Annotated in this window: 36 protein-coding genes (1 of these 36 running past the window's edge); 19 read left to right on the top strand and 17 right to left on the bottom strand. The window is 71.6% G+C overall.

What is annotated here, in order from left to right:
• Positions 1-540, top strand: the 3' portion of a protein-coding gene (locus tag ACWCPW_RS33280) for a PIG-L deacetylase family protein (protein ID WP_449765281.1). Its footprint begins 207 nt before the window's first position; only the last 540 of its 747 coding nucleotides appear in the window; its start codon lies beyond the left edge, outside the window; the stop codon is at positions 538-540.
• Positions 541-573: 33 nt separating this feature from the next.
• Positions 574-903, top strand: a complete 330-nt coding sequence (locus ACWCPW_RS33275) for a hypothetical protein (RefSeq protein WP_449765280.1) — start codon at positions 574-576, stop codon at positions 901-903.
• Between the two features lie 108 nt (positions 904-1,011).
• Here the strand turns inward: ACWCPW_RS33275 and ACWCPW_RS33270 are convergent, their stop codons facing one another.
• The 6 genes from ACWCPW_RS33270 to ACWCPW_RS33245 form a co-directional block, all read right to left on the bottom strand.
• Positions 1,012-2,193 (bottom strand): DegT/DnrJ/EryC1/StrS family aminotransferase, encoded by a 1,182-nt coding sequence (locus ACWCPW_RS33270; RefSeq protein WP_449765279.1) that lies wholly within the window; start codon positions 2,191-2,193, stop codon positions 1,012-1,014.
• Positions 2,184-3,674, bottom strand: coding sequence for a hypothetical protein (locus tag ACWCPW_RS33265; protein ID WP_449765278.1), 1,491 nt, complete (start codon positions 3,672-3,674; stop codon positions 2,184-2,186). Before ACWCPW_RS33265 ends, ACWCPW_RS33270 begins: the two co-directional genes overlap by 10 nt.
• Before the next feature lie 95 nt (positions 3,675-3,769).
• The gene (locus tag ACWCPW_RS33260; protein ID WP_449765277.1) at positions 3,770-4,855 is read right to left on the bottom strand and encodes a GNAT family N-acetyltransferase; all 1,086 of its coding nucleotides are present in this window, start codon (positions 4,853-4,855) and stop codon (positions 3,770-3,772) included.
• On the bottom strand, positions 4,852-5,955 hold the full coding sequence (locus ACWCPW_RS33255; protein ID WP_449765276.1) for a glycosyltransferase: 1,104 nt from the start codon (positions 5,953-5,955) through the stop codon (positions 4,852-4,854). The genes ACWCPW_RS33260 and ACWCPW_RS33255 overlap by 4 nt, the downstream gene beginning before the upstream one ends.
• The gene (locus ACWCPW_RS33250; protein ID WP_449765275.1) at positions 5,955-7,874 is read right to left on the bottom strand and encodes an AAA family ATPase; all 1,920 of its coding nucleotides are present in this window, start codon (positions 7,872-7,874) and stop codon (positions 5,955-5,957) included. Before ACWCPW_RS33250 ends, ACWCPW_RS33255 begins: the two co-directional genes overlap by 1 nt.
• A 147-nt stretch (positions 7,875-8,021) precedes the next feature.
• Complete coding sequence (locus ACWCPW_RS33245) at positions 8,022-9,218, bottom strand: glycosyltransferase (protein ID WP_449765274.1); 1,197 nt, start codon at positions 9,216-9,218, stop codon at positions 8,022-8,024.
• 130 nt (positions 9,219-9,348) lie between these two features.
• Here ACWCPW_RS33245 and ACWCPW_RS33240 point away from each other — a divergent pair, with 130 nt between their 5' ends.
• The 6 genes from ACWCPW_RS33240 to ACWCPW_RS33215 all read left to right on the top strand — a co-directional run bounded on the left by ACWCPW_RS33240 (position 9,349) and on the right by ACWCPW_RS33215 (position 15,805).
• A complete protein-coding gene (locus ACWCPW_RS33240; RefSeq protein ID WP_449765273.1) occupies positions 9,349-10,506 on the top strand; it encodes a glycosyltransferase family 4 protein in 1,158 nt (385 codons plus the stop codon).
• Positions 10,507-10,628: 122 nt separating this feature from the next.
• Entirely contained in the window at positions 10,629-11,750 is a 1,122-nt protein-coding gene (locus tag ACWCPW_RS33235; protein WP_449765272.1) for an ABC transporter permease, read from the top strand.
• Positions 11,740-12,963 carry an ABC transporter ATP-binding protein gene (locus ACWCPW_RS33230; RefSeq protein WP_395859364.1) on the top strand — a complete coding sequence of 408 codons (1,224 nt, stop codon included), beginning with the start codon at positions 11,740-11,742 and terminating at the stop codon, positions 12,961-12,963. Before ACWCPW_RS33235 ends, ACWCPW_RS33230 begins: the two co-directional genes overlap by 11 nt.
• A 6-nt stretch (positions 12,964-12,969) precedes the next feature.
• Positions 12,970-14,241, top strand: coding sequence for a glycosyltransferase family 4 protein (locus ACWCPW_RS33225; protein WP_449765271.1), 1,272 nt, complete (start codon positions 12,970-12,972; stop codon positions 14,239-14,241).
• Entirely contained in the window at positions 14,238-15,314 is a 1,077-nt protein-coding gene (locus tag ACWCPW_RS33220; protein ID WP_449765270.1) for a glycosyltransferase family 4 protein, read from the top strand. The genes ACWCPW_RS33225 and ACWCPW_RS33220 overlap by 4 nt, the downstream gene beginning before the upstream one ends.
• Positions 15,315-15,358: 44 nt before the next feature.
• Positions 15,359-15,805, top strand: coding sequence for a globin domain-containing protein (locus ACWCPW_RS33215; RefSeq protein WP_449765269.1), 447 nt, complete (start codon positions 15,359-15,361; stop codon positions 15,803-15,805).
• Between the two features lie 219 nt (positions 15,806-16,024).
• On the opposite strand, the gene ACWCPW_RS33210 is transcribed toward ACWCPW_RS33215, so the two are convergent.
• The 3 genes from ACWCPW_RS33210 to ACWCPW_RS33200 all read right to left on the bottom strand — a co-directional run bounded on the left by ACWCPW_RS33210 (position 16,025) and on the right by ACWCPW_RS33200 (position 19,251).
• Positions 16,025-17,176: a glycosyltransferase family 4 protein gene (locus tag ACWCPW_RS33210; protein WP_449765268.1), complete on the bottom strand. Its 1,152-nt coding sequence runs from the start codon at positions 17,174-17,176 to the stop codon at positions 16,025-16,027.
• The gene (locus ACWCPW_RS33205; RefSeq protein WP_449765267.1) at positions 17,173-18,249 is read right to left on the bottom strand and encodes a GNAT family N-acetyltransferase; all 1,077 of its coding nucleotides are present in this window, start codon (positions 18,247-18,249) and stop codon (positions 17,173-17,175) included. Before ACWCPW_RS33205 ends, ACWCPW_RS33210 begins: the two co-directional genes overlap by 4 nt.
• Before the next feature lie 75 nt (positions 18,250-18,324).
• Entirely contained in the window at positions 18,325-19,251 is a 927-nt protein-coding gene (locus ACWCPW_RS33200; protein WP_449765266.1) for a polysaccharide deacetylase family protein, read from the bottom strand.
• 302 nt (positions 19,252-19,553) lie between these two features.
• Here ACWCPW_RS33200 and ACWCPW_RS33195 point away from each other — a divergent pair, with 302 nt between their 5' ends.
• The 5 genes from ACWCPW_RS33195 to ACWCPW_RS33175 all read left to right on the top strand — a co-directional run bounded on the left by ACWCPW_RS33195 (position 19,554) and on the right by ACWCPW_RS33175 (position 25,539).
• Positions 19,554-21,137, top strand: a complete 1,584-nt coding sequence (locus ACWCPW_RS33195; RefSeq protein WP_449765265.1) for a GNAT family N-acetyltransferase — start codon at positions 19,554-19,556, stop codon at positions 21,135-21,137.
• Positions 21,137-22,714, top strand: coding sequence for a GNAT family N-acetyltransferase (locus ACWCPW_RS33190; RefSeq protein WP_449765264.1), 1,578 nt, complete (start codon positions 21,137-21,139; stop codon positions 22,712-22,714). Before ACWCPW_RS33195 ends, ACWCPW_RS33190 begins: the two co-directional genes overlap by 1 nt.
• Entirely contained in the window at positions 22,711-23,526 is an 816-nt protein-coding gene (locus tag ACWCPW_RS33185) for a polysaccharide deacetylase family protein (protein WP_449765263.1), read from the top strand. The genes ACWCPW_RS33190 and ACWCPW_RS33185 overlap by 4 nt, the downstream gene beginning before the upstream one ends.
• Entirely contained in the window at positions 23,519-24,676 is a 1,158-nt protein-coding gene (locus ACWCPW_RS33180; protein WP_449765262.1) for a glycosyltransferase, read from the top strand. The genes ACWCPW_RS33185 and ACWCPW_RS33180 overlap by 8 nt, the downstream gene beginning before the upstream one ends.
• 89 nt (positions 24,677-24,765) lie before the next feature.
• Positions 24,766-25,539 carry a sugar transferase gene (locus ACWCPW_RS33175; RefSeq protein ID WP_449765261.1) on the top strand — a complete coding sequence of 258 codons (774 nt, stop codon included), beginning with the start codon at positions 24,766-24,768 and terminating at the stop codon, positions 25,537-25,539.
• Between the two features lie 79 nt (positions 25,540-25,618).
• On the opposite strand, the gene ACWCPW_RS33170 is transcribed toward ACWCPW_RS33175, so the two are convergent.
• From ACWCPW_RS33170 to ACWCPW_RS33160, 3 genes are read right to left on the bottom strand one after another with little or no spacing between them, the layout of a single operon-like run.
• Positions 25,619-26,761 carry a hypothetical protein gene (locus ACWCPW_RS33170; RefSeq protein WP_449765260.1) on the bottom strand — a complete coding sequence of 381 codons (1,143 nt, stop codon included), beginning with the start codon at positions 26,759-26,761 and terminating at the stop codon, positions 25,619-25,621.
• 28 nt (positions 26,762-26,789) lie between these two features.
• Entirely contained in the window at positions 26,790-29,372 is a 2,583-nt protein-coding gene (locus ACWCPW_RS33165) for a right-handed parallel beta-helix repeat-containing protein (protein WP_449765259.1), read from the bottom strand.
• Positions 29,369-37,042 carry a hypothetical protein gene (locus ACWCPW_RS33160; RefSeq protein WP_449765258.1) on the bottom strand — a complete coding sequence of 2,558 codons (7,674 nt, stop codon included), beginning with the start codon at positions 37,040-37,042 and terminating at the stop codon, positions 29,369-29,371. Before ACWCPW_RS33160 ends, ACWCPW_RS33165 begins: the two co-directional genes overlap by 4 nt.
• 87 nt (positions 37,043-37,129) lie before the next feature.
• Here ACWCPW_RS33160 and ACWCPW_RS33155 point away from each other — a divergent pair, with 87 nt between their 5' ends.
• Genes ACWCPW_RS33155 through ACWCPW_RS33145 form a run of 3 tightly spaced genes read left to right on the top strand, consistent with a single transcriptional unit; the run spans position 37,130 to position 38,782 of the window.
• Positions 37,130-38,041, top strand: coding sequence for a hypothetical protein (locus tag ACWCPW_RS33155; RefSeq protein WP_449765257.1), 912 nt, complete (start codon positions 37,130-37,132; stop codon positions 38,039-38,041).
• A gap of 51 nt (positions 38,042-38,092) precedes the next feature.
• Positions 38,093-38,404, top strand: a complete 312-nt coding sequence (locus ACWCPW_RS33150) for a hypothetical protein (protein WP_395859348.1) — start codon at positions 38,093-38,095, stop codon at positions 38,402-38,404.
• A 51-nt stretch (positions 38,405-38,455) separates the two neighbouring features.
• The gene (locus ACWCPW_RS33145) at positions 38,456-38,782 is read left to right on the top strand and encodes a hypothetical protein (protein WP_395859347.1); all 327 of its coding nucleotides are present in this window, start codon (positions 38,456-38,458) and stop codon (positions 38,780-38,782) included.
• A 74-nt stretch (positions 38,783-38,856) separates the two neighbouring features.
• On the opposite strand, the gene ACWCPW_RS33140 is transcribed toward ACWCPW_RS33145, so the two are convergent.
• The 3 genes from ACWCPW_RS33140 to ACWCPW_RS33130 all read right to left on the bottom strand — a co-directional run bounded on the left by ACWCPW_RS33140 (position 38,857) and on the right by ACWCPW_RS33130 (position 47,059).
• Positions 38,857-43,413 carry an FtsK/SpoIIIE domain-containing protein gene (locus ACWCPW_RS33140; protein WP_449765256.1) on the bottom strand — a complete coding sequence of 1,519 codons (4,557 nt, stop codon included), beginning with the start codon at positions 43,411-43,413 and terminating at the stop codon, positions 38,857-38,859.
• A gap of 31 nt (positions 43,414-43,444) precedes the next feature.
• Positions 43,445-45,451, bottom strand: coding sequence for a hypothetical protein (locus ACWCPW_RS33135; protein WP_449765255.1), 2,007 nt, complete (start codon positions 45,449-45,451; stop codon positions 43,445-43,447).
• 552 nt (positions 45,452-46,003) lie between these two features.
• The gene (locus tag ACWCPW_RS33130; protein ID WP_449765254.1) at positions 46,004-47,059 is read right to left on the bottom strand and encodes an O-antigen ligase family protein; all 1,056 of its coding nucleotides are present in this window, start codon (positions 47,057-47,059) and stop codon (positions 46,004-46,006) included.
• 98 nt (positions 47,060-47,157) lie between these two features.
• Between ACWCPW_RS33130 and ACWCPW_RS33125 the strand changes: the two genes are divergently transcribed.
• Positions 47,158-47,781, top strand: a complete 624-nt coding sequence (locus tag ACWCPW_RS33125) for a NeuD/PglB/VioB family sugar acetyltransferase (protein WP_449765253.1) — start codon at positions 47,158-47,160, stop codon at positions 47,779-47,781.
• Here ACWCPW_RS33125 and ACWCPW_RS33120 read toward each other — a convergent pair.
• On the bottom strand, positions 47,774-48,709 hold the full coding sequence (locus tag ACWCPW_RS33120; protein ID WP_449765252.1) for an NAD-dependent epimerase/dehydratase family protein: 936 nt from the start codon (positions 48,707-48,709) through the stop codon (positions 47,774-47,776). The genes ACWCPW_RS33125 and ACWCPW_RS33120 overlap by 8 nt on opposite strands.
• Positions 48,710-48,980: 271 nt before the next feature.
• Between ACWCPW_RS33120 and ACWCPW_RS33115 the strand changes: the two genes are divergently transcribed.
• Positions 48,981-52,172: a DUF4082 domain-containing protein gene (locus ACWCPW_RS33115; RefSeq protein ID WP_449765251.1), complete on the top strand. Its 3,192-nt coding sequence runs from the start codon at positions 48,981-48,983 to the stop codon at positions 52,170-52,172.
• A 295-nt stretch (positions 52,173-52,467) separates the two neighbouring features.
• Positions 52,468-57,141 carry a DUF4082 domain-containing protein gene (locus tag ACWCPW_RS33110; protein ID WP_449765250.1) on the top strand — a complete coding sequence of 1,558 codons (4,674 nt, stop codon included), beginning with the start codon at positions 52,468-52,470 and terminating at the stop codon, positions 57,139-57,141.
• A 231-nt stretch (positions 57,142-57,372) separates the two neighbouring features.
• Here the strand turns inward: ACWCPW_RS33110 and ACWCPW_RS33105 are convergent.
• Positions 57,373-57,671, bottom strand: a 299-nt coding sequence (locus ACWCPW_RS33105) for a hypothetical protein (protein ID WP_449765249.1), incomplete at its 5' end; no start/stop codon positions are given.

Here is a 57,671-nt window from a genome sequence, read left to right as displayed (position 1 = left end):
CCGCTGCGCGAGGCCGAACAGATCGAGTCCGCGCGCATCGTCGGCGTCGACACGGTCGAGTTCCTCGGGTACCCGGACGGCGTGGTCGAGTACGGGCTGCCGCTGCGCCGCGACCTGTCCCGGGTGGTTCGCCGGCACCGGCCGGAGATCGTGATCACCGGCAACTTCCGGGACACGTGGGGCGGCGTCGCACTCAACCAGGCGGACCACATCGCGGTCGGCCGGGCGGTGGTGGACGCGGTGCGCGACGCGGGCAACCGGTGGGTGTTCCGCGAGCTGCTCGCCGAGGGCCACGAGCCGTGGGGCGGAGTGCGCGAGGTGTGGGCGGGCGGCTCGCCGCAGTCGCGGCACGCGGTGGACACCACCGAGGACTTCGCGCTCGGTGTCGCGTCGCTCCAGGCGCACGCGGCCTACCTGGCGGGGCTGGGCCAAGGGCAGATGGCGGACGCGGGGGAGTTCCTGGAGGGCATGGGCCGGGCGGCCGGCTCGCGGCTGGGCACCCGCTTCGCGGCGGCGTTCGAGGTCTTCCCGATGGGCTGAGCGGGGCCGATCGGGCCTCAATACGCTGCGCGAATGATCAGTGGGCAGCACCTTCACGGCCGGGCCCTCGCCGTATGTGCGGCGGGGGTGCCGGCCGTCACCGGAATCGTCGCGTGCGGCAGCGACGGTGACGACGCCCCGTCCCCGTCCTCGAAGCGGTTGAACATCGAGCTGGGCGCGTTCGCCGACAAGATGGCCACGATCGCGCCGCTCCAGGTGGTCCCGGTCGGCAACGGGCACGTGGCCGCGGTCGGGCCGAACGTGAACGGCCCGGGCGTGGCCATGCTGTATGTCTCCTCACAGACGCTGACGCCCGCTCAGATATCGGACCTGGCCGGCGGGTTCGCCCGCCAACTCGACTGAGCGAGGGCGCCGGCCGTTCACCCGCCCTCTCCCGACGGTGGCCCCGACGGGCGGCCCCAGCGCCGGCCGGGTCGAACGCGCACCGGCCGACGCCTGGGGCCAAACCGCTCAGACGGAGGCGATCCGTACCTCGGCGGCGTGCTCGTGCAGCCGGATCACCGTGTCCGCGACCCGGCGCACCGTCGGCTCGTCCATGTGCGACCACAGCGGCAGGGTCAACACCCGGGCGGACACGTCGTCGGTGATCGGCAACGGCCGCGCGGGCAGGTGGGCGTACGCCTTCTGCCGGTTCACCGGCGGGTGGAAGTAGCGGCGCGAGTCGATCCCGTCCGCCTTCAGCGCCCGGGCCAGGGTCGGCGTGTCCAGGCCGAACACCTCCGGGTCGACGATCAGGGTCAGGTCCTTCCAGGTGGACACGTCGCCGTCGGCGAGCGCGGGCAGCCGCAGCCCCGGCACGTCGGCGATCGCGTCCGCGAACACGCCCACCAGGTGCGAGCGGGCGGCGACCCGCTCCGGCAGACCGCGCAGCGACACCAGCGCCAGCGCGGCGTGCAACTCGGACATCCGCGCGTTCAGCCCCGGGAACAGGCAGTCGTAGTCGCCCGGGTTGCCGTATCCGCGACCCAGTCGGCAGGCCTGCGCCAAGCCCTCGTCCCGGGTCGCGATCAACCCGCCCTCACCCGCGGTCACCACCTTCGTCGGGCTCAGCGAGAACACCTCCGCCGCGCCGAAGCCGCCGATCGGCGTGCCCGCCCGCCGGCTGCCCAGCGCGTGCGCCGCGTCGTAGACGATCGGCACCCCCGCGTCCGCCGCGACCTTCGCCAACTCCTCGACCCGACACGGAGTCCCGTACACGTGCGTGGCCATCAACGCGGACGCGCCCGACTCGGCCAGCAGCGCCGCCGCGTCGGTCGGGTCCAGGGTCAGACTGTCCGGGTCCACCTCGGCGAACACCGGGGTGGTCCCCGCCCAGTGCGCCGCGTGCGCGGTCGCCGAGAAGGTGAAGCCGGGCATCGCCACCGAACCGCTCGCCCCCAGCGCCTGCAACGCGAGCATCAGACCGCTCGTGCAGTTCGACACCGCCACCACGTACGGCACCTCCAGCCGCGCGGCCGCGTCCTCTTCCAACTCGCGCACCGTGGCACCGTCGGTCAACTGACCGCTGGTCAGGATCGTGTCCAGCCGCCGCGCCAACTCCTCCCGCTCGGGCACCCGCACGCGCGTCAGCGGCAGGCCCTCCGCGAACCTCGCGTCCCCACCGAGCACCGCCGGCTTGCCGGTCACCGCCATATCGCATCCCCCCTGGACTCACCGGGATTCCCCGGACTGATCGAACTCGTCTCCCCACCACCGGAATCGGCCGCGAGGGGCGTCGCGTTCCGCCCCATCGTCCGCCGCCGCCTCCGCTCCGAACTACCGCCCTTCTCGGTCTCGGTGCGATCCGGCTTCGACACCGCGAGCAACACCAGGACGAACGGGAACACCTGGACCCGTTCGCGGGTGAGGATGCCGAAGTTGCGGATGTTCGCGAACGCGAGCGCGAACACCAGCGTGTAGACGATCACGAAGGCCACGTAGGGTCTTCGGATCAGCAGCCCCGGGATGCGTTTCAACCGGGGGAGCGCGACCACGAACAGGCCCATCAGCACGACGCCTTCCAGCGACGCGACCAGGGCCTGGATGTTGTGCGCCTCGAACGGGAAGGGCCGAAAGAGCACCGTCACCAGCGACTGCGGCAACGCGGCCGGCGAGATGGACAGCGCCGCCGAATCGTCCACCGCCTGGGCCGAACCGCCCTGTGCGGTCTGGGTCTGGGTCTTGGCGATCACCTGATTGGCCTGCGCCGCCCCGATGCCCGGTGTGCCGAAGAAGGTGCCGACCTGCTGGAGCGCGAGCACACAGCCCACCCCGAGCACCAGGATCCCGAAACCGGCCCGCAACGGGCCCAGCGCGGAAGCCTGTTGCGGTCGATTGCGCAGCAGGTAGCCGACACACAACCCGCACAGCAGCAGCACCGTCACGTGCGGGCGCACCATCGTGGTGCCCACCGCCCCCAGGATCAGGAACACGAACGCCCCGCGGCGGCGTACCAGGAGCAATGCCACGCCGTAGGCCGCCAGGCCCAGCGTGAACATCATCCAGGTGTCCTTGCCGATCCCGGAGGGCCAGAACAGCAGCGAAGGCAGGAAGAACAGCAGCTTGCCGTAGCGGCGCCGATCGCCGTCCGGATAGGCCACGTTGAACGCGCGCCAGAACAGGTACAGGCCCCAGAACCCCATCCACGAGTAGACCAGGTAGCCGGCCAGCAGCGACTGCCCGACGATCGCGTACACGATGCCGGTGACGATCATGATGAAGCCGGTGCCGATCACCTTGCGGCCGATGTCCACGGTGAAGTCGCCGTTGCGAAAGTGCGGCGCGATGGCCCGCCCGACCAGGTCGTAGGTGGCCGCGTCCGCGCGCCCCTCGTAGAGCACGAAGGACATCCAGTACCGGGCGAAGCACGCGAGCAGCTTGGCGACCAGCGCGCCGATCACCAACCGCCGTACCCACGGCGGCTCGTCGCGGGAGAACCGGGACAGCAGCGGCACGCTGATGGTGAGCAGCAGCGGGAAGACGATCAGCGCGCCCCACGTGTCGTACGGGCGATACTCCATCGCCCACGCGAACACCGAGACGTAGAAGCCGACCGCGGTGAGCGCGAGCAGGGAACCCCATGGCAGCCGCGACGGAGGCACCCACCGGGCGTACGGCGCAAGACGGGACGACAACGGAGCTCCTTGCAGGGACGGCGAACCGGTGCGGCGTCGGGCGGCGGTGACGCGGGGACCGGCTCGGACCGGTCCGGCGGCGGCCCGCCGGCTGGCTAGAAGACCTCCAAGTCCCCCAGGGAGAGCTGCCAGGAGCGCAGGTCGTGGACGTCGATCGGGTGCGGGTGCACGGTGCGCGCGACCAGCAGCATGCCGGTGCGCGGCGGGGTTGCGTACCCGGCGTAGCGGGCGGCCCTGGCCGCCTCCGAGCCGCGCGCCAGATGCGTGGCGACGTGGTCGCACCCGGACATGGCCACCCCGGAGAACAGCTTGCGCGCGGTGTCGCGGTCGCCGGGGCGTACCACCATCTGGGACAGCGTGAACTCGACCAGCGGGCCGCGCAGGCGCGGGCGGCCGAACACCACGCCGGTCAGCTCGCCGTTCTTGTACGAGGCCACCACCCGGTAGTCCAATCCGGGCGCGTCGCCGTAGCGCCAGCGCAGGAAGTCGCCGGTGAGCGCGGTGCGCAGCTTGTCGTGGCCGATCGCCGCGTCGCCCGCGTCCGCCTCGGCGACCAACTCGTCGAAGCCTACCGCCGCCTTGGGGTCGGAGAAGAACTGACGAGCCGTCGGGAAGCGGCACCGGGCCGCGGGATCCACCGAGTTCCAGGTCTGTGAGGTGCCGGAGAGATCCCCGGTGGCGCGCAACTCCTTGAGCCCGCGCGCGAAGGCGATCGGCCGGATCGGATGCAGCGAGACCGGCACCTTCCCGACCTCGTGCCAGCCCATCCGCAGATAGCCCGGCAGGCTGTTGCCGTTCGGAGTGTTGAACACCAGCGAGGTGTCCACCTCGATCCGCTCCAGCAACTCGGTGGTCAACCGGCGGAACAGGCCCCGGCCCTGGACGTCCGGGTGGGTCGCGGTGTCCACCGCGCGCACCGCCCGGACCACCTCGCCGCCGAGCATGAACTCCCAGCGCAGGAAAAGCCGTACCGCAACCACCCGGCCGTCCGCCTCGGCGACCAGACCGGGACTGGCACCGAACGGGTTGTCCCTGTGCTTCCACCGGAAGAACTCCGAGGTGCGCTCCCCGGTCGGCCCGCCGGACAGCGCGTCGGCCAACAGGGCCAACACCCGGGGCTCGTCGTGCTTGCCCAACTCCCGGACGGTGAAAGGCGAACTCCCGACCTCTTGCCCACTCACCGCGATCCCTCCAGCACTCTCGCGTACACGTCCTCGATCCGTCGCTGCGCGCCCGCGACGTCGAACTCGTCCGAGCGCTCGGCCGCGGCCTCGCCGCACGCGCGCCGACGCGCGGGTTCGGCGGCGAAGGCCACCAACGCGTCGGCGAACGCCGCCGGGTTACCGGCCGGAACCACCGCGCCCTCGACCCCGTCGGTGACGATCTCCGGCATCCCGCCCACCGCGGTCACCACCGACGGCAACCCGACCGTCATCGCCTCCATCAACGAGACCGGCAGCCCCTCCTGACGCGAACTCAGCGCGAACACGTCGAAGGCCGGCAACAGCGTCGGCACGTCGCCGCGCGAACCGGCGAAGACCACCGAGCCCTTGAGGTCGGGCCGGCTCGCCCGCTCGCGCAGGGTCGCCTCCAGCGGGCCGGACCCGATCAGCACCAGGACCGCCCCGGGAAGCCGCTCCCGGACCAGCGCGTGCGCCGCGAGCAGGCCCAACTGGTCCTTCTTGGGCGTGAAGTTGGCCACCGAGCCGACCGTGAACGCGTCCTGGTCCAGGTCCAGCGCGTGCCGGGCCCGCTCGCGCGCGCCCGGGCCGGCGAACGCCTCGCCCAGATCCGGGCCGTGATGGATCACCGTCGGCACGGTGCCGCGCCGCAGTCGGGCCGGCTCGATGCTCTCGGCCACGGCCGCGGAGACCGCGATCACGCCGCTGTTGCGCCGGTACGTCCAGGCGTTGGCGATCCGGGTGGGCCGCCGGTAGCGCGGCCACATGTTGTGTTCGGTGTGCACGATCGGCACCTTGCCGGCGAACACCCGCGCGGCGACCGCCGGAACCGGCATGTGCGTGTGGATCAGGCCGTAGTCGCGCGCCCGCAACAGCGCGCGCAGCCGCACCGGCCAGATCCGCCCGCCGCCCAGGCAGTGCACCGTGATGCCCAACTCGCGCAGGGTCGGCACCAGCGCGTCCTTCCACGGCAACACGTAGGCGACCTCGACCTCGTAGCGTTCGTCGTCCAGTCGGCGCGCGCAGTTGACCAGCAACTGCTCGGCGCCACCGCGCCCCAGACCCTTGGCGAGCCACAGGACGCGAACGCGGTCACCCATCAGCGATCCTCCGAGCCGAGTTCGACGGTGGACCACGTGTCGAAGTGCGGTCCCAGGTGCGCACCGTCGCCGGCGCCGTTGTGCAGCGCCCGCTCCGCCGCGGACTGGATCCGGAAGCCGGAGTCCGAGTCCTCGGCCGAGTCGACCGGATCGGCGCGATGCGCACCGCGGCCGCTCGTGGTCGACTCGCGGTCACCCTCGGTCAGTTCGCCGCGCTTGGCCCAACTGGGCGCGGGACGCTCGGCGTCCTCGTCCGCGTCGGGCGTCGGCTCGGCCGAGCGGCCGCGCAGCACCAGGCCCGCGCCGGCGCCCATCCGGCCCACCGTGCCGGTGCGCGGGCCGCGCTTGAGCCCGCCGCCCATCGACCGGGTCGGGTCCACCCCCAGCAGCGTGACACCGGCGATCGGCACCCCGGTACGGGTCAACAGCTCGCCCACCCGGGAGGCCTGATCGGCCGTCAGGTTGCCGCTGCGGGCCACCACCAGCATCGCGTCCACGTGCTGCACCAGGTCGTTGGTGTCGTTCGCGTAGAGCAGCGGCGCGCTGTCCACCAGTACCACGTCCGCGTGGTGCCGGGCCCGCTGGACCACCTCGCCCGCGCGCAGCAGGAGTGCGGCGGGATAGGCGGCCGGGGCCCCCGCGGTGATCACCCGCACGTTCGGGATGTTCGTGCCGCGCACCACGTCCCCGAGGTCGATCTCCTGCTCGGCGAGCAGCACCTCGGACATGCCCTTGCCCGGCTTGGCGCCGAGATACAGGTGGGTGGCCGGATTGCGGAAGTCGCAGTCCAGGACCAGCACCGAGCGGCCGGCCTCGGCCAGCGCCGCGGCCAGGTTGGCCACCGTGCTGGTGCGCCCGTCGCCCGGACGCGGCGACACCACCAGGATCACCGGCGCCGGGTCGCTGATCCGGCGCACCGGCATCGCGGTGGCCCGGCCCTGCCGGGGATCGGTGCCGCCGAGCCGATAGGCGAGGCCGGGCGGGCCGGACAGCAGCAGCGCCGAGCGCAGCGTGCGATACGCCTCCGCGACCGGACTGTCCGGTCGACCCGCGACCAGCACCGCGTGTCCCGCCCGCTGGCGCCGGGTCGCCCGCGGCACCTCGGCGATCACCGGCAGGCCGAACGCGTCCTCCAACTGGATCCGCCCGCGCAGCCGTACGTCCATCCGGTCCACCATCAGCGCCGCGATCAGCCCGAGCGCGAGCCCGAGCGCCGCCGCGAGCGCGATCCGCAACGGCCGCGAGGTGGGCGCCAGGATGCTTGTGGTGGAGTCGGGTGTGCTCTTGAGGCCGTCCATCACCTCGACCTTGGGGTCGTTCAGCGGGTTCACCAGCTCCTGCTGTTGACCCACCAGCGTGGTGTACTGCACCCGCTTGGCGTCGAACTCCGCCTGGAGCGTGGCCTTCTTGCCCACCGGCGCGTTGGTGGTGCTCTTCTCCAGACCGTCGATGTCGGTCTTGAGCTTGTCCAACTGGGCGGTCATGCTGTCCGCCTGACCCTGCCGGGTCTTGCGCTGCGAGTCGGCGAACGCGGACACGGTCTCCTGCGCCCACGCGGTGGCCAGGTCCTCGGCCGCCTTGCGGGTGGGCGCCTTGGCGGAGATCTGGACCAGGCCCAGGTCCGGGTTGAGCTGCGAGGTGACCTTGGACGCCAGCACGGCCGGATCGGGGTTGTTCAGCCGCTTCGCCACCCGGCGGGCCACCTCGCCGCCGTCCGTCATCAGTTGTACGGGCGCGAGGTTGAACTCCTTCGCCGAGTTCGGCGCCGGCACCACGTTGACCGAACTGGTCCACTGGTTCCCGGTGCCCTTGGGGTCCGATGGGGTCAGGATCAACCCGGCGAGCAGTCCGATCGCGAGACACGCGAGCACCAGCGGCCAACGGCGCTGGAGAACGGAGAAGTAGCTAGAGGTTTCCACCGGTCCCCCTCCGGTTCGAGTTGCCGCCCCGAGAACAGACCGCGGGGCAGGCCAAACGTAGAGCAAACGGGGTGTCGATCGACCCCAGGACTGTGCCGGAAGTGTGGAGATTCCGTCGAGATCCAACCGGATGTGTTCGCGTGGCCGTCACCGCACCGGACCTGACGACACGTCACGGCCGGCTCGCGGGTCGAGTGCCCGGGCATAGAACGCGACCATCCGGTCGCAGACGCTGTCGATCGTGTACTCCTCGCCGAAACGTCGATACGCCGCCTCCGTGCGTATCGCGGTCTTCTCCCGCTCCGTCAGGGCCGAGACCAGCGCCGCCGCCAGCGCCTCGGGCGAGTCCGGCGGCACCAGCGCCGCACAGTCGCCCGCCCCGGTGATCTCGCGCACCGGAGGCAGATCGCTGGTGACGATCGGCGTCCCCACACCCATCGCCTCGATCAGCACGCTGCCCAACCCCTCCCAGCGCGAGGGCAGCACGAACACATCGGCCGCGGCCATCAGATCGGGCACGTCGTCGCGGTGTCCCAAGAACCGTACGGGCTCCGCCGCGCCGGCGGAATCCCCGATTCCGCCGGTCTCGGCGGCCAGTCGGCGCAACGACTCGGTGCGCCCACCCGCCGGACCGGCCAGCAGCAGGACCGCGTCCGGTACCTCGGCGCGCACCCGGGCGAACGCGGTGATCAGTACGTCCAGGCCCTTTTGGTACTCCTGCCGGGCGGCCGTCACCAGGACCGGGACGTCCGGCCCCAGGCACAGCGCGGCCCGGGTGCGCTCGCGGCGCGCCCGGGCGGCGGCCAGCGGCCGAGGATCACGCCCGCGCGGCACCACGTCGATCCGCGACCGGCGCACCCCCAGCCGGCGGGACATCACGCCGGCCACGTGCTCGGTCAACGCGTGGAACCTCCGCACGCCACGCCCGCTGGCCGCGTCCAGGCCCTGGGCGGCGCGCAGCTTCCACGGCCGAATCCCGGGCTGATCCCGCATCTCGGCACCGTAGGAGGTGTTCACCAGGCTGGAGACCACCGGAACACCCGTCGCCAGGGCGGCGATTCGCCCCGCGATGTCCGCCTCGTACAAGGTCGTGTGCACCAGGTCCGGGCGGCGATCGCGGATCACCCGCGCCAGCCCGCGCGCGGAACCCGCCCGCGAATTGCGGTGCACGCCGAACAGCGTCACCCCGGCCTCGGCCAACTCCGGTTGGAATCCGTCCAGATCCAGGAAATACGCGATGTCCAGCGTGATCCCCCGACGAATCAGCTCCGGGGCCATCGCCACCGCCGCCCGCTCGGCCCCGCCGACCCGATCCACGCTGTCGATCACCTGGAGCACGTGCACTGCTTCACCTCTGCCATCCCCCGCCAACTCCCCGGAAAGCCGCCGACCACAGGGCGCCCCCACCCCGCACGGCTGAGCATGTCATCGATACGCCCCCGGCGGGGCGGGATTCGTGACAACCTGTCACCCCATGGGGACAACGACGGACCGGCGTGGGGTCCTGCACGTCGTGACCGACCCCCGACGCCGGGGCTCACAGGCGTTCGCCCACGACTTGGACGCGGCGCTGCGCGACCGCGGCCGTACGTCGTCGGTCGTCGCGCTCGCGGGCACGGGCGAGATGGACATCCCGGTGCTCGGCCCGGGCCGGCTGCACCCGCGCACGTTGCGCGAACTGCGCCGCCGCGCCGCGGGCGTGGGCCTGGTGATCGCACACGGCTCGACCACGCTGGACGCCTGCGGGATCGCGCTGGCCGGGACCGGGACACCGTTCGTCTACGTCAACATCGGCGACCCCCGGCACTGGGCCCGGGACGCGCTGCGCCGCGCCCGGGTCGGGCTGATGCTGCGCCGGGCGGTGGCGATCGCCTCGGTGTCGCCGATGGGCCGGGACGTGCTGCTGCGGACCTACCGGTTGCGTCCGGATCGGGTCCGGGCGATCCCCAACGGACGGCGACCCGAACGCTTTCTACCGCCGGAGGGCGACGACCGGGCCAAGGCCCGCGCCGAGTTGGGGCTGCCGGCGCACGCGCGGGTGCTCGCGGTGGTCGGCGCGCTGGCCGCGGAGAAGCGGGTCGCGCTGGCGATCGAGGCGTTCGCGCTGCTCGAGGACGACGAGCGGGACAGCGCGCCGTGTGCCGTCGCCGCGCCGGCCGCGATCGGGGCCGCCGGGCGCGAACGGCCCTTGTACCACCTGCTCGTGGCCGGGGAGGGCCCCGAGCGGCCGAGCCTGGAGGCGCTCGCCGGACGGCGCTCGCCCGAGCGGGTCACCTTCACCGGCAACCTCGCCGATCTCGGCCCGGTGTACCGGGCCGCCGACGCGCTGGTGTTGTCCAGCACCAGCGAGGGCGTTCCGGGCGTCCTGGTCGAGGCGGGCCTGAGCGCGATCCCGGCCGCGGCCACCGATGTCGGCTTCGTGCGCGACGTGGTCGTGGACGGGGTCACCGGCGCGCTCGCCGACGTCGGCCCGGGTCCCGGGGACCCGCGGGCGCTGGTGGCCGCGATTCGCCGGGTGTTGGCCGACCGGGACGGCATGGGCCGGGCGGCCAGGGAGCGTTGCCTGGAACGTCACGCGATGGACACCGTGGTGGACGCGTGGATCGCGCTGCTGGACGAGCGGAGCCGGTGACCACCCGCAACCGCACGGTGGGGAAGAGGTAGGACGGGAGCGCCGGTTCCCGAACGGCCGAATGCGACTCGTGGGGAGATCGCATGTGCCAAGGTTGTTGTCGAACCAGGGAGGGGGAGTCCGTGGGGGAGTATGTGGGGGGTGCCGTCGGCATGCCCGGCGACGGCTTGGGCCGGGTCGACGGTGTCGGCCGGGTGGGCCGGCACGCGCGGCCGGGCGGCAGTGTCGACGAACCCGCCGACCACCGAACACACGTCAACGGAGTGCCCGACGCGGGCCACGGGGGAGCGACCACGCCGACCATCGACAGTCGCACCGGAACCGGACGACACGCGGCCCCGCAAGCGGGCGTGGGCAGCGGTACGGGCCGGATCGCCGCAGCGCAGGCACCCGACCCCGAGATCAAGGGGCCACCACCGGAACTCAAGTTCAAACGCCGCACCAGCCTGATCCGCGGCGTCCGCGAACTGTGGCACTCGCGCGAACTCGTGCGCACCCTGGCCGAGCGTGACCTCAAGGCCCGCTACAAACAAGCCGTTCTCGGCTTCGCGTGGGCGATCATCACGCCCGTCCTGCTGATGGTGGTGTTCACCGTCGTCTTCCAGCGCGTGGGCAACCTCAGCGACACCGCGCACAAGTACAACGTGCCCTACCCGCTGTTCAGTTACCTGGGACTGCTGCCGTGGACGTTCTTCATGTCCTCGGTGACGCAGGGGTCGTCGTCGCTGGTGTCCAACGGGCCGTTGCTGAACAAGGTCTACTGCCCGCGCGAGGTCTTCCCGTTCGCCACCGTGATCGTGGCCACCGTGGACATGCTGATCGCCTCCTCGGTGCTGGCCGTGCTCTTCGCGGCGTACACCACACCGCCCGCGGCGACCAGTTGGGCGCTGCCGATCCTGCTGCTGATCCAATTCGAGGTCACCCTCGGCGTGGTGCTCGTGTTGTCCGCGGCGGTGGTCTACTTCCGCGACATCAGACACGTGCTGCCCCTGCTCATGCAGATGGGCATGTTCGCCACCCCGGTCGCCTACGGCATGGACCAGATCACCAAGGACTGGCTGCTTCCGTACGTGATCCTCAACCCGCTCGCGGCCGTGATCGACGGCTACCGGCGCGCGATCCTGTACGGACAACAACCCGACTGGGAACTCACCGGAGCCGCCGCCGCGTCGGCCACCGTGCTCCTGTTCGTCGGATACAAGATCTTCAAGAAGCTCGAGGCGGGGATCGCCGATGTCGCCTAGCCGCACCACGACCATGGCCGCGCCGGGCAAGCCGGGAACCCTCCCGCTGGGCACCATCCAGGCCCAGCACCTGTGGAAACGCTTTCGCGCGGACAGCCAACGCATGCTGCTCCGGGACAACCTGGGCCGGATCGCGCGCAAGCTCTCCGGCCGCGACCAGGCCGACTGGCGCTGGGCGTTGCGCGACATCCACATCCACATCGACCCCGGCGAGGCGGTCGGTCTGATCGGCTCCAACGGGTCGGGCAAGTCCACGCTGCTCAAGATGCTCACCGGCGTGATGTACCCCTACGCCGGCCGACTGCAGGTGCGCGGCCGGGTCGGCGCGCTGATCGAGGTCAGGGCGGGCATCCACCCGGACCTGACCGGGCGTGAGAACGCATTCCTGTACGGCTCGTTGCTGGGTCTGAAACGCGCCGAGGTGGCCAAGCGGTTCGACGACATCGTGGACTTCGCCGAGTTGGGCACCGCGATCGACCGGCAGGTCAAGTGGTACAGCTCCGGCATGCAGATGCGGCTCGGCTTCGCGGTCGCCGCGTTCCTGGAGCCGGACGTACTCCTGGTCGACGAGGTGCTCGCGGTCGGCGACGCGCTGTTCCAGCAGAAATGCCTGGACCGGATGCGGGTGGTGCTGGAACAGGGCACCACGCTCGTCCTGGTCTCGCACGACCTCGCGTCGGTCGAGTCGATCTGCACGCGCGGAATCTGGCTGGAACAGGGCGAGATCCGCACCGACGGCCCGATCCGGCAGGCGCTGCGCGGATATCGCGACAGCGTCGAGGAGGAGACCGAGGCCCGCACCCGCACCGACGAGGCGATCCGGACCACGTACGTGGACGTACGCGGCGTGGAGACCGCCGGTCCCACCACGAACCGCTCGATGGTGGTCGAGGCGGACTTCGCGGGCGACTACCGCGGGCCCGCCACGGTGCACATCGGGGTCACCGAGGGAACCGCCAGCCCGGTCTTCACCACCCGCCGGGACGTGCAGTTCGGCTGGTCGGGCAACCGGGTCAAGTGCACTCTGGACCGACTGCCGCTGCCGCGTGGGCGCTACGCGCTGTGGATCGGGGTGTACGACCGGGACGGCCACCCGCTCACCGCGTGGCATCCCGCGAAGCAGTTCGACGTGGCCGGACCCGAGCTGGACACCCCGCCGCGCGCGGTCGTGCTGGCCGCGCCGGTGTACGTCGACCACACCTGGGAGGGGTGAACGACCGTGCGCATCCTGGTGTGTCCGCACGACATGCAACTCGGCGGCAGCTCGATCAACGCCGTGGACCTGGCCCGCGCGGTACGCGACCTCGGCCACGAGGTGTGGGTGATGGGCCGTCAGGGCCCGCTGCGGCAACGGGTGGCCGCCGCCGGGCTGCCGCTGCTCGCACTACCCGAGCGGGCACACGTGCGGCCCTCGCCCGCGGTCTCCCGCACGATCGCCGCGGCGGTGCGCCGACACCGGATCGACGTCGTGCACACCTACGAGTACTGGCCGCTCGTCGAGGCGTTCCTGGGCGCGTTCGTGCCGCGCGGTACGCCGGTGCTGGGCACCGTCATGTCGATGGGCAGCCTGCCGCCGTACTTCCCGCGCACGGGCGTTCCGCTCACCGTGGGCTACGGCGAGCTGTACGAGGAGACCGGCGAGTTGCGCGGCCTGGAGGGTGCGCGGGTGCACCTGCTGGAGCCGCCCGTGGACACCGCGATCGACCACCCGATCACCTCGGCGGTCAACGGCAGCGCGCCCGACGTCGACGTGGACGCGTTCGCCGCCGAACACGGGCTGCTCAAACCCGCGCCCACGGTGGTGATCGTGTCGCGACTGGCCAAGCACCTCAAGCAGGAGCACCTGGAACGCACGATGGACGCCGTGGCCCGGCTGGCCGCGGAGGTGGCCGGACTGCGCCTGGTGATGGTCGGCGGCGGCTCCATCGAGCGCGAACTCCAGGCCAGGGCCGCCGCACTGAACGCCGACCTGGGCCGGCGCGCGATCGTGCTCACCGGCGAGATGGCCGACCCGCGACCGGCCTACGCGCTGGCCGACATCGTGGTGGGCATGGGCAGTTCGGTGCTGCGCGGGATGGCCTTCGGCAAGCCCACCGTCGTGGTCGGCGAACAAGGCTTCAGCGAGCCGGTGACACCGGAGACGATCGGCGACTTCGACGCGCTCGGCTTCTACGGTCTGGGCGCGGGCCGGGAACCGGTCGAGCGGGATCCGCTGGTCGGCCAAATCACCACGCTGCTCAGGGATCAGGCCGAACGCGAGCGGATCGGCACCTGGTCGCTGGACCTGGTGCACGAGCGATTCGCGCTGGATCGCCAGGCCGAGCGCCTGGTCGAGTGGTACGAACAGGCCCGCACCGAACGGCCGGTCGCGCGCGGCCGGGTGGGCGAGGCGGTCCGGGTCGGCGGCCGACTGGTCGGCTTCAAGGCGACCCAGCGCGGCCAGGCCCTGCGCCGACGGACCCGCGACCGGCGCGGGACCGCGACCGGATGAGCGAGCCGACCGGCCTGACCATGCTGCACGTCGGGGCGTTCTCCGGCTCGGTGCCGGCGCTGCGCCGGGCGCTGGCGGAGCGCACGGCGGTGCGGGCGCACGACCTGATGCCGCTGGCCCGCGCACCGGGCCTGGCCGGCGCGCGGCTGCGGGCCGTACGCGAGGCGCGTCGGGCCGGGGCGGGGACGCCGTGGACCAAGACCGACGCCTGGACGGCGGCACTGGACCGACGGGTACGGGCCCGAGGGTTGCTCGGTGCGCGCGACCCGGTGCTGATCGTGCAGACGCTGCCCGCGCTGGTGCCGCCGGCGGGGGTGCGCTACGGCGTGTACACCGACCGGGTGGGCCTGGAGGGCGCGGCGGTCGGCGGTGTCCACCGATCCCGGTACACGGAGGGGTGGTTGGCCCGGGAGCGACGGCTGCTCCTGGGCGCGCACCGGGTGTTCGTGATGGGTCCCAGCACTGCGGACGTGCTGGTCACCGAGTACGGCCTGGCGCCGGACCGGGTGCACGTGGTGGGCGCGGGCACCAACGTCGACCCGGCCGCGGCGGAACCCGGGCCGCGCGCCGCGGATCCGCCCCGACTGTTGTTCGTGGGCACGCAGTGGGAGCTCAAGGGCGGCCCGATCCTGCTCGAAGCCTTCGCCCGGCTGTACGCGCGCGACCCGCGCCGGCGGCTGACCCTGGTCGGCAGCGGCCCGGACGGCCCACCGCCGCCCGGAGTGCGGGTGCTGGGCCGGGTGCCGCACGCGGCGATGGGCGCGGCGTACGACGCGGCGGACGCGGTGGTGATCCCCACGCACATGGAGGCGTTCGGGATCGCCCTGGTCGAGGGACTGACCCGGGGCCTGCCGTGCGTGGCCTCCACCGTCGGCAACCAGCCGTGGATCGTCGGCGACGCGGGAATCACCGTGCCGCCGGGGGACGTGGACGCGCTGGCGGACGCCCTGCTGCGGCTGGACACCGACTACGCCGGCTTTCGCGAACGAGCCCTCGCGCGGGGCGCGGAACTGCGCGCGACGATGACGTGGCCCGCGGTCGCCGAGCGAATCCTGGCCGAACTGCGCGGGTAGCGGGTGGTTGACAGCCGGTCCGGCCCCGTCTGAGATGAGGGGCCATGGAGACGCTTTTCGAGCACGCGGGCGGACACGAGGGTCTGCACCGGTTCATCGACATCTTCTACGGCAGCGTCCTGGCCGACCCGCTGCTCCAACCCCTGTTCGGCGCGGGACGCCCGGAACACGTGGACCACCTGACCGCCTTCACCGCCGAAACCTTCGGCGGCCCGGACGACTTCAGCCGCAACATGGGCGGCTTCCTGCATCTGATCGAGGTCCATCGCGGACTGCGGATCACCGAGGAACAGCGCCAACGCTTCGTCGACCTGTACCTGGCCGCCGCCGACGCGGCCGAACTCCCCGCCGACGCGCCGTTTCGGGAGGCGCTGCGCTCCCACGTGGAGTTCGGCACACAGGTGGCCAAGCAGAACTCGCACGCCGAGACCGACGAACAACTGCATCCGCTCCGCGAAGTCCCGCGCTGGGACTGGCCGGGCACGGACTGACCGGGGACGGACCGACCGGGGACGGACCGACCGGGGACGGACCGACGGGGCGTCGATCCGACCTGGTCCGGCGCGTGCCCGTTCGCGCGAACGGGCACGCGAAGGGGCACGGAAACGGGTGTCCGGAACGGGTGCGCATCCGGGCGCGCGGTCGGTCCGGGCCGGAGCTGCCTGGTGCCCCGGCCCGTTCCGACCCGTTCCGGCCCGTCCGCGGCCCGTCTACCCCCGGCGACGTCGCAGTGCCGCGCGCTCGTAGACCTGGGCGAAGCCGTCGAGCATGTGCTGCCGGGTGAAGCGCCCCAGCACCCGTTCCCGGCTCGCCGCGCCCATCCGGGCCCGCAGCGCGTCGTCGGTGAGGAGTTCGCGGCACGCCATCACCAACCCGCCCCGGTCGCCCGCGCGCAGCAGCCGACCGGTGACCCCGTCCGCGACCACGTCGGTCACGCCGCCCACCGCGGTGCCGACCACCGGCACACCCGCCATCATCGCCTCGGCGACCGCGAGCCCGAAGCCCTCGTAGTGCGACGTGGACAGGAACAGGTCCGCCGCGTCGAACGCGTCGCTCAGCCGCGCCAGCGGCGGGACCACCCGGACCTGCTTGCCGACGCCCAACTCCTCGATCAGTACCGGGATCTCCGGCTCCTGACGACCGATCACCAGGAACACCACGGGCGGTCCGGCGTCGCCGAGCTTGCGCAGCACGTCCGCGCCGACGCGCACCATCAGCGGGATGTTCTTCTGCGGTGCCCGGCCGACACCGACCACCACCAGGGCCTCGGCCGGGATGCCCAACTCGGCGCGCAGCGCGACCCCGGCCGCCGGGTCCGGCCGATGGACCGGAACACCCAACGGCACCAACGGGATCCGCTCCGGACGCCACCCGACGATCGAGGCCGTGGCGTCCCGGACGTGGGTCGAGTGCGCGAACGGGCGGAACCCGGCGGCCTTGACCATGCCGACCTCGATGCCGTTGGTCAGCCGCGAGTGCAGACCGTCCTTGAGCGGCTCGTGCACCTCCAACACCCGGGGGAGCCCGGGGGAGCCAAGGGCGGCGGGCAGCGAGAGCCGGGCCGTGCCGCTGTGCGCGTGCAGCACGTCGGGTCGCAACTCGCGGACGCGGCCCGCGATCCGCATCCCGAGCCGGATCTCGTCCGGCGGCCGGGTGGGACCCTCGTGGTCGAGCGAATGCACCGTCACATTCGGCCCCAACTCGCCGAGTTCGTCCTCCTCCCAGGCCGGCCTGGCGATGATCGCGTGACAGTCGAAGCGCTCCGGGTCGAGCCCGGCCAACACCTGTCGGCTCACCTGCGGGATCCCGCCGCCGACGCTCAGCCGCCACACCACGTGCACGAGCCTGATGCGATCCTTCACGCTTCCCCCCGAACCGGCCGAGACCGGCGATCCCGGACCCGGCGGGCCGCGGACTTGGCGCCCAGCAGCGCACCGCCCGGCCCGCGGGCCACCAGCCATGTCGTGTCGTAACGATCCGTCGCACCGAACCGGTGCTTGAACTCCTCGGCTCCGCGCAGGAAGTCGAAGGTGCGCACGTCGCGCGCGGCGAGTGCGGTGAGCGTCTCGTGGAAGAGCACCGTGCCCAGGCTCGCCTTCGCGTACGCCGGGTCCCAGCCCAACTGGTAGTAGGCGAAGGTGTCCTGCCACAGGAATCCGTACAGGATCCCCACCGGCCGGCCCGCCGGATCGCGCGCCACCAGCGCGCACGGCCCGCGACCGGTGTCCGCGCGCGCCGCGAGCGCCGCGTGCAGCGGGCGTCGGGTGGCGTCGAACGCGCTCGATCCGCCGATCGCCTCCCGCCGCGCCCGGTGCAGCCGCAACAGGTCGTCGAAGAGTTCGGCGGTCATCGCCTCGGGCGTCACCCACGTGAACGCGACCCCGTCCTCGGCCAGCTTCCGGGCCTTGCGCCGCACCCCCTGCCGGTGCCGCGCGGAGCCGAGCGCGGCCGGGTCGGCGGGCATCACCGGGCACGCGGTGCGCTCGATCTCGCGGGCGCCGGGCGGCAGGAACGGATCGCCGGTGGTGGCGTCCAGGTGCGGGAAGACCATCGTGCGCCGCCGGGCGAGCGAGGCCAGCCACGCGCGCACGTCCTGATGCCGGCGCGGATCCACGGCGAACCCGCAGTGGTCGGCGGCACCCGGCCCGGTGCCCAGCAGCGTCCAACTCGACACGCCGCCGGGCAGCCGGGGGTGCAGCCGCTCACGGGTGCGCAGCAGCGGCACCACGGCCTCGGCGCCGCCGTCCTCGGCGCGCCACACCGCCACCACCACCCGCCCGGCCTGGTCCCGGCCCAACGACTCGGTCCAGCCCAACACCCAGTCCGGCGTGGTGAAGTACGACGTCCCGGGCGTAGCGGCGACCAGTGCGCGCCAGGACGGAACCAGTGCCGCCAACTCGCCGGGCGAGCGCAGCAGCGTGGGCAGAGCAAGCACGGTGATCCCCCCGGATCTCTCCGTCGATCGGACCCGGCGTCCCGCCGGCCCGAACAACGCGCCGATTCAAGCAGGTCAACGCCCGCCGCGCAGCGCGTGTACGGCCGGATGCAGCCCGGACAGGATCGTCGCGAACCGGTCCGGGCGGGTGTTCGACCCGACCCGCAGGCGGGAGATCCGCAGCGGATGGTCGGGCAACCGGGGCCCGAGCCGGTGATCGAAGAGGAACCCGGTGCGGTAGTCGAGTTCGGCCAGCAGTCGTTCGGCCCGCACGTCCCAGTTCCCGTTCGGATACGCGAACGAACTCGGCGCGCGACCGAGCAGCGCGGTCAACCGCTCATGCGCGTCCAGCACTTCGGCCCGCACATCCGCGTCCGCGCAGCGGTCCAGCAGCGGATGCGTGAGCGAGTGGTTCTCCACCCGCACGCCGCCCGACTCCAGGGTGTGCAGATCCGCGCCGGTCAACTGCGGTGTGTCCACCGCCTCGTGGCCCTCGCGCAACGCGGCGAGCAGGCTCAGTCGTCGCTCCTGCGGCACCGTCTTGAGATACGCCACCCACCCGCTCGGCGAGCGCTCCGGCTCTCCGGCCACCCGTGCCCCGGCGGCGACCAACCGGTCCGCCTCGTGCCACCAGAACGGCGTACGCGAGTCGATCGCCGAGGCCACCACGTAGGCCACGCCCGGGATGCCGCGCTCGCGCAGCAGCGGCAGGCCGTGTTCCAGGATGCTGCGCTCACCGTCGTCGAAGGTCAACAGCACGGCCCTGGCGGGCAACGCGCGCCGCTTGTCCAGGGCCGACTCCACCTCGTCCAGGGACACCGGCCGGGCGACCCGGCGCAACCGGTCCAACTGCCCCGCGAACGTGGCCGGATCGGAGATCCCGTGATACCCGAGCACCGCCAGCCGCAGCCGGGCACGGCGAACGAACCACACCTGCGCCGGTGACCGCCGCAACAACGCGTCGCCCCCGGCCCGTACCGACCCCACCATCGAACCGCCCACTCCAGCCTCCCCAGCCACGCGGCTCCCGCTGCCGGAACCGTAACAGCGGGGTCACGTCCCGTCAGCCGGTCACCGAACGTCCGCCCGTCGGTCACATCCGGGCAAGACCACGGACGCCGGATATCGGGGAACATCACGCACGACTCGTGGACGGATTGCGAAACACCCTTCACGCGTGACCCATCCGGCCTAATCTGGTCGGCGGGCGACTCGTGTCCCAACCGTGTGGGGGCGGGGGACGCCGGTCGGGCACAAACGTTCCGATGCTGCTCACATCGGGACCGCGAGGTGGGGGCCGGGCGATGGTCAATCGTGCATCGACCCTGCGCGCCGAGGAGATCGATGTCGATCTCGCACGTGCGTGGGACGAATTGGTGGTCGGGCGGGGGGTCCAGGCAGACGTCTTCGACACCCACGCCTGGACGTCGTCGTGGCTGGCGAGCCGTCCGCAGCGGGCCGAACACGTGCGCATACCGGGCGTGTTCGACGGAGACCACCCGCTTGCCCTGCTGCCGCTGGAGTTGGACTCGACCGGCCGCGCGCACGAACTCGGGCGCGGCCAACGCGAGCGGACACGTGTCGTCATCGGCACCACCGATCCGGAACCGGCCGTGCTCCACGAACTCGCGGCGGAACTGCGACGCGGCGGGATCCGGGAACTGACGCTGTACCGGATGGCCGGCCGCGACCCCGCCACGCACGCCCTGCTGGACGCGCTGCGCGAGGCGGGCTACGCGGTGGACGTGCGCGAACGGATGACCGACATGATCGAGACCACCACCGACGGATGGTCCGCCTACCGGGCCCGCCACCGAGGCTTCGACAGCGCGGTCGGGCAGACCACCCGCCGGGCCGGACAACTGTGGAAGTTGCGGGTCTCCGCGTTCGGCGCACCCGGCACCCCGCCGCTCACGGCCGGCCTGGCCGACCACGAGGAACTGTTCGACCTGAGCTGGAAGGGCCGGCTCGGCGCCTCACCCGAACGCCGCCGACTGCTCACCCACGCGCTCGACGCGCGCGGCATGGCCCGGCTGTACGTGCTCTACGCCGACGACCGCGCGATCGCGTCCTGTCTGGGCGTACGGATCGGCCCGGTCGTGCACTGGCACACCGTCGCCTACGACCCGGCCGCCGCGATGCTCTCACCGGGCAACGTGGTGCACTGGCGCGCCCAGGAACTGGCTTTCGCGGAGGGCGGATTGACCCTGATCGACCTGCTGCCCGGAGCCAGCCCGCTCAAGGACCGGATCAGCACCGAACGGCCCCCGCTGCTGGACGTGTGCGCGGCCCGGGTACCGCGCCGGGTGTTGCCGCTGCTGCGCGGCGCCCGCGAGGTGCAGCGCGCGGTGCCGATCGCCGCCCGGGCCCGGGTCCGCGGCCTGCGCGCCCGGGCGAGCGCGAGCGAACTCGGCTCCTTGGGCATCCCCCGCCGGCTCGAGGCGAGACCCGCCACCGAGGTACCGGCCCTGCCCAGTCCGGAACTGACGCTGGACCAGCCCACGCTGCGACTGCTCACCGTGGCCTGCGCCCGCAGGGGCCCGCAGGAGATGCGCGCCGAATGGGGCCCGCACGACCGCTGGTACCGGATCGGCGCCGCTCCGCTGGCGGTGGCCCGGGTCGACACCGGCGAAGTCGTGCCCACCCTGCGCGAGGTCGTTCGCTACGACCCGACCTACACCCTGGAGGCGATCGCGCTGATGCTGGCCGACCTGCTCGCGTCGCCCGTCCGCTACCTGGACGCGGTGCCCGTGCGCGACCCGCGCCTGCGCTGGCCCCGCGCGTGGGGACCGCCCACGATCGGGTCCGCCACGCCCTCGGCCGCCGCCGTGTCCGCCATCGCGAGCGCACGCGCGCGCGGCGCGCTCAGCCGTGCCGAGGGGGCCTGATGCGGGCCCGTCCGATGCACCCCCTGGAGATCGACACCGCGTTCGCCGCGTCCTGGGACCGGCTCGTGGCCGCGCGCGGCGTACACGCCGACCCGTTCGACACCCACGCGTGGTTCGCCTCCACGCTGCACGGCCACCACGACCCGCTGGACGAGATCCGCGTGGTGTCCGTGCTCGACGAGGCCGACCAGCCGCGCGCGCTGCTCCCGCTGGAGCGGATCGGCGCCGACCGCTGGGGCGTGTTCTCCGCGCACCGCCGGCCGCGCAGCCACGTGGTCGTACACCCCGACGAACCGCACGGCGCCGACTCGATCGCCGACGCGCTCGCCCGCACCGGCATCCGCGAACTGCGCCTGCACCGGATGCCCAGCCGGGACCCGGAGACCCACCGGCTGATCGCCGGGTTGCGCGCGTGCGGCTACACCGTCTCCGCCCGGGAGAAGGCCTGCGACATGCTGGCCGGCGTCGAAGGCGGCTGGGCCGGCCACAAAGCCCGGTTCCGCAGCTTCGACCGCTACGCGCACCGCTTCGCCGCCCGGGTCCGCGCGCACTGGGACCTGACCGTCGACGAGATCGGCGGCGTCGGACGCGCGCACGAGCGCGACCTCGACGCCGGATTCGCGATCTACACCGACCTGTTCGCCCGCAGTTGGAAGGGCCCGCTCCAGGCCGCCGCGGCCGACGCGCGACGCGACCTGATCGCCCGCGCCGCGCGCCACGACTGGGCCCGGCTGTACATCCTGCGGGTGGACGGCGTACCCGCCGCGATGCACCTGTGGTTCCGCCTGGGCGACGTGGCCACCTGGCACTCCACCGCCTACGACGAGCGCTTCGCCGCCCTCGGCATCGGCACTGTTGTGCAATGGCAGGCCCAGGAGCGGGTGTTGAGCGAACCCTGGCCCGCCGGCAGCGGCCCGCGCCTGGTCGACCTGATGCCCACCCGCACCCCGCAGAAGTTGCGACTGGCGCCCGAACGCCCGGCGTTGTGGGACATCGAGGCGGTCCGCGACCGGCCCCTGCTCGCCGCGACACTGCCCGCGCGCGGCTTCGCCCGGGCCACCCGGATGTCGGTCGAACAACACCTGCGGGTCCGTCGCGCCAAGTCCGGCGGCCCCGAACCGACCCTGGTCGCCGAGACGGTGATCGCGCCCGCGATCAATCCACATGGCGAGGCCGGCCACAAACTTGACCCGGTACACGAGGCCGGCATCGAGGACAACCGCCCGATCGCGCTCGCCTGCGGCCACCGGGGCACCGACGTGGTCGACGCCGGGCGGGCCCGCGGCGAGACGTGGTGGCTGGTCGGTGAACAACCGCACACCCTGGTCCACCTCGGCGCCGACCGCACCGTGCACACGATCGCCGCCCTGGGCACCGACCGCGAGCGACCGCACCCGCGACACCCCGACGAGGCGGCCCGCAGCGTGGCCACCGCCCTGGGCGAGACCCTGCGCCTGTACGTGCTCGACCCCGCCGGCACCCCCGGCACCCCGCTCCGCCAGGAACCCGAACCGGTCCCGTGGCCGCTCGCCCGCACCGCTCCCACCCGGCTCACCTCGAAGGGCACCACCCGATGACCGCCATCAGCGGCGACCGCGTGCGCGCCACGCTCAAACGCGGCCTGGCCGCCACCGCCCTCGCCCGCGAGCCGGCACCCGGCGCGACGCTGCTCATCTACCACCGGGTCGGCGGCGGCACCCGCGACGAACTCGACCTGCCCGCCGAAGCGTTCCGCGCCCAACTCGACCTGCTTCCGCGCGCGCACGTGGTCTCGCTGGACACCGCCGTGGACCGGCTGGCGGCCGGAGACCGCACGCCCTCGATCGTGCTCACCTTCGACGACGGCTTCGCCGACGTGTACGCCAACGCCTGGCCCGAACTGCGGCGCCGGGCACTACCGTTCACCCTCTACCTCGCCACCGGCTGCATCGGCGAGCGGATGCGCTGGGAGGGCTCCACCGGCACCAGCGGCGGATCCCCCGCGCTGAGCTGGGACCAGGTGGCCGAACTCGCCGACTCCGGCCTGGCCACGATCGGCAACCACACGCACAGCCACGCCCGCCCCGAGGCGCTCACCGCGACCGAACTCGACACCGCCTCGGACGACATCGAACGCCGACTCGGCATGCGGCCCGCGCACTTCGCCTATCCGTGGGGCATCGCCGTCCCGGACATGGAACACGCGCTGCGCTGCCGATTCCGCAGCGCCGCCACCGGCGTGCTCGGCCGCAACCTCCCGGGCTGCGACCCGATCCGGCTGCGCCGGGTCCCGGTCCGGCGCACCGACCCACCCGCGTTCTTCCGCGCCAAACTCGGCGGTCGGCTCGCCCAGGAACGCGCCTACGCGGCCGTGGTCGGCCTGGGCAAGAAGGCCGGTGCGCATGCGTGAGCCGCGCGGTCCGGGCGGCCGACCCCTGCGGGTCGCGCACCTGACCACCATCGACATGAGCCTGGCCCTGCTCCTGCGCACCGAACTCGAGGAGGACGTCGCGGCCGGCTTCGAGACCTTCGGGATCAGCGCAGCCGGCCCCTACGTCCCCGAGGTCGAGGAACTGGGCGTCACCCACGTACCCCTGAACTCGCTCACCCGTGCCTGGAGTCCGCGCAGCGACGCCGCGGCCGCCGCCGAACTGGTGCGCACGCTGCGCCGGCTGCGCCTGGACGTGCTGCACACGCACAACCCCAAGACCGGGGTGCTCGGCCGGATCCTGGGCCGAGCAGTCGGCGTTCCGGTGGTGGTCAACACCTGCCACGGCCTGTGGATCCGCCGCGGCGACCCGTGGGCCCGCCGCGCGTTCGTGCTCGGCACCGAGGGCATCGCCGCCCGCGCCTCGCACGCCGAGCTGTACCAGAACGCCACCGACCACGCCACGCTGCGTCGGGCCGTGCCCGGATGGCGCTCGCGCGTGGTCGGCAACGGCACCGACCTGGCCCGCTTTCGACCCGATCCGCAGGCCCGCGCGGCCGTTCGGCGCGCACTGAACGTGGCCGAAGATGAACTACTGGTAGGCGGAGTCGGGCGGCAGGTTGCCGAGAAGGGCATCCTCGAGTACGTGGAAGCAGCCGGACTGCTCGCGGGCAAGGCCCGATTCGTGTGGATCGGACCGGAGGACCCGGACAAGGCCGACGCGGTGTCCCGCGCCGTGCACGGGTCACAGGTCGAGTTCCCGGGCGCGCGCGCCGACATGCCGGCCGTGTACAACGCGCTGGACGTGTTCGTGCTGCCCTCGCACCGCGAGGGATTCTCGCGATCCGCCATGGAAGCCGCGTCCTGCGCGCTGCCCATGGTGCTCAGCGACATCCGAGGTTGCCGGGAGATCGGCACCCACGGCGAACACCTGCTCCTGGCACCACCCGGCGACCCTCGCTCACTGGCCGCCGCGATCGACCGTTTGATCACCGAACCGCGGCTGCGCGCCGAACTCGGCGCCGCGGCCCGGCGCCGCGCGTTGGCCGAGTTCGACCAACGCAAGGTCGCGGGCATCTCGATCGACACCTACCGGGCCGTGGCCAAGCGCCGGGGCCTGGGCTGGACTTGACGCACACAGCGGGCGACGACCGGTGAGGGAGACACCGCCGACGCCCGGAAGACGCCACAACGAACGCCACACCAGGGGAGGGGCATGGCATGCGACGACTGTTCGACATCACCGTGGCCGTGCTGGCATTGGTCCTATTGGGGCCGGTCCTGCTCGCGATACACGCGATGATCCGCGCGACCATGGGTGGGCCGGTCCTGTTCCGCCAGACACGCAGCGGCCTGCACGGCCGAGACTTCGAGATCCTCAAGTTCCGCACGATGCACGACCCGCGATTTCCGGACGAACCCGACGCGACCCGCATCACCCGCACCGGACAGTTGCTGCGCACCACGAGCCTGGACGAACTCCCGCAACTGATCAACGTGTTGCGCGGACACATGGCGATCATCGGGCCCCGCCCGACGCTGCCCAGCCAGGTGGTGCACTACACGCGGCGCCAGCGCGGCCGGCTCGACGTGCGGCCCGGACTCACCGGCTGGGCCCAGGTTCAGGGGCGTAACGCGCTCAGTTGGCCGGTGCGGATCGAATACGACCTCTGGTACGTGCGCAACCGCAGCGCCCGGGTCGACCTGATCATCCTGTGGCGCACCATCGGAGTGTTGTTGCGCCCGACCGGGATCACCGCCGCCGGCGGGGTCAACCCGGGCTTCCCGGTGCCGGTGGCCGCGCTGCCCCCGGAGGAATCGGGCCGGGAGCCCGCGGACCGCCTCGGGAGCACCCGCCACGACCGCGGCGAGACCTTCCCGCTGCCCAGACCCATCGTGTGGACCGCGCCGATCACGCACTCCCCGGTCGACCCGACCCGGATGTTGCCTCCGCAGCGGCCCGCGGGCGACTCCCTGGCCGAAGAGGTCTCCTGAGCCCGAAGCCGAGGTGCGCACGGATGTCCGTGCCCGATCGTGGGGATCGGGCACGGACATCGCCGCGTTCGGGCCCGGATCAGCCCGTGCAGCTCGCCTGCACCTGACCGGCCGCCAGATGGGCGCCCGCGGTGCCGCCCCAGTCCACGCCGCGGGTGACCAGCTTGACGGCGATCCTGCCGTTGCTCACCGGGAAGGTGCCGGGACTGACCCAACGGCCCTTGTTCGAGACCTGGTCGACGGTGAACTTGTCGTACCAGGTACCCGTCTTGTCGTCCTCCTTGCCGCGCAGCACGTAGTACTGCGCGGGATTGCCGCCCACGTCCCGGCCGTTGCCGGCGGGCACGTACACGCTGAGCCGGCAGCTCCGGGTGGCCGAGCCGACGTCGAACCACCACAACACCCGGGCGCTCGTGTCGTCCCTGTTCTTGTCGCCGGACATCGGCACCGCGTCGAATCTGCCGTTGCAGCCGTCCTTGTTCCAGCCGCCGCTGCCCACGGTGTACCAGCCCTTGGAGCCGTCGCTGTAGCGGCCGACCTCGGCGAAACCGCTCGCGCCGCTGTTCGCGCAGCCGTAGCCCGAGATGCCGGTGAAGGTCTGCGTGGGCGCGAGCGAGCCGGGCTGGGCGGGGGGCGGGTCGGGCGGCTTCGGGGTGGAACCACCGGGCGTGTTCCCGGGTTTCGAAGCGGTGCCGCCGCCGGGCGAACCGGAGAGCGGAGTGCGCGCGCCGGGTGTGGAGCCGCCGCTTCCGAAGGCGCCGGTCGAGCCGCCCGAAGAGGCGGAACCGCCCGAATTGCCGGACCCGGCCGCACCGTTGCCGCCCGTGGGGTAGTCGGGCGGGTACGCCGATCCGCCGCCGGGAGTGCCCGCGCCGGGTGCGCCGGAGCCGCCCGGGCCCAGGTCGCCGGGCGGAACGCCCGTATCGCTCCCGGCGGTCGTGGTGTTCCGCGGCGGCGCCGAGGCGCTCGGCGGCGACACCTGCACCGGCTTGTCCTGCATCGGTGCCGCCTGCGCGACCGGCTTGCGGTGACCGCCGTCGTCACCGCCGAACTCGATCGCCGAGGCGATGGTCACCACGGCCAGACCGGCCGCCGCCAGCGCCGGCATGCCCAGGCCCACCGTCCACACCCGGCGGCCGGGTCGCAGCGGCCGCCGGGGAGTACGCACCGAGCGCGCGAAGGCGTGCCCGAAGTCGGGCTCGGGGTTGGGGGGTTCGGCCATGTCGTGCCTTTCGGGTCGGTTCGGCCGCTCACGCCTGATCGGGCGCGGCCGGAACGAGATCGGGAAGGTCGGGCGCGCGCAGCGAGACCAGGTCCGCCGCGGTCACCTCGGCCACCGCGGAGATCCGCCGGGCATGCCGCTCGGTCATCTCCTGGAAGGCCTGCCGCGCGGAGCGCCCGTTGCCGAACCGCCGATCGCGCGGGACCGAGTCGAAGTAGGCCAACAGGCCCGCGCGGGCCGACTCGTCGAGGGTGTACTCGTACGCCGCGGCCTGGTGCTCGACGATCCGGACCAGGTCGGTGGAGGTGTAGTCCTCGAACACCACGGTGCGGTTGAAGCGCGAGTCCAGGCCGGGGTTGGAGTCGATGAAGCGGTGCATCTCGTCCGGGTAGCCCGCGACGATCACCACCACGTCGTCGCGGTGATCCTCCATCAGCTTGACCAGCGTGGCGATGGCCTCCTGACCGAAGTCGCTCCCACCCGCCGAGGTGAGCGAGTACGCCTCGTCGATGAACAGCACGCCGCCGAGCGCCTTGCGGAACACCGCCGTGGTGCGCGGCGCGGTGTGCCCGACGTACTCGCCGACCAACGCGCCGCGATCGGCCTCCACCAGGTGACCGCGCGTCAACATCCCCAGCGCGGCCAGGATCCGGCCGTACAGGCGGGCCACCGTGGTCTTGCCGGTGCCCGGGTTGCCCGCGAACACCAGATGCCGGCTGAGCGGCGGCGGGGTCAGCCCGGCCTCCTCACGGCGGCGGACCAGTTGCATGAGCTGCACCAGCGTGGCCACATCGTGCTTGACCCGGGCCAGCCCGACCAGGTCGTCGAGCTCGGCGAGCAGTGTGGTCAGATCCGCCGGCGCCGGGGCCGGGTCGCCCGGCTCGGGCGCCTGGCCGGCGGGCGGCTCGCTCGCGGGCGAACTGCGCCCGGAGACCGCGGTGTCCGGCACACCGCGCGCCACACAGTCGGTGAACACCGCGGAGGTGTCGTCCGGGTCCTCGATCGTCGCGTCGCTCGGGCAGTCCCGGAAGGAGCAGTCGCGCAGGGTCGGTGCGGCTCCGGCGGCGACGTACACCGCCGGATAGGCCGAGCCGCCCACCACGCAGTGGGTGAACTCGCCCTTGGCGCCGCCCTTGAGGAAGATGCCGTTCTTGCCCGCGCCGGTCAGCGAGCCGGCCCGGACCACCGGCGCCGCGTCGGTCCACACCACCATCGCCGATCCCGCGCTGTCGGTCACCGCGCAGTCCTCGAACACGGGCGTCGCGCCCTCGTGTACGACCACCCCGGCGGTCCCGGCCCGGGCCACCCGGACCCGGCGCAGCGTGGGCCGGGCCCGCGGACCCACCTCGATCCCGGCCCGCCCGGTGACGGTGAACGCGCAGTCCTCGACCTCGGCGTCGAGATCCTCCTCGATCCGCAGTCCGGTGCCGCAGTGGTGCGCCGCGCACCCGGTCAACCGGGCGGTGCCGATGCCGCCGAGGTGCATGCCGGTCATCTCGGCGGAGCGCACCAGTACCCCGTCCGCGCCGACGCGGGCCGCGCCCGCGAGGCACAGGCCGTGTTCGGGGGTCGGGCCCAGGACGACCGCGGCGAGCTCGCCGAGGGCGTGCTCGTCCAGGTGCACGGCGGTGAACGTGGTGTCCGCGACGGCGACCCCGTCCAGGCCGACCCGGGCCCGGCCGCGCGCGAAGACGCCGTTGGCGCCGGTGGAACGGATCAGTCCGCCGATCACGTCCAGGCGGGAGTCCTCGTCGGCGACCGCGCCGCTGAGCGTGGAGGCGACGATCTGGCAGTCCAGCACGCTCGCGTGGGCCCGACCGATCGCGGCCAGCCCGGAGGCGCCCGCGCGCTCGATCGCGGTGCCGCGCATGGTCAGCTTGGCGCCGCCGCGCACGAGCACCGCGTCCTCGCCGCTCTCGGCACAGCGGCAGACGTCCAGGCCGACCGCCGCCTCGTCCTCGGCGAGCACCGCGTTGCGCGCACAGCGCAGGAAGGCGCAGCCGCGCACCTGCACGCCGGCCTCGTCCCGCGCCTCCAGCCCGATCACGGCCTCGACGATCACCGAGTCCGCGAGGGCCACGTCGGCGGAGCCGGACGCGAGTACGCCCGGCCCGTCCACGGAGAGCACCCGGCAGCCGGTCATCGCCAGCCGGGCGCGGTCCGACACGGCAATGCCGGCCACGCCGGCGCCGGATATTCGGCAGCCGCTCAGCCGGACCCGGGCGTCGTCGGCGATCTCCACCCGGCCGCCCATGACGCGGCACTCGTCGAAGGCCACCTCGGCGGTGCCGGTGACGCGTACGGCGGGCGCGTCCGCGTCGGCGGCGATCAGCACCACGCCCTCGACGCCCGCCCCGGACCCGCCGCACACGGTCAGCGCGACGTCCCGAGCACCCGTCAGGCGTACGCTCCCGGGGCCCTGTTCGGCGACCAGGACCACGGCGCGGTCCAGGACGACGTGTTCGCGGTACTCGCCGGGCGCGAGCAGGACCCGGCCGCCGTCCGGGGCGGCGTCGACCAGGTCGGCGATGGTGCGGCGCGCTGCCGCGCCCCGGTTGGCGCGGTCGCCGCGATTGCCGCGGGTACCGCCGCGGTTGCCGAACACACTCACGGCTTGGTTCCGTTCTCGGGTGTGGGGTGCGGGAGGTACTTGTCGTTCAACCCGAGCCACCCCTGGAAGAGCTTGTTGAGCTGCGCGTCGATCAGCTTCTCGCCGAGCTTGATGCCGATGTCCAGGATTCCGGACTTGCGCCAGAACCGGCCCGCCAGGTAGGCGTCCACGCCGAACTTGAGGGCGCCGGGACCGATGGCACCGCCGGCCAGCGAGCCGAGCGCCGCGACGCCGCCGTAGGCGAGCGCGTCCACGCCGGAGTGCTTGACGCCGTTCTTGTCGCCGAACACCGCAGCGTTGATCGAGCCGTTGACGAACGCGACGAGCGGGTTGACCGCCAGGCCCAGGCCGAATTTGTACAGGCCCGATCGCCAGCGCAGCGCGGTGTCGAAGTTGGCCCAGTCGGTCTTCCAGTTGTCGCCGAAGTAGGGGTTGGTGTTGAACGGCTTGCCGAAGTCGTTCGCGGTGAGTCCGTCCTTGAACTGCTTGGGGGAGAACGAGCCGGGCCGGAACTTGAGTTCGTGCAGGCGTGCCATCAGCCCGGCGAAGCTCGCGGACACCGCGGAGTTGAGGAGGATCCGGCCCCAGTCGGTGCCGGAGACGTTCCCGTCGTTGATCAGTTCGGTGATGACTCCGGCCAGCACCGAGAGGCCGAAGTCCTGGGTGAACTCCATGCCGACCTTGGTCCACACCTTCTGCTCGAAGGTCCATTCCCTGGTGCCGCGCAGCGCGTCGGGCGCACCCCAGTGCCGTCGGTTGGTGTCCGCGAGGCCTCGGTTGTAGCCGCGGAACTCGTTCAACGCGCCGTGGTGGTCGACGGCGCGTCCGACCAGCTTGAACCGCGAGTCGACGCCGGTGGCGCCGAGCTTGTCCGGGTGGGCCCAGGACTTGATGCGGTTGAGCACGCCCGGGTCGGCGGCCGGCATCTTCTCGAAGATCTTCGTGGAGAAGCCCTGGTGCACCACGACGTTGCCGTCGGCGTCGTACAACCGCTGCTGGAGGTAGGCGAGATCCTTCTCCAGGTAGCCGACCACGGTGCCCTGGTGGGTGATCGGCTCGAACGAGCGGATCCTCGTGCCGTTGCGGAGGTCGTCCCAGTGCCGGGTGTTCGGAACGCCGTCCGGGCCGATGCGATATTCGCGGATCGCGTCGCCGCGACCCTCGCGGACGGTGTGGGTGACGCCGCCCACCTCGATCTCGTCGCGCCAGTACTTGCCACCCGCGTCGACGTGGTTGACCCGGTGCCCGCCGGGATGCGGCTGGATCTCCCCGGTGCGGGTCCTGACCGTGGTCGTGTACCGGTCCGCGGCTTCGCGTTCGATCACCGCGATCCGGCCGTCGCCGAGCGACTTGTGCTCGTATACCAGGACGTCCCGGTCACCGATCCTGCGGAAGTCCTTGAACCCGTCGTCGAAGCCCTCGCCCCACATCTGCGCGCCGCCGCGGTTGGTCGTGCGGAAGCCGGTGTTCTCCGCGCCGGGCAGCGGCACACCGTGCTCGTCCAACCGCTGCCAGGTGAAGCGGCCGTCGGGCCCGCCGTCCATCCTGGCGTGCACGAAACCGCCGCCGTCGAGCGCGTCGCGGCGTTCGACGATCTGGCCGAACCGGTTGCGGTCCACCCAGGGGCCGGACGGGCCCAGATCGCCCTGGTACTCGCGGACGGTGCCCTTGCGGTCGACGACTTCGCGCACCAGGACGCGCTGATCGCTCCCCGGAACGGTCCTGTGGTCGGCCCAGCGGCGATCCGCGCCGAACTCGCGTACTCCTGTCTCGGTGCCACCCACCTCGCGCCAGGTTCCGCCTCCGCCCGGAGTGTCGGCGGTGAACTCGATCTTGCGACCGTCCAGCAGCACGCGGCTCTCGCGCAGCAGTTCGCCGTTCAGGTTGAAGTCCTGCCACGTGCCGTCCAGGCGCTGGAAGCGCACCGCACGCTCGATCGTCCCGTCGGCGGCCTTCCAGGAGACCTCCCAGTGCCGGAAGAGCCGATCGTCCCCGGTGAACAGGGCGCCGGGGAAGTCCGGCTTGCCCGGGAAGAACGGCACGTTGAAGCGCTGCTGCCAGATCCGGCGCGCCTTGAGTTCGAGGTCGCCGAACTTCGAGAAGGTCGCGGACTCCTCGTTGACGTAGTTTCGCTCGATGTAGTGCTTGAACTGCTCCGTCGGCTGCGTGCTCGGCTCGAACGAGTACTGCCTGGTGCTTCGCGCCTTGTCGGGGGCGGAGAAGAACTTCTTCCCCAGGCCGCCGCGCATCGGCGCGAATCGCTCGAAGGCGACGAGCCCGCGGTCGGCCACGTCCCGCATCGCGGCACCGGCATCGCCCTTGACGTGGGTGACCCGAGCCTTGAAGCCGAAGTTCGGATCGAACCGGAAGCGCAGTTCGCCCATGGCCTGCAGCGCGCCGTTCGCCTCCCACTTGTGCCAATTCCAGTCCCGGAAGCCGGTCTTCTCGGTGATCAGGATCCCGCCGTCCAGTTGCGGGAAGAAGTCGCGCACCTTGCCGCCGAACAGGTGACGGGCGTTGAGCTCGAAGACGCCGTCGACCACGTCGTAGGCGGTGTTGTCCCAGCGGACGTAGCGCGTGCCGGCGGCGATCGGGGATTGGGCGGCGGTCTTCTCGACCCACGTCCACTTGCCCGCGTGGTCCCGGAAGCCCTCGATCCAGCGACCGTCGTGGACGCCGGACGGATCGCGCGTGTAGACGGTCGTGCCGTCTCCGTCGACGAGTCGACGGATCCCGCTGTCCCGGCCGTCGGGGCCGGCGGGCCACTTCTCCACCGTGCCCTTGCGGAACGGCATGTGTTCCCAGCCCAGGTCGTGGCCGGCCGCGCCGCCCGCGGGGCGCATGTCCTGCCAGGTGAGGGTGACGTGATCGATGCGGCGGGTGGCGCCGGCGATCGGACCGCCGAGCGGGTATTCGAGCAGCCTGTGGCCGACCAGGTCGGGGCTGTCCCACTTCTCCCACATGCCGCGCATCCGGTCGGTCACCCTGAACTCGCCCGAGGCGGGCAGGTATTCGCCGACATGGGTGACCTTTCGGCCGCGGATGGCATTGCCCTCGACCTTGAAGGCGTCGTTCGCCCACACCTCGAAGTTGCGACCCGCGACGCCGGCCGGACCGTCGAACACCTGGAACCGACCGTCGGCCAGTTCGCGCGCGTCGGCCAGGACGGCGTGTGTGCCGTCGGCTTGGCGGGGTCCCCAGATCTGGAAGTCCCGGACCGTGTCGTCGACGCCGGAGACCCTGAAGAGGTTCCTGCCCGGGATGTGCGCGCCGTTCTTGAGCACGACCCCTTGGGCGTCCCAGATCTGGAAGCCCTGCGTCGGACCGGTCCGGGGGGCCTCGAACACCTGGTGGGTCCCGTCGCCGAGGGCGCGGGCCTGCCTGAGCACCGGGTGGGTGCCGTCGACGGTGTGCGGCCCCCAGATCTCGAAGTCGGCGTTGTGCGCGTTGGTGACCTTGAAGTCGGCCGTGCCGGGCCGGTATTCGGCGCTCCTGTGCACGCCGCCGTCGCGGCCCCAGATCTCGAAGTCGGCGCTGTGCGGGTTGGTGACCTTGAAGTCGTCCGCTGCGGGGCGGTATTCGGCGTTCCTGAGCACGCCGCCGTCTCGGTCCCAGATCTGGAAGTCGGGGCCCGATTCGTTGGTGACCTTGAAGTCGCCCGAGGCGGGCAGGTATTCGCCGCGCTTGACGGTGGTGCCGTGCCCGTCCCAGACCTCGAAGCCCTGCGTCGGCCCGGTGCGCGGGGCGTCGAACACCTGAAACGTGCCGTCACCCAGAGCCCGGCCCTGCCTGAGTACCGGGTCCATGCCGTCGGCCGTGTGCCGTGTACCCCAGATCTCGAAGTCCGCGTCGTGCGCGTTGGTGACCTTGAAGTCACCCGTCGCGGGCCGGTACTCCGCGCTCTTGAGCACGTCGCCCCGGTGGTCCCAGATCCGGAAGTTCCGGGTCGGGTCGGTGCGTGGCCCGTCGTAGACCCGGTAGGTGCCGTCGGGGCGTGCGTAGGCGTCGTGGAGAACGGGGTGTTCGCCGTCCGCGCCGCGTCGGCCCCAGATCCGGAAGTCCTCGCCCGATTCGCTCACGACCTTGAAGTCGTCCGTGGCGGGCCGGTATTCGCCCCTGGCGAGGACCGGGTGGCTGTTGTCGGCGGCACGCGGGCCCCAGACCTGGAAGGGGTCGGTGTCCCCCTTGGGCATGCCGTGCACCTGATAGGTGCCGTCGGGGAGTCGGCGGGCGTCCCCGAGCACGGGATGGATGCCGTCGGCGCCGGCCGGCCCCCAGATCCGGAAGTCCTTCGTGTCGCCGCGGGCACCGTCGAAGACGTGGTAGGTGCCGTCCGGGAGCCGCCGGGCGTCCGCGACGAGCGGGTAGCCGCCGTCCGCCTGTCGCGGCCCCAGGATCCGGAAGTCCGTCTCGCCGAGCCTGGGGCCGTCGAAGACCTGGAAGGTACCGTCGTCCAACCTGCGGGCGGTCTCCCGCACGACATGGTTGGAGACGATGTCGCCCGTTCCCGAACCCCGCTCCCAGATCCGGAAGGTGTGCGCGGTGTCCATCAGGCCGTCGAAGACCCGGAACCTCCCGTCGCCGAGGTGCTGTGCGTCGGCGAGGACGGGATGGATGCCGTCGGCGCCGCGCGGGCCCCAGACCTGGAAATCCTCGGACCCCGCCTCGGTGACCTTGAAGCGGCCGCTCTCGGGAAGGTGTCGCCCCTCCTTGAGGACGGTGCCGTCGAGGTCCCCCCAGATCCGGAAGTCCGAACCGGCACCGGGGGGTCCCGCGAAGACCTGATAGGTGCCGTCCGGAAGAAGGTAGCCGTCGTCGAGGAGGGGGCGGGTGCCGTTGGGGCCCATCGGGCCCAGCACCTCGAAGTGGTCCACGGCGTTCGGGCCGCCGAACTTGGCGATTGCCCGCTCGTGGGGCTCGGGGGCCCGATCCTGCCGTGGCCAGGCGTACGTCTCGCGGGGCCTGGTGTCGTTGACGTGCTCCACGGGCGGGAGGCCACCGCGCAGGCCCGGCAGCTTGGCCAGGGCGTCGGCGACCTTGGGGGCCGCGACCGCCGGGTCCACGCCCCACGCCTTCAACGCCGCCGCGGCGTCCGCCAGTGCGAGTCCGGCGTTGGCCCGGGTAGCCGTGGCGATCATCAGCTCGGCCCGCCCCACGCCGCCGCTGCTCTCGCCGGTGAACTGCCCGGCGCGCAGTGCCTGCTCGGTCGCGGCGGCCCGATCGAAGGCGTGTCGGGCCCGGGTGTAGTCGTGCCACGCCTCCAGTCGTGAACCGGGGAGCGGGAGCGTGGACTTGCCGCCGGGACCGGGTCCCGTGGCCACGTCGTCGAGCACCTTGGCGACCAGGTTGTCCTGCGCGGCCCCCAGGTGGGCCAGCGCGTTCGGCGGGAGCGGCGCGCGCCCGCCACCGAGGGTGTGCGAGGGCGCGGCGGGCGGCGGTACGGGCGCGGGAGCGACCTGGGGCGGGTCGGCGCGCAGCGGGACGCGCTCGCCGACGAGCGCCGACACGGTGTCCGTCGTGCCCCGACCACCCGCCAGGTCCGGACGAACGCCGGCACTGTTGCCGCCCGCGAGGTCGACCGGGGTGAACCGGGCCGATGCGGCCGGGATGTGGTCGGTGTTCCGGGGACCGCCGGCCAACAGGTTGAACGCCTTGTCCTGGTGCAGCGCGGACACCCCCGGGCCGCCGGACCCCGCGGGCGGGACGGGCGGCGCCGCCGGCGTCGACCCGACCTTGCCCGGTGCGGGTGCCAGCAGGTCGAACACGTCCACCGTGGGCGCGGCCCCGCCGACCGGCGCCGTGGGCGGCGCGAGGGTCGACGTCGAACGTACGTCGAGCGGGCGGGTGCCGGCCCCCTCGGTGAGTGCCGTCGGCGGATGCGTGGACGTCGGCGCGCCGGGCGCGGACACCGAGTGGGACGGGCTCGGGGCGTGCGTGGTGGTCGTCGGCGCGGGGACCTTGTTCGCGAGCGGGTCGGGGGCCGTCGCCACGAGGCGGTCCGTGCCGACGGTGGTCAGTGTGGTGTCGCCGTGGGTGAGCCGGCGCATCTCCGGGAGCGGGGTCATCCGTACGTCGTCGCCCAACCCGATCGCACTCTTGGCGAACGACTGGCTGCTCTCGACCGCGCCGCCGATCGTGTGCGGCGTCACGGCGCCGATGTCGAGGCCGCGCAGCGCGGACATGCCGCCGGCCTGGTTCAGCACGTCGTGCAGCGAATTCCACTGCACGTTCGGCGTGCCCACGTGGCCGACCGTGGTGCCCAGGGATTGCAGGCCCTCGTGCCCGAGCAGGGTGCGGTCGAAGGTGTACACGCCGAGTCCGTAGTGCGGGGTGTACAGGCCGCTCGCCGCCGGGACGAACACGGCGGTGTCGAACGAACTCCCCGCCCGCGCCACGCCGCCCGGGTCGAAAGCGCCGATGGACAGGTTCGGATGGCCCTTGAACAGCGCCAGGTCCTTGCCCATCGGCCCGCCGGGCGGGGCCAGGGTGGGGGTGTGCCCGCCGAGCTTGCCCGCGCCGCCCGCCGCCGCCGGCGGCACGCCCAGCGACGCGCGGACGAAGTCCTTTTGGCTGCCCAGGACACCGCGCTCCCAGAAGCCGATCCTCAGTGCCCGGGACAGGCCCAGCTTGGCGATCTCGTCACCGGCCACCGGCAGGATGATGCCCAGCGAGCCCCAGCCCTTGAGTTCGCCGAAGCCCTTCTTGGCCACCGCCCAACCGGTCTTGCCCACCCATACGATCGCCTTGAACGGCAGCACGAGCAGCTTGCCGACCAGCGCGCCGCCCTTGAAGAGCAGCGTGCCGGTGAGCAGACCCGCGTAGGCGAGCGCGAACTTCCAGCCCGCCAGGTTGAATCCCTTGAGCCCGGTGCTCAGCAGCGACAGCAGGTCGCCGGCACCCTTGAACAGGTTGACCGCGCCCTTGCCGAGCCCCACCAGCAGGTTCTTCAGGCCGCTGAGCAGCGCGGGCAGCAGCGCCTTGGTGGAGGGGAACAGCACGCCCAGGATGTTCAGGAACAGCTCCAGGCCGGTGGCCTTGCCCCGGGAGAAGTCGGCGATGGTCTTGCCCAGCACGACCAGGTTGGCGCCGAACGCCAACAGGCCCAGCGGGCCGCCGAACAGCACGCCGAGCACGGTCAGCACGATCGTGAAGATCTTGAAGAAGTCCCAGAACTCCTCGGCCACCGTCTTAGGGCTGGTCTTGAGCGCGGTGGCCGACGCCAGCGACTTGCGCGCCTTCTCGACCGCCTCCAGGTACATCGTGCGCGCCGTGGCCATGGTCGCCCGGGCCGCCGCCAGACCCGGGTCGTTCTCGGGCAGCGGGGCCGCCGCGTTCAGTGCCTCCTGGGCCTTCGCCTGGGCCGCGAGCAGGTCCGTCGAGTAGCCGGCCAGCGCGGTGCTCGCGAGCTGTGTGGCCTGGGCCAGCCTGTCCACGAACAGCTTGAGCTGGTCCTTGACGTGCGCGCGCAACTCGCCGGCCGCCTCGCCCATCAACGGCGCGCCCGCGCCCTCCTGGACCAGGCCGGCGAGTTTCGTGGAGGCGTCTCCGGCTTTCTTCGTCAACGCGGCCAGATATAGCGAGGCATCCGTGATCGAGGTCGGATCACCCGGCGTCGGGTCCGTCGTGTATCCCAGCTTTTTCAACGTCGTGGCATCGACATTGCGTGGCATGGGCCCTCCGGGCGGCGGTTCGTACGCGTCGGATGTCGCTGCTCGCGTGATGGATGTCGCACTCGCGCGGCACGGATATCGGGACCGTTGTCGGTGCGGCTCTTTATTCTCCGGCAATCTTGTCCGATGATGAGACGCGGCGCCAGTGTTCGGGCCGCCGAGCTCGCGAAGAGCCGTCGAATGGAGTTCCCTTTGCCCGATATCTCCCTGGATTACACCGAGCTTCGCAAAATGGCGAGTGCGTTGACGCTGCTCGCCAATACCTTCCGGGACGACGCGTCGAAGTTTCGCACCTATGGTTCCGGAGTACCCGGGCAGCACGGTACCGTTCCGGCGAAGGACATCGGTGGAGTGGCCGCTCCGCTCGGTTCCTTCTACACGGCCTGGTCGTTTCCGATGGGCAAGGCCGTCGACGGTCTGGAGGCGCTTTCCAAACTCCTCGGCTATGTCGCGGACGGCGCGGAGGCATGGGACGACGGGGTCGCGGCGCAATTCGCCGCGACACCGGGACGTAATCCGCTGAATCGCTGGCTGGAACAGAAGAAGACCTGGGAGGAATGGCTCGCGACCCACCCGGACGGAAAGCCCAAGGAAGGCGAGACGGCACCCCCGCAACCGAGCGCCGAACCGCCCCTGCACTACACGAGCACCGACAAGAACGGCGTCACGACCGAGGTCACGGTCAAGGTCGACGCGAACTACAACGTCACCGAGCAGACGGTGACCATCACCGACCACGGCAGCACCTACACCGAGCACACCACGTACGGCGCGGGCGGTGCCTACGACACCGTCACCACCGGCCGCGACGGCTCGGTGACCACGGAAAAGGTCACGGTCGACGGTGCGGGGCGGGGCACCAAGACGGTCACCGACAAGGACGGCACGACGGTCTACACCACCCCGAACCTCAACGACCCGAAGGCCGAGTGGACCAAGGTCGTCAAGGACCCGCCGGCGCACCGTCCACCGATCGGCGGCGGACGTCGCGAGATGTAGCGCCCGCGAATTGTTTCGAAAGCGTCACCACATGCCGGCGAAGGAGTTCCCATGCCCAGCGACTTCAAGATCACCTACGACCAGGTGCGGACCGCCCAACTCGAAATGACACGGGTATCCGAGGCCGCCGTCCTGGAAATCCGCCGACTCCAGGGAAAGGTCGACGGATTGCTCAAGCCCGGTTCCGGCCTGTGGCTCAAGCTCAGCAGCGAGGAACTCAACACCAAATACAAGACCCTGAGCACGGACCTGGAAAAGGCAATCTTTACGATCGGCACTTTCTCCGGTCAATTCGACAAGATTGTCGAGGCGGCACGGAAGCTCGACGAATCGATGAAGGCGGCTCTCCAGAAATCCGCTTGAGCACATCGATCAATCCCTGAACATCACCCCTCCACCTCGGAACGGATTGACATGACCACTCCCCTGGGTACGGATGTCGACGTCAATATCGCGGAGGTCCAACTGGTCTCCGACGACATGGTGCAAAGCGCGGCCAACACGCAGACGGCATTGAAGAGTCTGCGGACCACCGTGACGACGTTGCTGAACCCCGACGGTGGCCTTTATCTGCGGAAGACCAGCCCGCAGATGACCCAGTCCTATGACGAGCTGACCAACTCGCTCGACAAGGCGATGGTTTCGATCAAGCAGTTCAGCGACACCTTCCAGGTCGTCGTGAACAATTTGCGGAGCCTGGACGGCGAGGACGTCCCGCCGCCGGCTCCGCACAATGCCTGACCCGACCCGCGAATCCGGATTCCCCGCGGTGCTCCCGGGAACCGCGTGACCATCCGCGCCGCGCCCCATCGCCATCACTCGGCGGTGGGGCGCAGGTGCGTCTCGGGCACGAGCACCGGAGCCAGGAAGCCCTTGCGGTCCCGGATCCAGGCATGCCCGATCCGCAGCGGCTGACGGACCCGCTCGGTGGGCAACCGGGCGCCGATCAGATCACCCTCCCCACCCAACTGCGGCGACAGCAGGATGCCCTGCCGATTGCGCCGGACATCGCCCAACCACCCGCTGAGCGACTGCAACAACGTCTCGGCGGTGGCCGCGTACGCCAACCCGACGCCCCGGTCGCGACCCGAACCGATCACCTCGCGCAACGCGTACCCGACCATCGACCCCATGTCCGACAACAGATCCGCGTCGTCGATCAACACCACCGCCGGCCCCGCCAGGTCCTCGACCGCGGCCGTGGTCCGCGAGCCGTCCGAGTCCGCGCCCTCGACCAGCGTCACCAACGGGTGCGCGCGCAACAGCCGCAGCGGCGAATCGCGCGGCGTGATCGCCACCACCCGAGTCCCGCTCGCCAACAGCGACACCGCCATCGTGGCGAGCGTGTTGCTGCGCCCACTGCCGGGCGGCCCGACCACCGCGAACGTGTGCTGCGCGTCCCCGAAATCCGCACCCACCGCGTTCACCGCGTCCCCGCCGATCCCCAACAGCGCCCACAGCGGCCGCCGTTGCGCCGGCGTCACCGCCTCATATGCCTCGGCGAAGGTGATCGAGGTGGGCAACGCGGCCAGCTCGAACGGCCGGCGCGCCGCGTCCACCGCCTTGTCCCGCTCGCGCGCGTCCGCCGCGATCCGCCGCAGCGCCTCGACCTGCTCGCGCCCGCTCTCGCCCGGAGCCAACAGGCACACCTGCGCCTCGGTCCACGACCCCGACACCAGGATCCGCCCGGGCGGCATCGAACCGGGAATCGCGGTACGCGGCACACCCGCCCCCGAGTACTCGGCCCGATCGGCCAACCGCAACAGCACCATGTCGTCGTTGACCGAGGACAACCGCCCGTTGATCAACGCCCGTTCCGAGGTCATCACCAGGTGGATGCCCGCCGCCGCGCCCTCGCGCAACAACCGCACCACCTCGTTCATCACCCGACCGTCGTCGTACTCGTACAACGTCGGCGCCAGCGGGTCCCACCCGTCGATCAGCAGGAACACATGTGCCGGACACGCCCGCGCGTCGCCCGCCCGCAACTCGGTCAGACTCGCGCACGCGTGTCGGGACAACAGCTCCTGACGCACGCTCAGCTCCTCGCCGAGCCGCGAGATCAGCCGGTCGATCCGACTCAGGTCGTTGCGCGGCACCACCGTGCCGCAGTGCGGCAGGTCCGCCAGCGCGGCCAGCGCGCCACCACCCGCGTCGATCGCCTGGATGTGCACGACCCCGCAGGAGTGCCTCTTGGCCAGCGCCGCCGCCATCGTGCGCAAAAGCTGGCTGCGCCCGGTACGCGGCGCGCCGACCACGAACAGATGCCCGAACGTGCTCGGATCCAGCAACACCGCCTTGCGCGCCTGCAGATGCGGCACGTCCTCCATCGCCCACGCGACCGGCTCCAGCGCACCCGGCGCCCGGTCGGCCGCGGGCGCGGGTTCGGGCAGCTCGTCCGGCAACACCCGATGCGGCAGCGGGTCCAACCACGGGCTCGGCGGCTTGGTGAAGTCCGGCAGCACCGCGGCCGCGGCCGAGATCGCGGTGACCAACTCCTTGAGATCGGTGGTCGGTTCGGCGTCGCCCGGCTGCGGCTGCGGCTCCACCTCCGGCTCGGCGGCGGGCGGACGCGGGCGCCCCAACCGACTCCAGGACAACACCGAGGTCTGCGGCCGGACCACCTCCGGCGCGACCGGGAGCGGGCGGACCGGCTCCGGGGCGGCCTTGGCGTCCATCCGCTCGGTGCCCGCGTACGCGGTCTGGAACGGGATCACCGTGTGGTGCGAGGTACGTGCCAACGCCCGGCCCGGAGTGGCCGACGAGATGGCCACCGCGTCCTTGGTGTCGATCACGTCCGAGCTCTCGCCGGCGTCGGTCACCCGCAGCGCGATCCGCAGGTTCGTGTTGGCCCGGATGTCGGCCGTGATCACCCCCGCCGGACGCTGCGTGGCGAGCACCATGTGGATGCCCAGTGAACGCCCGCGCTGGGCGATGCCGACCAGACCCGGGATGAAGTCCGGCACCTCGCGCACCAGCGTCGCGAACTCGTCCACGATCAGCAGCAGTCGCGGCAGCGCCGGCAACTGCGCGTCGCGCAACCGCTTGCCCCGGTACTCCGCGTGGTCCTTCGCGCCGACCATCGCCAACAACAGCTCACGCCGCGTGAGTTCGGCACCGAGCGAGGCCATCGCCCGATGTACGAGCTGGGCGTCCAGATCGGTCACCATGCCGAGCGTGTGCGGGAGTTCGACGCAGTCCTTGAACGCGCTGCCGCCCTTGTAGTCCACCAGCACGAAGGTCAGCTCGTCCGGCCGGTTCGCCGCCGCCAGCGCGGCCACGAACGACTGCAACAGCTCCGACTTGCCGGACCCGGTGGTGCCCGCGATCAGCGCGTGCGGACCGTCCAGGACCAGGTCGAAGGAGACCGGCCCGTCGTAGCCGACGCCGAGCGCCACCCGGGTCGACGCGGGCCGGCGCCGCCACCGCTCGCCGATCACGGCCGGGTCCGGCGGATCCAGCGCCAACAACCGCGGCAACAACACCTGATCCGGCAACGCGCCCTCGTCCGGCGAGGTCACATCGCGCACCGGCGCCAGCGCCCGGGCGATCGCGTCGCACCACCCGACGGTCGGCAGGTCCGGCCGAACGTCGGTCACGGTCGGCGCGCCGTGCCGGCGCACCGCGGCCACCGGCCCGTGCGCCGCCGACGCGTCGTCCACATTGATCACCGCCGTGCACTCCTGGGGCAGGAAGCGCTCCTCGGAATCCACACAGATCGAGAACACCCGCACCTGCGGGCCCTCCTGCAACACCTGTGTCATGCCCGGGATCTCGCGCAACCGGCGCGCGCCGTCCACCACCAGCACCACATCCGGCTCGGCGAACACCGCGTTGCGCAGCAACGTCTCGGACGCGGCCTTGCGCGCGCGCACCACCTGGACCAACTCGGCGACACGAGCCGCGATCGTCTCCGGATCACTGCCGATCAACACCTCGGGCCCGCCGCGCACCGTGCCGCGCGCGTGCGGCAACCAGGCCAACCACCCCCACGCTTCGGCGCCGGCCGCACCGGTCAACAACCGCACCTGGACGTCCCGGGGACTGTGCATGATCGCCGCCTGCGCGACCAGCCAACCCGCCAACCGCAGCGCGGGCCCGTTCGGCCCCGCCACCCCGAGCACCCCCTGCTGCGGCAGATCCACCGCTGTGGGCACGTCCGGCACGGTCCAATACGCGCGCCGATCCAGCGACTCCGAGTCGGAATCCTCGACCTCGTTGAGCGAGGTGTGCGCCGAGGTACCCACCCGCAACACGAGGTGGTCCGGGTCCACCCGCCGCCGCTCCCACAGCCGTTGCCCCGGTCCGGTCGCGAACAGCCCGGTCACCGACGGATCCGGGATCGCGTCGACCCGCCCCTGCCGCTCCACCTCGGTGCTCGCCGCGACATCCGCGAGCACCTCGGCCTTGCGGATCCGGTACGCGGCCAGGTCCTTGACGAACTGCTTGCGCCCGCTGCGCCGCGAGGAGATCCAGTTGGCCAGCGCCATGATCGGGCTGAAGATCGCGAAGATCAGGAAGAAGTACGAATGGAAGATCTTGACCATGACCAGGCCGAGCAACATCGGCGCGAGCGTGATCAACATCGGGAACGGCTGCCTGAAGTTCCCGCGCGGCCGGGTCGGGATCCGGAACCGCCCGCCCTTGACCGGCTCGACGATCCGCGGCGGCCGGTTGAAGTCCAGCCCGGCGCCGTCCGCCGACGGCACGATGTCCGCGCCCGCGTCGAACGGCGCGGCCGTGCGCAGCAACACCGGACCCACCGTCAGGCCCAGCCCGAGCTCCCACTCGACCTCGCCGACGATCGGCCGTTCGGGATCCGGCGCCGGCTCGTCCGCGAACTCCTTGTCCTTCGGGTCGATCGGCCGCGCGGGCGTGTCCTCCTTGGTCCGATACACCCGCCCGAGCCGGATCTCGCTGCCGGTCGGCACCGCGACCCGGACCGTGCCGGACGGCCCGACGGTGACCCGGATCTCGTGCGCCGGCACGCCGGGCTCGTCGATCCGGATCGCACACCCGGGATCGGCACCGATGTCGTAAGTGCCCATCGGCAACGGCCAGATCACTCCCGCGCCCGGGCCCGCCGCGAGGTGCACCTCGACGAGCGCCGGGTCGGGGCGCGTGTCCATCGGGTCGGCGGAGACCGGGCCGAGGGTGAGTTCGCTGCCCTCACGGATGCCGCACACCGACAACCCGGCGTCGTGGTCGAGCACGGCGCCGGCGACACGACACGGCATGCCGGGCGCGCCCAAGTCGTGCGTGTCGGCGAGGTGTTCGAGGAGTTCGCCGACGGTGGTCCCGGAATCCGCCTCGATCACGATCGAGTCCCGCCGACTCCGCGCGGGCTCGGACACGGTGATGGTCAGTCGCATGCGATCGCCTCCAAGGGAACGCGGACGGCGGTCACAACCGCTCACCCCGGCCGGGAACGGGCTCCGGGTCGGGCCGGGCGGGAACTACGGGGTGGGGCGGGGTGGCGGGGTCGGTCGGGGCGGCCGGGTGGGCGGGCGTGGCCGGGTCGGCCGGGTCGGCGGGGTCGGCGGTGCGGTTGGGATCGGCCGGGTCGCGTGGGGGAGCGGGCACGGGAGCGGGTGGCTCGGCGGGGATGGGCGGGGTGGTGGGCGTGATGGGGCCTGCCGGGGCTGCCGGGCCTGCCGGGGCTGCCGGGCCCGTCGGGTCGGCGGAGAGGGGTGGGTCGGTTCGGGGAGCGGGGATGTTTTCGGTCGGAGCCTGGGTGTGGCGTGCGGAGGCGAACGCCGGCGATCGGCGAGGAGGGGTGGCCGGAGCCGAGGGGGCGGTTCCTGCGGATGCGGATCCCGGGGATGCGGATCCCGAGGGTGTCGGTGCCGTGGGGCCGGTAGGCGCGGGAGCGGGTACGGCCGCCGGCCGGGTGGAGTCGGGCACGGACGGGGTGGGCGAAGTCGCAGCACCGGATCGGGTCGGGCTCGGAACTCCTGCCTGGGACGCTGCGTCCGACGCCGACGCCGACGCCGACGCCGACGCCGACGCCGACGCCGACGCCGACGCGGCCCCGGACGCCGGCACAGGCCCGGACGCGGCGACCGGAGCCGCCTCGGATCCGGTCACAGCGCCGGACGACCCGCCGGACCTGCCCGCCCCGGCACTGCGCGGTCCGGACGCCGTGGCAGCCCCCGCCGACGCGGATCCGCCGGGGACGCCCGGTCCGCGGGACACGGGAGGCCCACCCGCAGCCGACCCGTCCCCGCTCGTCCCACCCGCGCCGGCCGCCCCCTGCAGGGTCGCCCCCGACAAGGCCGCAGCCGGGCTCGGTGGCGTCGGGTTCGGTGGCGTCGGGCTCGGGGGGAGCGGCTGCGAGGGGGTCAGGTGACCGGAGCGGACCACTCGCGCGACCGCGCGGGCCAGACCCGCTGTCTCGACCGGGCCCAGGCCGTCCGCGGCGGGCAGGACCCCGAACGCGTCCGGCCGCAGCACCAGGCGACGCCCCCGCACGTCCCCGAGCACGAGCATCCGCCGCGTCCGGACCCGGGCGAACGCCGCCAGCTCGCCCTCGAGTTCCGGCTCGGGCTCCGCGCAGACCAGGACCCGCACCGCGGGATCGGCGCACAACTCGCCCGGCGTACGGCCCGCGAAGCCCGGATGTACACCCTGAGCCACCCCGACCGAACCCGCCGGCAACCGCCGCGCCAATTGCGCGGTCAGCGCGTGCCCCAGGTCCCGACCGGCGGCCGGATCCCCGGTCACCGCGACCACCGGAGCCACCGCCGACAGGTCCAGCAGCACGACACCCGAGTCCAGCAACCCGACCACGACCGGCAGCGCCGCCTCCGCATCCGGCGCCCCGGCATCGAGTACTCCCGAACCCGGCGCCCCCGCACCCGGTACTCCCGAACCCGTCGTCCCCGAATCCGGTGCCGCCGCGCCCAGTTCGGCCACCGAGGTCGACCACAGCAGGGGATCCGCCGGGTTCGCCGACCAAGGACCCCTCACCTCAGGGGACTTGACGGCGGCGAGCCGCACCGACACCCGCTCGCCTGCCAGGACCACGGCCCAGGGCTCGACGCCCGCCGACCGTGCCCGCGCCACCGCGCGCGTCGCGAGGTCGAACGTCTCGGGCGTACCCAGGTAGCGGGTCAGGGTGGCCAACCCGCGTCGATCCCGTCGCCAGGCGACGAACGGCGCGGCGAACGCCCGCCCCGTGGCCACGATCTGCTGCCACAACCCCCGGAACAACCCGCGCGGACCGGCCCGACGGGCCAGGACCCGCAGCAACACCACGACAAGGACCACGAGTTCGAGCAGAGCCAGCCAGGTGATGCCCCGGTTGCCACTCCAGAAGTCCGCGCCGAATGGATTCGCGGCCGTTGTGCTGCTGATCGTGCCCTCCCGAAGAACAGGTGATACCGAGGCCACCCGGAGATCAGTGAGCATTGAAGCAGTCGCGCAGCGTATTCGAAAGGCCTGAGACGATATTCGGGAAAGGGCTTTCCGGAAGCATCCGTCACCGTTTCGGGGGTAGCGAAGGACATCGGCGAACCGCATCGACCCCATGGTCGACCGGCCCTGCGTCCACCTGGTGAAAGGGCTGTGACCTGCACATACAGCGAGATGCCCAGGGCTCGTTCACACCTGTGCGGCAGCGGCCCCCCGGACCGCTCGTCCCGCTTTCCTCATTCTCTGGAAAATCCCGCAACGAACTCGAAACGGGATTCCGGCAATCCTGCACGCGGATCGACAAACCTGCGAATCGACGTGACATTCCCCTTGCCTGGGAAATATGTGCGCCCGTGTTGCGGCGATTCCACAAAATAGACGCGGAGTCGCCCGCGCGACACGGATCTGAGCATCTTCTGAGGTTTCGCTCGCGCGACCCAGCCCAAATCAGTGCAGATAGAGCAAGTCACCCAAAGAGTGCAATATGGCCGAAAGTGCCGGCCCGACACCCCTCGCAACCCTGCCCCGCAACTCCGTCGTGCGGCCCCGCTACGACACCCCGCGCTCCAAGCGCGCCCGCAATTCCGGATCCGGACTCGCCGTCGCCGCCCCGGCCAACAGCCCGACCGCCACCAACACCACCGGAAATTCGGCCACATAGTCCATCGAGGCCTGCACCACGAACGCTGTGAACGTCGCCGTGCCCACCACGACCACCGCGACCGGCTGCGGCGAACGCCACAGCCGGACGTACATCCACCCCACCAGCGCGACCAGGCACAGCGCGCCGGGCGCCCCCTGCTCGGCGCCCTGGCGCAGCCACAACGAGTGCGCCGACCGCGCGTCCGCGTCCGCGCTCGCGGTCGGACTGTTCGTCACGAACATGCCCGGACCGGTCCCGCGCAGCGGGTAGCTCTTCGTCAGATGTACGGCGTCGGACCACAGTTGCACCCGGCGCTCGGTCAGACCCGTCTCCGCGGCACCCTCCAGGCCGCCCGTGCGGCTGCCGAGCACCCCCAACACCACGGTGCCCGAGGCCACTCCGAGCACGCACACCGCCGACACCACCACGACCGTGCCCTTGCGATACACCGCCGCCGACAACAACGCGGTCAGCAGCACGGCCAACGCGCCGACCGCCGCCGCCACCGAACGCGTCGCGAACGCCGCGAGTACCAACAACCCGGCCAATACCAGGATTTCGCCCCGCCGCCGATCGGACGCGGCGACCAGCGCGGCCAGACACGCGGCGCCCACCGCCTGCGTCACCAACGCGCCGTCGGCGTTCCCGTACTCCAACGGCGGCGCCGTGGCGTCCCCGCTCAACGCGCCGGGCCACAACACCAGCAGCGCCGTCACCCCGCCGGCCACCAGCGCCGGCGCCAGTAACGCGGAACGCGCGCCCAGCACCCGCCCCAGCACATAGCCCCCGACCGCGGCCAACAGCGCGAAGAGATACGCCTCCGGCTCACCGGCGCGATTCGCCGCCGCCACCAGGGCCCACATCGCGGTCGCCGCGACCACGGCCGTGCCCAGCAGGTCCAATCGGGACAGATACCGCGCCGAACCCCGGACCCGATGATCGCCTTCCCGGTCAGTACTCACAGCACAATCCGCTTCCGCTCGAGGATCCGGACCACCCGTACCGCGCCCGCGTGCGCGGGCGCCCCATCCCGGCCGCCCGGCGATGCCAGGATGTCCCCATGCCGCTCTACATCTGCGGGGCCGGCGGCGTCGGCCGCGAAGCCCTCGACGCCGCGCTCGCCGCCACGCTCACCGTCACCGCGTTCCTCGACGACGCCCGCGCCGGCGAGAAGGTACGCGGCCTGCCGGTGCTGCGCCCGACCGACGTCGACGCCGGCGAGTACCTGGTCGGCATCGCCGCGCCCGACGCGCGCGCCCGACTCACCCGCCTGCTCGACGAACGCGGCCTGCACGCGGTCACCCTCGTACACCCGCGCGCGGTCATCTCGCCGGAGACCGCGATCGCCGCCGGCTGCCTGATCCAGGCCAACGCGCACGTCTCCAGCAGCGTCACCCTGGGCCCGCACGCGCAGGTCCACTACAACGCCACCATCGGACACGACGCGGTGCTGGACGCGCGCAGCACCGTGTACCCGGGCGCGAACATCTCCGGCAACGTGCACCTGGGCGAGGACGCCACCGTCGGCAGCAACGCCGTGGTCCTGCAAGGGCTGACCGTCGGCCCCGGCGCCTTCGTCGGCGCGGGCGCCGTGGTCACACGCGACGTACCGGCGGGCACGACCGTGGTGGGCTCGCCGGCCCGCCCGCTGCGCCCGCGCGAGGACGCCGACCGGCTCAGTTGAGCCGGGACCGGAACCACGCGACCGTCTGCGCGAGCCCCTCGCGCAGTTCGACCGGCTCGGCCGTGGGGAACAACGCGCGCAGCCGCGACCCGTCCGCCTGCGAGTCCCGCACGTCGCCCGGCCGAGGCGGCGCGTGCTCGACCTCCACCGGATGCCCGAGCACCTCCGTCAACAGGGCGATCAGCGCGTTCAGCGAAGTCCGCGAACCGAACGCCAGGTTCACCGGGATATCGGAGACCACCCGGCGCAACACCGCGTCGATGAGCACGGCGCAAACGCTGCCGATGTTGGTGAAGTCGCGCGTCTGTTCGCCGTCGCCCTGCACGGAAAGCGGCCGACCCGCCAACGCCGCGTCCACGAACCGGGGAATCACCGCCGCGTAGGCGTGATCGGCCGGCTGACCGGGCCCGAACACGTTGAAGAAGCGGAACGGCAGCACCGGCAGGTCGTAGCAGTTGCCGTAGGCGATCAGGTACGACTCGGTGGCCAACTTGCTGACCGCGTACGGACTCAGCGGCGCGGTGCGCATGTCCTCGCGCTTGGGCAACTCGCGATTCGCGCCGTACACCGACGACGAGGACGCGGCCACCACGTGGATGTCGCCCGCCCGCCGTGCCGCCTCGAGCACCTCCAGGGTGCCCGTCGCGTTGGCGTGATGGCTGGCCAGTGGCGCCTCCACCGAGCGCGGCACCGACGGCAACGCCGCCAGGTGCACCACCGCGTCCGCGCCGGCGAACGCGCGATCGAGCAACTCCGGCTCCAGGATCGACCCCTGATGGAACGTCACCTTCAAGCCGTCCAGGCTCGCGAGCGACCCCGTGGAAAGGTCGTCGACCACGTGCACGTCGCGCACGACGTCGTGGCCCTGCAGCGCGGCGGCCAGATTCGAGCCGATGAAACCGGCACCGCCGGTGATCACTACCTTCACAAAGTCCCCCCGGACCATCGTGCTGAACCATCCCCGCCAGGGCCTGTGTTCCGAACTCCCCCAAGTCCGATCCGAGACCGGCCCGTCCCCGGTTCCCGCACTGTACCCACGGCCCGCTTCACGAGAGGGCAAAACCCGGACAACAGGCCGGAACGTGCGCCACACTTTCCCCTATCTCGGACCCGGGACACCGCCCCGGGCACCGATACCGGGGTGGGGGACACTCATGAAATTGCCCAGACCACGGCTGCGCAGAGCGACGATTCCGACATTGTTCGCTTTACTCCTCGCGCTGACCGTCGCGGCACCGAATACACCCGAGGCCGCCGCGGGGCCGTGCGACGCACCCGTTGCGAACGCGGTTGCCTGCGAGAACACCAAGACCGGCAACCCGCGCACCGAATGGGACATCAGCGGTGCCGGCAGCAACGCCATCCAAGGCTTCTCCACCGACATCAGCGTCAACGCCGGTGGCCAGATCAAGTTCAAGATCGACACGTCCGCAAGCTCCTACCGCATCGACATCTACCGACTCGGTTGGTACAACGGCAACGGCGCTCGCAAGGTCTACACGATCCCGGCGTCGGCGGTCACGCCGCGGCAACAGTCCGACTGCGACACCGACAACCTGGTGACCGGGCTGATCGACTGCTCCAACTGGACCGACTCCGCGTCCTGGACCGTGCCCGCGGACGCGGTGTCCGGCTACTACATCGCCAAACCCACGCGTACCGACGGCTCATCGGGCGCGAGCCACATCCCGTTCGTGGTCCGCAACGACGCGTCGCACTCGGCGATGTTCATGCAGGCCTCCGACACCACCTGGCAGGCGTACAACGCCTACGGCGGCAACGACCTGTACACCGGGCAACCGGTGGGCCGGGCGTACAAGGTCAGCTACAACCGACCCTTCACCACCCGTGCGGACAATCCCGCCGACTCGCTGTTCAACGCCGAGTTCGCGATGCTGCGCTTTCTGGAACGCAACGGCTACGACGTCACCTACACGACCGGCGTGGACAGCGACCGACGTGGCCAACTGATCAAGAACCACAAGGTCTTCCTCTCGGTGGGACACGACGAGTACTGGTCCGGCACCCAACGCGCCCATGTCGAGGCGGCCCGCGACGCGGGGGTCAATCTCGCCTTCTTCTCCGGCAACGAGATCTTCTGGAAGACCCGTTGGGAGAACGGCGGGATCAACGGCAACGGCCCCGATCACCGCAACCTGGTCTCGTACAAGGACACCCACGCCAACGAGTCGATCGACCCGCTCGGCCCGGCCATGTGGACCGGCACCTGGCGCGACCCGCGGTTCTCACCACCCGGTGACGGCGGCCGACCGGAGAACAGCCTCAGCGGCACCATCTTCACGGTCAACTGCTGTACGACCGACATGAACGCCAACGGCGCGGACGGCCGCCTCCGCCTGTGGCGGAACACCCGCCTCGCCACCCTCGGCCTCACCGCACAAACCACACTCGGAAGCGGAACCCTCGGCTACGAATGGGACTCCGATCTGGACAACGGCTCGCGGCCCGCGGGCCTGATCCGGCTCTCGACCACGGTCAAGTCCGGCATGTCCGTGATTCAGGACCAGGGTTCGACCTACGCCGACGGCAGCTCGAAGCACAGCCTGACGCTCTACCGCGCACCCAGCGGCGCCCTCGTCTTCGGCGCGGGCACCATCCAATGGGCGTGGGGCCTGGACGTGTACCGGGTCGGCGCCAACGGCACCGTGGACACCGCGATGCAGCAGGCCACCATCAACCTGTTCGCCGACATGGGCGTGCAGCCCGGCACGCTGATGGCCGGCATGGTCGCGGCCACGGCGAGCACCGACACCACCCGGCCCACCTCGACCATCACCGCGCCGACCAACGGCGGCAGCCTGCCCGCCAATTCCAACGTGACGGTCACCGGCACCGCGACCGACACCGGCGGCAAGGTCGGCGGCGTCGAGGTCTCGGTGGACAACGGCGCCACCTGGCACCCGGCCACCACCGGCCGGGAGAACTGGACCTACGTCTTCACCACCGGCGCCGGCGGCTCGATCACCATCAAGACCCGGGCCACCGACGACAGCGCGCGCACCGAGATCCCCTCCGCGGGCGTCACGGTCACCCTGGGCGGGCCACCACAGCCGGTGAACTGCCCGTGCACGCTGTGGACGCCGACCGACCAGCCCTCGTCCGGGCCGGATCCGGACACCGCCGCCACCGAACTGGGCGTCAAATTCCAGGCCGACCGGGCCGGTTTCATCAACGGCATCCGGTTCTGGAAGAACGCCGAGAACACCGGCACACACACCGGGACCCTGTGGTCCGCGTCCGGCAGCGCCCTGGCCACCGCGCCGTTCACCGGCGAAACCGCGTCCGGCTGGCAACAGGTGACGTTCGCCCAGCCCGTGCCGGTCACCGCCGGAACCACCTACATCGCGTCGTACCAGGCGCCCAACGGCAGGTACTCCGCCGACCAGGGCGGCCTGACCAACGCGCACATCCGCGGTCCGCTGACCGCACCGGCGAGCAACACGTCCGGCGGCAACGGCGTCTACCGCTACGGCACCGGATTCCCGACCTCGACCTGGAACGACAGCAACTTCTGGGTCGACCCGGTGTTCACCACCTCGAACACCACACCGACCGGCCCCGCGCCGGTGGTCACCGCGACCGTCCCGGCGAGCGGGGCGACCCTCGCCCCGGCCGGCGGCAACATCACCGCGACCTTCGACCTCGCGGTCCAGCCCGCGACGATCGTGTGGTCGGTCACCAAGGCGGACAACAGCACCGTCGCCGGCACCGCGAGCTACAACGCCGCGACCCGGGTCGCGACCTTCGACCCGACCGTCGACCTGGCCGCCGGCACGACGTACACAGTGTCCCTCACCGGCGCGCAAACCGCCGAGGGCACCACGATGGCCGCCAAGACATGGTCCTTCACCACGGCGGGCAGCACGCCGCCACCCACCTGCAACCCGTCCTGCACGATCTGGCCCGCCACCGCGACGCCCGCCGTGCTCCAGGACAGCGACACCACCGGTATCGAACTCGGCGTCAAGTTCAGCAGTACGACCCTGGGGAAGGTAACCGGATTGCGGTTCTACAAGGGCGCCGGCAACACCGGCACGCACACCGGAACGATCTGGTCCGGCACGGGCACCCTCCTCACCAGCGCGGTCTTCGGCAGTGAGACAGCCTCCGGATGGCAACAGGTGAACTTCACCCAACCGGTCGTCATCGCCGCCAACACCACCTACGTGGCGTCGTACTTCGCCCCGGTGGGCCGGTACTCCTCCACGGAAGGCGGGTTGACCGCGGCGGCCGGCACCGGACCCGTCAAGGCCGCCGCGTCCGGCACCGTCGGCGGCAACGGCGTGTACGCCTACGGCGCGAGCGGATTCCCGACCGATACCTGGAACGACAGCAACTACTGGGTGGACGTCGTCTTCACCACCAACTAGCCACGGCAGCCGGTCGCGGCAACCCCGAACACCGAACACCCGGTACCAGGCACCGAACCCGGTCGAGTCACCACCATCGACCACACACCCCGCGAGCCGGCCGCCGGCGGCACCGATCCGCCGGCGGCCGGCCCCGAAGGCGAGCGCGGCGGCCCGGACTCCCGCGCCGTCCGCCCCGAACCACGAACCGACCGTCATGCCATTGAGGAGCACCAACTCGATGAAGGCTGCCCGCGCCAGAACCAGATCGGGTCACCGACAACGCAGAGGAACGTGGACGAGCATCGCGTTCGCCGTGATCGGTGCGTTGCTGTTCACCCTGTTCGCACCGATCACCGCGGCCCAAGCCGCGCCATGCAGTCCGTGCTCGCTGTTCGCCGGCGCCACCCCGAACGGTGCCGTGACCGACACCGACGCGGTGGCCGTCGAACTGGGCGTGCGCTTCAAGCCCGACAGCAACGGCACCATCACCGAGATCAAGTTCTGGAAGGACGCCGGCAACACCGGCACCCACACCGGCCGGATCTGGGACACCGCCACCGGCACCGCGACCTCGGTGACCTTCATCGCGGAATCCGCGTCCGGCTGGCAGACCGCGGCCTTCACGAGCCCCATCGCGGTCACCGCCGGACACACCTACATCGCCTCCTACGTGGCACCGGTCGGCCGCTACACGGTCACCGACAACTACTTCGCGTCGGACCGCACCGTCGAACAACTCGTCGCCCCCGCCAGCAACGGCAACCAGGGCAACGGCGTCTACACCTACAACCCCGGCGGCGGCATGCCGACCGACTCCTACCAGGCCGGCAACTACTGGGTGGACGTCTCCTTCGTCCCCGGCGCCGACACCACACCGCCCACGGTCACCCAGACCACCCCCGCCGCGAACGCCACCGGAGTGGCCACCGCCGCGCCGCTGTCGGTGACCTTCAACGAGCCCGTACAGCCCGCCACCGTCCAGTGGGCGGTCAACCGGACCGGCGGCCCGGCCGTCACCGGCACCGCGACCTACAGCGGCAACACGGCGACGTTCCAGCCCTCCTCGCCACTGGCCGTATCCACGGGCCACACCGTCACGGTGACCGGCGCCAAGGACGCCGCCGGCAACACCATGGCCACCAAGTCCTGGTCGTTCACCACCGGCACCGGCAGCAGCCAGTCCGTGGAGACCAACATCTGGACCGGCCCGGTCAGCCCGAACACGCCGAACCAGACCGACAACAACAGCGTCGAGGTCGGCGTCAAGTTCCGCACCACCACCGACGGCCAGATCAAGTCGATCAAGTTCTGGAAGCTCACCGGCAGCACCGGCCCGTACGCGGTCAGCCTGTGGGACAAGAACACCCAGACCCGCCTGGCCACCGTGCCCAACGTCAGCCGCACCGGCAGCGGTTGGCAGACCGTCGACCTGCCCACCCCGATCACCGTGCACGCCGGCGTCACCTACGTCGCGTCCTACTTCGCGCCCAACGGCAACTACCCCGCCAACACCGGCTCGTTCTCCCAGCCTGTCGGCAACTCGCTGATCACCGCCCTGGCCGACGGCGTCGACGGCGGCAACGGCGTCTACAAGTACAACGCGGGCAGCGTCTACCCGACGGACAGCTGGAACGGCAGCAACTACTGGGTGGACGTGGTCTTCAGCACCAACGCCGAAGACACCGTTGCCCCCGCGGTCACCGGCCAGTCGCCGATGCCGAACGCCAACGGCGTGCTCTCCGGCGTGCAACCCTCGGTGACCTTCAGCGAACCGCTCAAGCCCACCGGCCTGAGCTTCGTCCTCAAGCGCAACGGCACGGCCGTACCCGCCGAACTCGAACTCGACAACCCGACCACGCCGACTCAGCTCACCCTCAAACCGGACGCCGAACTCGCTTACGGCACGCCGTACACACTCACCGTGAGCGGCGTCAAGGACCAGTCCGACAACGCGATGCCGGACACGACCTGGACCTTCACCACCGGCCAGGCCCCGCCCACCCCGCCGTGCGACGCGCCCAACACCGGGCCCATCCTGGTGATCAAGGCCGACTCGAACCCGTTCAGTTGCTACTACACCGAGATCCTGCGCAGCGAGGGACTCAACTCGTTCGCGGTCAAGGACGCGAGCGCGGTCAACGCCGCGGTGCTCGGCGGATACACCACCGTCGTCCTCGGCGACTTCGCTCCCTCGGCACAACTGGTCACCGACCTCACCACCTGGGTCAACGGCGGCGGCAACCTGATCGCGATGCACCCGCGCGCCGCCCTGGCCGGCCTGCTCGGCCTCGGCACCTCCGGCGGCTTCCAGGCCAACCAGTACATGAAGGTGGACAGCGGCACCGCCGCCGGCGCCGGCATCTACAGCCAGCAGAGCATGCAGTACCACGGGCCCGCCGACGTCTGGACGGTCCCCGGCGGCACCGGCACGGTCCGGGTCGCGGACCTGTACACCCGCACCGGCACCACCCCGCTCGGCCCCGCCGTGACCACCCGCTCCGTGGGCAGCGGCACCGCGTCCGCGTTCACCTACGACCTGGCCCGCTCGATCGTGCAGACCCGCCAGGGCAACCCGGCCCAGGCCGGCGTCGAGAACGACAACTTCTCCGACAGCGGCGGCCCGCTGATGCGCGCCGACGACATGTTCTACCCGGACTGGATCGACCTCAGCCGGGTCCAGATCCCGCAGGCCGACGAGCAGCAGCGCCTGTTCGCCAACCTGATCGAACTCGGCAACCGGGCCAAGGCCCCGATCCCGAGGACCTGGTACCTGCCCGGCAACGCCGCCACCGCGGCACCCGACCTGCTCAAGGTCGTGATGGTCTCCACCGGCGACAACCACGGCCAGAACCTCAGCGACATGCAGGGCAGGGTCACCCGCTACAACAACAACAGCTCCGACCCGGCCTGCTCGAGCCCGATCGCCGCGCTGCGCGACGCCGCGGTACGGAACTGGAAGTGCATGCGCGGCACCATCTACGTCTGGGGCCCGGGAGCTCAGGGCACCCAGGCGCCCTCGGTGTCCGACGTCCAGAACTGGACCGCACAGGGCTTCGAGATCGCCCGACACGTCGACCAGAACGGCAGTTGCCCGCAGCTTCGCGCCGGCGCGTCCCAGACGGACATCAACGCCGGACTCGGCGCGGTGTACGAGAACAGCCTCGACGACTTCACCCGCTACGCCCCGCTGAAGCCCACCACCAACCGGACGCACTGTCTGACCTGGCCCGACTGGAGCTCGAACGCCTCGATCGCCCGGGCCAAGGGAATCCGGCTCGACACGAACTACTACTACATGCCGGATTACTGGAAGAACACGTGGGGCGGGCCGCTCATGAAGGCGAGCCCCGGATTCTTCACCGGTTCCGGCTTCCCGATGCGATTCACCGACCCGAGCGGTCAGATGATCGACATCTACCAGGGCACCACCCAAATCAACGACGAATTCCAACAGGTCTACCCGGACACGTTCGACCAGCTCGTCAACGGCGCCAACAACGACGGCTTCTACGGCGCGTTCGTGATGAACAACCACACGGACTCGGCGAACGCCAACGGCGGGGTCGGCAACGTGGGCCAGCTCGACATCGAACAGGCCCTGATCGCGTCGGCCAAGGCGAAGAACGTCCCGATCGTCTCCGCCAAACAATTGCTGGACTGGACCGACGCCCGGAACGCGTCCACCATCACCGGCCTCAACCGGGTCGGCAACACGGTCACCTTCACGGTCAACCAGAACGCGGCCGCGACGAACCTGATGACGATGTTGCCGACCACCGGCTCGGGCGGCACCACCCTCACGGCCCTCTCCCGAGGCGGCTCCGCGGTCACCTTCCAGAAGACCACCGTCAAGGGCATCGAGTACGCCGTCTTCGACGGGACCTCCGGCGCGTACACGGCGACCTACGCCAACGCGGTGGCGCCGCTGATCGCCGAGGCCAAGGCGGCCCCGGCCGCCGACGGCTCGGGCACGCTGACCTGGAAGACCGACGTGCCCGCGACCACGGAGATGCAGCTCGGCACCAAGCCGGACCAGATGCCGATCACCCACAAGAGCGTGGAGACCGCGGGCGAGCACAAGGTCGCCCTGGGCGCGCTCAAGCCCGACACCACCTACTACTACCGGCTCACCTCGGAGAACGTGAAGGGCGAGCGCACGGTCTGGCCCGCCCCGAACGCGAAGCCCGCGGAGTTCCGCACACCCAAGGCCGACCGCAAGGCGCCGGTGATCAGCGACGTCTCGGTCAAGACCTGGCCCGACGGCAGCGCCGACCTGACCTGGAAGACGGACAAGCCCACGACCACCTCGGTCCTGCTGGGCGACAACCCGAATTCGGTCCGACCGGTGTACGCGGACCGGAAGCAGTCCACCACCGAGCACCACGCCAAGCTCGGCCACCTCGGCGCCGGCAGCACGTACGCGTTCCGCCTCGCGGGCGTCGACGCGGCCGGGAACGAGGGCACCTGGTCGGGCGGCAGCGGTAGGAAGAAGGACACCGCGCGTCTGGTGATGCCGAGGCCGGGTGTCGCCGAGACGGGCGCGTTCGACTTCACCAACGGCACGGTCTCGGGGGGAGCGGTGAGCGGCGACCGCCCGGACGCCCTCACCCTGGACAAGGCCCCGACCGGCACGTATGTGTCGAAGGCCTTGGACGCCGGCCTGATGGTGACGTGGCTGACCGGCGACTGGCAGGCCGAGATCCCCAAGGGCACGACATTGCGGGTATCGGTGCGGACCGGGACGACGGCGGTTCCGGACGCGAGCTGGACCGCATGGAAGGACCTGTCCCGACCGGGAGACACCGTGGGGACCGCATCGCGTTTCCTGCAATACAAGGTGGAGCTCACCGGCGACGGGCGCGCATTGCCCACGCTCAAGGGCATCGGCTTCACCCACGACGGCAAGGTCACGACCACGCCGCCGGTGACCGAGGCGGGACCGAACACGGTGCCGGGCCCGAACCCCGTGACGGGGAAGGGGCGTTGACCCTCGACTGAACCCGCAGGGGTGGTACCAGCGGCCGGGCCCGGAGCGATTTGGAGCTCCGGGCCCGGCCGTGTACTGTTGCGAAGTCCGCCCGGGAGGCGAGCAAATCCATGATCACCGATTAGGCGATCGGGAATGCGCTCCGCTAAAGTCTGCGGGCGCCGCCAAATGCCTCGGAGAATGTGAATTCCCGATGCCCGAAGCGGTGGGCGAAGCAGGCCGGAAGGACTGCTAAGCTCGAAGAGCCGGAAGCCGGGGAGACGAAAGTTTCGAAGGCCGAAAGCGCGAAGCAACGGATGAAAAGCGGGTCGGAAGATCTGCTAGAGTCCGGGAAGCGGAAAACGCGGAAACGCGGTGGACGCCGAAAACGAGGAAAGCGAAGCCGCCGAAACGGTGTGCTAAGCTGGAAACGCGAAAGCGAAACACGAAGAACAGCACGAAAAACTGAAACACCTTGAACGTTAAACGCCCGGAGGGCGCGGTTGATTCCGCACCGAAGGAAGCGTCCGTTCCTTGAGAACTCAACAGCG

The sequence above is a fragment of the Embleya sp. NPDC001921 genome, from assembly GCF_053594475.1.
The sequence above is the reverse complement of the archived record's forward strand: the minus strand, read 5'-3'. Positions and strand labels throughout refer to the sequence as shown.

Coding starts and splice junctions, on each gene's coding strand:
- ACWCPW_RS33175 (WP_449765261.1), top strand. CDS start 24,766: ATGCGACGACTGTTCGACATCACCGTGGCCGTGCTGGCATTGGTCCTA.
- ACWCPW_RS33255 (WP_449765276.1), bottom strand. CDS start 5,955: ATGGGTGACCGCGTTCGCGTCCTGTGGCTCGCCAAGGGTCTGGGGCGC.
- ACWCPW_RS33240 (WP_449765273.1), top strand. CDS start 9,349: ATGGGGACAACGACGGACCGGCGTGGGGTCCTGCACGTCGTGACCGAC.
- ACWCPW_RS33230 (WP_395859364.1), top strand. CDS start 11,740: ATGTCGCCTAGCCGCACCACGACCATGGCCGCGCCGGGCAAGCCGGGA.
- ACWCPW_RS33180 (WP_449765262.1), top strand. CDS start 23,519: ATGCGTGAGCCGCGCGGTCCGGGCGGCCGACCCCTGCGGGTCGCGCAC.
- ACWCPW_RS33190 (WP_449765264.1), top strand. CDS start 21,137: ATGCGGGCCCGTCCGATGCACCCCCTGGAGATCGACACCGCGTTCGCC.
- ACWCPW_RS33160 (WP_449765258.1), bottom strand. CDS start 37,042: ATGCCACGCAATGTCGATGCCACGACGTTGAAAAAGCTGGGATACACG.
- ACWCPW_RS33220 (WP_449765270.1), top strand. CDS start 14,238: ATGAGCGAGCCGACCGGCCTGACCATGCTGCACGTCGGGGCGTTCTCC.
- ACWCPW_RS33135 (WP_449765255.1), bottom strand. CDS start 45,451: ATGCTCACTGATCTCCGGGTGGCCTCGGTATCACCTGTTCTTCGGGAG.
- ACWCPW_RS33195 (WP_449765265.1), top strand. CDS start 19,554: ATGGTCAATCGTGCATCGACCCTGCGCGCCGAGGAGATCGATGTCGAT.
- ACWCPW_RS33140 (WP_449765256.1), bottom strand. CDS start 43,413: ATGCGACTGACCATCACCGTGTCCGAGCCCGCGCGGAGTCGGCGGGAC.
- ACWCPW_RS33270 (WP_449765279.1), bottom strand. CDS start 2,193: ATGGCGGTGACCGGCAAGCCGGCGGTGCTCGGTGGGGACGCGAGGTTC.
- ACWCPW_RS33215 (WP_449765269.1), top strand. CDS start 15,359: ATGGAGACGCTTTTCGAGCACGCGGGCGGACACGAGGGTCTGCACCGG.
- ACWCPW_RS33150 (WP_395859348.1), top strand. CDS start 38,093: ATGCCCAGCGACTTCAAGATCACCTACGACCAGGTGCGGACCGCCCAA.
- ACWCPW_RS33275 (WP_449765280.1), top strand. CDS start 574: ATGATCAGTGGGCAGCACCTTCACGGCCGGGCCCTCGCCGTATGTGCG.
- ACWCPW_RS33170 (WP_449765260.1), bottom strand. CDS start 26,761: ATGGCCGAACCCCCCAACCCCGAGCCCGACTTCGGGCACGCCTTCGCG.
- ACWCPW_RS33145 (WP_395859347.1), top strand. CDS start 38,456: ATGACCACTCCCCTGGGTACGGATGTCGACGTCAATATCGCGGAGGTC.
- ACWCPW_RS33125 (WP_449765253.1), top strand. CDS start 47,158: ATGCCGCTCTACATCTGCGGGGCCGGCGGCGTCGGCCGCGAAGCCCTC.
- ACWCPW_RS33185 (WP_449765263.1), top strand. CDS start 22,711: ATGACCGCCATCAGCGGCGACCGCGTGCGCGCCACGCTCAAACGCGGC.